This window comes from Alcanivorax sp. 1008 (assembly GCF_020667895.1).
Classification (GTDB): Bacteria; Pseudomonadota; Gammaproteobacteria; order Pseudomonadales; family Alcanivoracaceae; genus PGZG01.
Map to the genome: position 1 here is coordinate 113338 of NZ_JAFMPS010000005.1, position 51482 is coordinate 164819.

Annotated in this window: 75 protein-coding genes (2 of these 75 only partly in view); 54 read left to right on the forward strand and 21 right to left on the reverse strand. The window is 56.4% G+C overall.

The window, feature by feature from the left end; genetic code table 11:
• Positions 1–153: the beginning of a class I SAM-dependent methyltransferase gene (locus tag J1C54_RS08230; RefSeq protein WP_229146318.1), read on the reverse strand. The gene continues 1461 nt to the left of window position 1, outside the view; 153 of the gene's 1614 nt are visible here — the first part of the coding sequence; it begins with the start codon at positions 151–153; the stop codon falls past the left edge of the window.
• Positions 153–650 carry a hypothetical protein gene (locus J1C54_RS08235; protein WP_229146319.1) on the reverse strand — a complete coding sequence of 166 codons (498 nt, stop codon included), beginning with the start codon at positions 648–650 and terminating at the stop codon, positions 153–155. The genes J1C54_RS08230 and J1C54_RS08235 overlap by 1 nt, the downstream gene beginning before the upstream one ends.
• 103 nt (positions 651–753) lie before the next feature.
• On the opposite strand from J1C54_RS08235, the gene J1C54_RS08240 reads away from it, so the two are divergent.
• The 4 genes from J1C54_RS08240 to J1C54_RS08250 all read left to right on the forward strand — a co-directional run bounded on the left by J1C54_RS08240 (position 754) and on the right by J1C54_RS08250 (position 3239).
• Positions 754–1335 (forward strand): antitoxin Xre/MbcA/ParS toxin-binding domain-containing protein, encoded by a 582-nt coding sequence (locus J1C54_RS08240; protein WP_229146320.1) that lies wholly within the window; start codon positions 754–756, stop codon positions 1333–1335.
• Between the two features lies 1 nt (position 1336).
• Positions 1337–1801: an RES family NAD+ phosphorylase gene (locus tag J1C54_RS16720; protein WP_370635626.1), complete on the forward strand. Its 465-nt coding sequence runs from the start codon at positions 1337–1339 to the stop codon at positions 1799–1801.
• Between the two features lie 76 nt (positions 1802–1877).
• The gene (locus J1C54_RS08245; protein ID WP_229146321.1) at positions 1878–2444 is read left to right on the forward strand and encodes a hypothetical protein; all 567 of its coding nucleotides are present in this window, start codon (positions 1878–1880) and stop codon (positions 2442–2444) included.
• Between the two features lie 315 nt (positions 2445–2759).
• Positions 2760–3239, forward strand: coding sequence for a hypothetical protein (locus tag J1C54_RS08250; RefSeq protein ID WP_229146322.1), 480 nt, complete (start codon positions 2760–2762; stop codon positions 3237–3239).
• Positions 3240–3289: 50 nt separating this feature from the next.
• On the opposite strand, the gene J1C54_RS08255 is transcribed toward J1C54_RS08250, so the two are convergent.
• Positions 3290–4195: a hypothetical protein gene (locus tag J1C54_RS08255; RefSeq protein WP_229146323.1), complete on the reverse strand. Its 906-nt coding sequence runs from the start codon at positions 4193–4195 to the stop codon at positions 3290–3292.
• Positions 4196–4897: 702 nt separating this feature from the next.
• Here J1C54_RS08255 and J1C54_RS08260 point away from each other — a divergent pair.
• The 4 genes from J1C54_RS08260 to J1C54_RS08275 all read left to right on the forward strand — a co-directional run bounded on the left by J1C54_RS08260 (position 4898) and on the right by J1C54_RS08275 (position 6816).
• Positions 4898–5332 (forward strand): hypothetical protein, encoded by a 435-nt coding sequence (locus J1C54_RS08260; protein ID WP_229146324.1) that lies wholly within the window; start codon positions 4898–4900, stop codon positions 5330–5332.
• Between the two features lie 77 nt (positions 5333–5409).
• Positions 5410–5583 (forward strand): hypothetical protein, encoded by a 174-nt coding sequence (locus J1C54_RS08265; RefSeq protein ID WP_229146325.1) that lies wholly within the window; start codon positions 5410–5412, stop codon positions 5581–5583.
• Between the two features lie 11 nt (positions 5584–5594).
• Positions 5595–6092 carry a hypothetical protein gene (locus J1C54_RS08270; protein WP_229146326.1) on the forward strand — a complete coding sequence of 166 codons (498 nt, stop codon included), beginning with the start codon at positions 5595–5597 and terminating at the stop codon, positions 6090–6092.
• Positions 6093–6348: 256 nt separating this feature from the next.
• Entirely contained in the window at positions 6349–6816 is a 468-nt protein-coding gene (locus tag J1C54_RS08275; protein ID WP_229146327.1) for a DUF2846 domain-containing protein, read from the forward strand.
• Positions 6817–8026: 1210 nt separating this feature from the next.
• On the opposite strand, the gene J1C54_RS08280 is transcribed toward J1C54_RS08275, so the two are convergent.
• The 3 genes from J1C54_RS08280 to J1C54_RS08290 all read right to left on the reverse strand — a co-directional run bounded on the left by J1C54_RS08280 (position 8027) and on the right by J1C54_RS08290 (position 9754).
• A complete protein-coding gene (locus J1C54_RS08280; RefSeq protein WP_229146328.1) occupies positions 8027–8335 on the reverse strand; it encodes a hypothetical protein in 309 nt (102 codons plus the stop codon).
• A 71-nt stretch (positions 8336–8406) separates the two neighbouring features.
• Positions 8407–8751, reverse strand: coding sequence for a hypothetical protein (locus tag J1C54_RS08285; RefSeq protein WP_229146329.1), 345 nt, complete (start codon positions 8749–8751; stop codon positions 8407–8409).
• A 61-nt stretch (positions 8752–8812) separates the two neighbouring features.
• Positions 8813–9754, reverse strand: a complete 942-nt coding sequence (locus J1C54_RS08290; protein WP_229146330.1) for a hypothetical protein — start codon at positions 9752–9754, stop codon at positions 8813–8815.
• Positions 9755–9852: 98 nt separating this feature from the next.
• Here J1C54_RS08290 and J1C54_RS08295 point away from each other — a divergent pair, with 98 nt between their 5' ends.
• The 3 genes from J1C54_RS08295 (at position 9853) to J1C54_RS08305 (ending at position 12591) form a co-directional block, all read left to right on the forward strand.
• Positions 9853–10374, forward strand: a complete 522-nt coding sequence (locus J1C54_RS08295; RefSeq protein WP_229146331.1) for a thermonuclease family protein — start codon at positions 9853–9855, stop codon at positions 10372–10374.
• Positions 10375–10522: 148 nt separating this feature from the next.
• Positions 10523–11215, forward strand: a complete 693-nt coding sequence (locus J1C54_RS08300) for a helix-turn-helix transcriptional regulator (protein WP_229146332.1) — start codon at positions 10523–10525, stop codon at positions 11213–11215.
• 50 nt (positions 11216–11265) lie between these two features.
• Positions 11266–12591: a type II toxin-antitoxin system HipA family toxin gene (locus J1C54_RS08305; protein WP_229146333.1), complete on the forward strand. Its 1326-nt coding sequence runs from the start codon at positions 11266–11268 to the stop codon at positions 12589–12591.
• A gap of 100 nt (positions 12592–12691) precedes the next feature.
• Here the strand turns inward: J1C54_RS08305 and J1C54_RS08310 are convergent, their stop codons facing one another.
• The 6 genes from J1C54_RS08310 to J1C54_RS08335 form a co-directional block, all read right to left on the reverse strand.
• Positions 12692–13156, reverse strand: a complete 465-nt coding sequence (locus J1C54_RS08310; protein WP_229146334.1) for a hypothetical protein — start codon at positions 13154–13156, stop codon at positions 12692–12694.
• 41 nt (positions 13157–13197) lie between these two features.
• Entirely contained in the window at positions 13198–14091 is an 894-nt protein-coding gene (locus tag J1C54_RS08315) for an NYN domain-containing protein (protein WP_229146335.1), read from the reverse strand.
• Positions 14092–14123: 32 nt separating this feature from the next.
• On the reverse strand, positions 14124–14609 hold the full coding sequence (locus J1C54_RS08320; RefSeq protein WP_229146336.1) for a DUF2059 domain-containing protein: 486 nt from the start codon (positions 14607–14609) through the stop codon (positions 14124–14126).
• Entirely contained in the window at positions 14606–14896 is a 291-nt protein-coding gene (locus J1C54_RS08325) for a nucleotidyltransferase family protein (RefSeq protein ID WP_229146337.1), read from the reverse strand. The genes J1C54_RS08320 and J1C54_RS08325 overlap by 4 nt, the downstream gene beginning before the upstream one ends.
• A 63-nt stretch (positions 14897–14959) precedes the next feature.
• Entirely contained in the window at positions 14960–15475 is a 516-nt protein-coding gene (locus J1C54_RS08330; RefSeq protein ID WP_229146338.1) for a hypothetical protein, read from the reverse strand.
• Between the two features lie 15 nt (positions 15476–15490).
• Positions 15491–16132 carry a hypothetical protein gene (locus tag J1C54_RS08335; protein ID WP_229146339.1) on the reverse strand — a complete coding sequence of 214 codons (642 nt, stop codon included), beginning with the start codon at positions 16130–16132 and terminating at the stop codon, positions 15491–15493.
• A gap of 135 nt (positions 16133–16267) precedes the next feature.
• On the opposite strand from J1C54_RS08335, the gene topA reads away from it, so the two are divergent.
• The 7 genes from topA to J1C54_RS08370 all read left to right on the forward strand — a co-directional run bounded on the left by topA (position 16268) and on the right by J1C54_RS08370 (position 22484).
• Positions 16268–18610, forward strand: a complete 2343-nt coding sequence (topA, locus tag J1C54_RS08340; protein WP_229146340.1) for a type I DNA topoisomerase — start codon at positions 16268–16270, stop codon at positions 18608–18610.
• Positions 18600–18878, forward strand: coding sequence for a hypothetical protein (locus tag J1C54_RS08345; RefSeq protein ID WP_229146341.1), 279 nt, complete (start codon positions 18600–18602; stop codon positions 18876–18878). Before topA ends, J1C54_RS08345 begins: the two co-directional genes overlap by 11 nt.
• Positions 18868–19395 carry a hypothetical protein gene (locus tag J1C54_RS08350; protein ID WP_229146342.1) on the forward strand — a complete coding sequence of 176 codons (528 nt, stop codon included), beginning with the start codon at positions 18868–18870 and terminating at the stop codon, positions 19393–19395. The genes J1C54_RS08345 and J1C54_RS08350 overlap by 11 nt, the downstream gene beginning before the upstream one ends.
• A 104-nt stretch (positions 19396–19499) precedes the next feature.
• Positions 19500–20132, forward strand: a complete 633-nt coding sequence (locus J1C54_RS08355; RefSeq protein WP_229146343.1) for a hypothetical protein — start codon at positions 19500–19502, stop codon at positions 20130–20132.
• Positions 20133–20253: 121 nt separating this feature from the next.
• On the forward strand, positions 20254–20847 hold the full coding sequence (abiEi, locus tag J1C54_RS08360; RefSeq protein WP_229146344.1) for a type IV toxin-antitoxin system AbiEi family antitoxin: 594 nt from the start codon (positions 20254–20256) through the stop codon (positions 20845–20847).
• Between the two features lie 36 nt (positions 20848–20883).
• Positions 20884–21816, forward strand: a complete 933-nt coding sequence (locus J1C54_RS08365; protein WP_229146345.1) for a nucleotidyl transferase AbiEii/AbiGii toxin family protein — start codon at positions 20884–20886, stop codon at positions 21814–21816.
• A gap of 41 nt (positions 21817–21857) precedes the next feature.
• The gene (locus tag J1C54_RS08370; protein WP_229146346.1) at positions 21858–22484 is read left to right on the forward strand and encodes a hypothetical protein; all 627 of its coding nucleotides are present in this window, start codon (positions 21858–21860) and stop codon (positions 22482–22484) included.
• Positions 22485–22614: 130 nt separating this feature from the next.
• Here J1C54_RS08370 and J1C54_RS08375 read toward each other — a convergent pair whose 3' ends face one another.
• From J1C54_RS08375 to J1C54_RS08395, 6 genes are read right to left on the reverse strand one after another with little or no spacing between them, the layout of a single operon-like run.
• Complete coding sequence (locus tag J1C54_RS08375) at positions 22615–22926, reverse strand: hypothetical protein (protein ID WP_229146347.1); 312 nt, start codon at positions 22924–22926, stop codon at positions 22615–22617.
• Positions 22927–22984: 58 nt separating this feature from the next.
• Positions 22985–23239, reverse strand: a complete 255-nt coding sequence (locus J1C54_RS16725) for a S24 family peptidase (protein WP_370635627.1) — start codon at positions 23237–23239, stop codon at positions 22985–22987.
• Positions 23236–23442: a hypothetical protein gene (locus J1C54_RS08380; protein WP_229146348.1), complete on the reverse strand. Its 207-nt coding sequence runs from the start codon at positions 23440–23442 to the stop codon at positions 23236–23238. The genes J1C54_RS16725 and J1C54_RS08380 overlap by 4 nt, the downstream gene beginning before the upstream one ends.
• Entirely contained in the window at positions 23433–23723 is a 291-nt protein-coding gene (locus J1C54_RS08385) for a hypothetical protein (RefSeq protein ID WP_229146349.1), read from the reverse strand. Before J1C54_RS08385 ends, J1C54_RS08380 begins: the two co-directional genes overlap by 10 nt.
• A complete protein-coding gene (locus tag J1C54_RS08390) occupies positions 23720–24043 on the reverse strand; it encodes a hypothetical protein (protein ID WP_229146350.1) in 324 nt (107 codons plus the stop codon). Before J1C54_RS08390 ends, J1C54_RS08385 begins: the two co-directional genes overlap by 4 nt.
• Positions 24036–24383 (reverse strand): hypothetical protein, encoded by a 348-nt coding sequence (locus J1C54_RS08395; RefSeq protein ID WP_229146351.1) that lies wholly within the window; start codon positions 24381–24383, stop codon positions 24036–24038. The genes J1C54_RS08390 and J1C54_RS08395 overlap by 8 nt, the downstream gene beginning before the upstream one ends.
• Positions 24384–24465: 82 nt before the next feature.
• Between J1C54_RS08395 and J1C54_RS08400 the strand changes: the two genes are divergently transcribed.
• Genes J1C54_RS08400 through J1C54_RS08425 form a run of 6 tightly spaced genes read left to right on the forward strand, consistent with a single transcriptional unit; the run spans position 24466 to position 28346 of the window.
• A complete protein-coding gene (locus tag J1C54_RS08400; protein ID WP_229146352.1) occupies positions 24466–25326 on the forward strand; it encodes a hypothetical protein in 861 nt (286 codons plus the stop codon).
• An 8-nt stretch (positions 25327–25334) separates the two neighbouring features.
• Positions 25335–26189, forward strand: a complete 855-nt coding sequence (locus tag J1C54_RS08405) for a DUF4942 domain-containing protein (protein WP_229146353.1) — start codon at positions 25335–25337, stop codon at positions 26187–26189.
• Positions 26190–26240: 51 nt separating this feature from the next.
• Positions 26241–26816, forward strand: a complete 576-nt coding sequence (locus J1C54_RS08410; protein ID WP_229146354.1) for a hypothetical protein — start codon at positions 26241–26243, stop codon at positions 26814–26816.
• A complete protein-coding gene (locus J1C54_RS08415) occupies positions 26813–27238 on the forward strand; it encodes a hypothetical protein (RefSeq protein WP_229146355.1) in 426 nt (141 codons plus the stop codon). Before J1C54_RS08410 ends, J1C54_RS08415 begins: the two co-directional genes overlap by 4 nt.
• Entirely contained in the window at positions 27235–27447 is a 213-nt protein-coding gene (locus tag J1C54_RS08420; protein WP_229146356.1) for a hypothetical protein, read from the forward strand. Before J1C54_RS08415 ends, J1C54_RS08420 begins: the two co-directional genes overlap by 4 nt.
• Positions 27444–28346, forward strand: coding sequence for a 3'-5' exonuclease (locus tag J1C54_RS08425; protein ID WP_229146357.1), 903 nt, complete (start codon positions 27444–27446; stop codon positions 28344–28346). The genes J1C54_RS08420 and J1C54_RS08425 overlap by 4 nt, the downstream gene beginning before the upstream one ends.
• Before the next feature lie 194 nt (positions 28347–28540).
• Here the strand turns inward: J1C54_RS08425 and J1C54_RS08430 are convergent, their stop codons facing one another.
• Both J1C54_RS08430 and J1C54_RS08435 read right to left on the reverse strand, forming a co-directional pair.
• Positions 28541–29611 (reverse strand): CsgG/HfaB family protein, encoded by a 1071-nt coding sequence (locus tag J1C54_RS08430; RefSeq protein WP_229146358.1) that lies wholly within the window; start codon positions 29609–29611, stop codon positions 28541–28543.
• 131 nt (positions 29612–29742) lie between these two features.
• Positions 29743–30096: a hypothetical protein gene (locus tag J1C54_RS08435; RefSeq protein ID WP_229146359.1), complete on the reverse strand. Its 354-nt coding sequence runs from the start codon at positions 30094–30096 to the stop codon at positions 29743–29745.
• Between the two features lie 78 nt (positions 30097–30174).
• On the opposite strand from J1C54_RS08435, the gene J1C54_RS16730 reads away from it, so the two are divergent.
• Genes J1C54_RS16730 through J1C54_RS08445 form a run of 3 tightly spaced genes read left to right on the forward strand, consistent with a single transcriptional unit; the run spans position 30175 to position 31269 of the window.
• Entirely contained in the window at positions 30175–30423 is a 249-nt protein-coding gene (locus J1C54_RS16730) for a nicotinamide mononucleotide transporter (RefSeq protein WP_370635631.1), read from the forward strand.
• A complete protein-coding gene (locus tag J1C54_RS08440; protein WP_229146360.1) occupies positions 30404–30817 on the forward strand; it encodes a hypothetical protein in 414 nt (137 codons plus the stop codon). The genes J1C54_RS16730 and J1C54_RS08440 overlap by 20 nt, the downstream gene beginning before the upstream one ends.
• A 26-nt stretch (positions 30818–30843) precedes the next feature.
• Positions 30844–31269 carry a hypothetical protein gene (locus J1C54_RS08445; protein ID WP_229146361.1) on the forward strand — a complete coding sequence of 142 codons (426 nt, stop codon included), beginning with the start codon at positions 30844–30846 and terminating at the stop codon, positions 31267–31269.
• 25 nt (positions 31270–31294) lie between these two features.
• On the opposite strand, the gene J1C54_RS08450 is transcribed toward J1C54_RS08445, so the two are convergent.
• Positions 31295–31522 carry a hypothetical protein gene (locus tag J1C54_RS08450; protein ID WP_229146362.1) on the reverse strand — a complete coding sequence of 76 codons (228 nt, stop codon included), beginning with the start codon at positions 31520–31522 and terminating at the stop codon, positions 31295–31297.
• Positions 31523–31611: 89 nt separating this feature from the next.
• Between J1C54_RS08450 and J1C54_RS08455 the strand changes: the two genes are divergently transcribed.
• From J1C54_RS08455 to J1C54_RS08585, 27 genes are all read left to right on the forward strand, one after another.
• Entirely contained in the window at positions 31612–32943 is a 1332-nt protein-coding gene (locus J1C54_RS08455) for a ribonucleotide-diphosphate reductase subunit beta (protein ID WP_229146363.1), read from the forward strand.
• Positions 32944–32985: 42 nt separating this feature from the next.
• Positions 32986–33750: a hypothetical protein gene (locus tag J1C54_RS08460; protein ID WP_229146364.1), complete on the forward strand. Its 765-nt coding sequence runs from the start codon at positions 32986–32988 to the stop codon at positions 33748–33750.
• Positions 33747–34193, forward strand: coding sequence for a hypothetical protein (locus J1C54_RS08465; RefSeq protein ID WP_229146365.1), 447 nt, complete (start codon positions 33747–33749; stop codon positions 34191–34193). The genes J1C54_RS08460 and J1C54_RS08465 overlap by 4 nt, the downstream gene beginning before the upstream one ends.
• Positions 34190–34894 carry a hypothetical protein gene (locus J1C54_RS08470; RefSeq protein WP_229146366.1) on the forward strand — a complete coding sequence of 235 codons (705 nt, stop codon included), beginning with the start codon at positions 34190–34192 and terminating at the stop codon, positions 34892–34894. Before J1C54_RS08465 ends, J1C54_RS08470 begins: the two co-directional genes overlap by 4 nt.
• Entirely contained in the window at positions 34891–35616 is a 726-nt protein-coding gene (locus J1C54_RS08475) for a hypothetical protein (protein WP_229146367.1), read from the forward strand. The genes J1C54_RS08470 and J1C54_RS08475 overlap by 4 nt, the downstream gene beginning before the upstream one ends.
• Positions 35606–36394 carry a hypothetical protein gene (locus tag J1C54_RS08480; protein WP_229146368.1) on the forward strand — a complete coding sequence of 263 codons (789 nt, stop codon included), beginning with the start codon at positions 35606–35608 and terminating at the stop codon, positions 36392–36394. The genes J1C54_RS08475 and J1C54_RS08480 overlap by 11 nt, the downstream gene beginning before the upstream one ends.
• Positions 36391–37044, forward strand: coding sequence for a hypothetical protein (locus J1C54_RS08485; protein ID WP_229146369.1), 654 nt, complete (start codon positions 36391–36393; stop codon positions 37042–37044). Before J1C54_RS08480 ends, J1C54_RS08485 begins: the two co-directional genes overlap by 4 nt.
• A gap of 2 nt (positions 37045–37046) precedes the next feature.
• The gene (locus tag J1C54_RS08490) at positions 37047–37718 is read left to right on the forward strand and encodes a hypothetical protein (protein ID WP_229146370.1); all 672 of its coding nucleotides are present in this window, start codon (positions 37047–37049) and stop codon (positions 37716–37718) included.
• A complete protein-coding gene (locus J1C54_RS08495) occupies positions 37715–38434 on the forward strand; it encodes a hypothetical protein (RefSeq protein ID WP_229146371.1) in 720 nt (239 codons plus the stop codon). Before J1C54_RS08490 ends, J1C54_RS08495 begins: the two co-directional genes overlap by 4 nt.
• A gap of 207 nt (positions 38435–38641) precedes the next feature.
• Positions 38642–39163: a hypothetical protein gene (locus J1C54_RS08500; RefSeq protein WP_229146372.1), complete on the forward strand. Its 522-nt coding sequence runs from the start codon at positions 38642–38644 to the stop codon at positions 39161–39163.
• 328 nt (positions 39164–39491) lie between these two features.
• The gene (locus tag J1C54_RS08505) at positions 39492–39806 is read left to right on the forward strand and encodes a hypothetical protein (protein WP_229146373.1); all 315 of its coding nucleotides are present in this window, start codon (positions 39492–39494) and stop codon (positions 39804–39806) included.
• A 22-nt stretch (positions 39807–39828) separates the two neighbouring features.
• Positions 39829–40629, forward strand: a complete 801-nt coding sequence (locus tag J1C54_RS08510) for a hypothetical protein (protein ID WP_229146374.1) — start codon at positions 39829–39831, stop codon at positions 40627–40629.
• Positions 40626–41177: a hypothetical protein gene (locus tag J1C54_RS08515; RefSeq protein WP_229146375.1), complete on the forward strand. Its 552-nt coding sequence runs from the start codon at positions 40626–40628 to the stop codon at positions 41175–41177. Before J1C54_RS08510 ends, J1C54_RS08515 begins: the two co-directional genes overlap by 4 nt.
• On the forward strand, positions 41174–41968 hold the full coding sequence (locus J1C54_RS08520; protein WP_229146376.1) for a hypothetical protein: 795 nt from the start codon (positions 41174–41176) through the stop codon (positions 41966–41968). The genes J1C54_RS08515 and J1C54_RS08520 overlap by 4 nt, the downstream gene beginning before the upstream one ends.
• Complete coding sequence (locus tag J1C54_RS08525; protein ID WP_229146377.1) at positions 41965–42507, forward strand: hypothetical protein; 543 nt, start codon at positions 41965–41967, stop codon at positions 42505–42507. Before J1C54_RS08520 ends, J1C54_RS08525 begins: the two co-directional genes overlap by 4 nt.
• Before the next feature lies 1 nt (position 42508).
• Complete coding sequence (locus J1C54_RS08530; RefSeq protein WP_229146378.1) at positions 42509–43378, forward strand: hypothetical protein; 870 nt, start codon at positions 42509–42511, stop codon at positions 43376–43378.
• 1 nt (position 43379) lies between these two features.
• The gene (locus tag J1C54_RS08535; RefSeq protein WP_229146379.1) at positions 43380–44192 is read left to right on the forward strand and encodes a hypothetical protein; all 813 of its coding nucleotides are present in this window, start codon (positions 43380–43382) and stop codon (positions 44190–44192) included.
• Positions 44189–44809, forward strand: coding sequence for a hypothetical protein (locus tag J1C54_RS08540; protein ID WP_229146380.1), 621 nt, complete (start codon positions 44189–44191; stop codon positions 44807–44809). Before J1C54_RS08535 ends, J1C54_RS08540 begins: the two co-directional genes overlap by 4 nt.
• A gap of 69 nt (positions 44810–44878) precedes the next feature.
• On the forward strand, positions 44879–45736 hold the full coding sequence (locus J1C54_RS08545) for a hypothetical protein (RefSeq protein WP_229146381.1): 858 nt from the start codon (positions 44879–44881) through the stop codon (positions 45734–45736).
• 28 nt (positions 45737–45764) lie between these two features.
• Positions 45765–46415 carry a hypothetical protein gene (locus J1C54_RS08550; protein WP_229146382.1) on the forward strand — a complete coding sequence of 217 codons (651 nt, stop codon included), beginning with the start codon at positions 45765–45767 and terminating at the stop codon, positions 46413–46415.
• 160 nt (positions 46416–46575) lie between these two features.
• Positions 46576–47238, forward strand: a complete 663-nt coding sequence (locus tag J1C54_RS08555) for a hypothetical protein (RefSeq protein WP_229146383.1) — start codon at positions 46576–46578, stop codon at positions 47236–47238.
• Positions 47239–47240: 2 nt separating this feature from the next.
• Positions 47241–47873 (forward strand): hypothetical protein, encoded by a 633-nt coding sequence (locus tag J1C54_RS08560; RefSeq protein WP_229146384.1) that lies wholly within the window; start codon positions 47241–47243, stop codon positions 47871–47873.
• A 2-nt stretch (positions 47874–47875) separates the two neighbouring features.
• Positions 47876–48952 carry a hypothetical protein gene (locus tag J1C54_RS08565; RefSeq protein ID WP_229146385.1) on the forward strand — a complete coding sequence of 359 codons (1077 nt, stop codon included), beginning with the start codon at positions 47876–47878 and terminating at the stop codon, positions 48950–48952.
• 13 nt (positions 48953–48965) lie between these two features.
• On the forward strand, positions 48966–49808 hold the full coding sequence (locus J1C54_RS08570; RefSeq protein WP_229146386.1) for a hypothetical protein: 843 nt from the start codon (positions 48966–48968) through the stop codon (positions 49806–49808).
• A 97-nt stretch (positions 49809–49905) separates the two neighbouring features.
• Positions 49906–50499 (forward strand): hypothetical protein, encoded by a 594-nt coding sequence (locus tag J1C54_RS08575; RefSeq protein WP_229146392.1) that lies wholly within the window; start codon positions 49906–49908, stop codon positions 50497–50499.
• Positions 50499–51086 (forward strand): hypothetical protein, encoded by a 588-nt coding sequence (locus J1C54_RS08580; protein WP_229146409.1) that lies wholly within the window; start codon positions 50499–50501, stop codon positions 51084–51086. The genes J1C54_RS08575 and J1C54_RS08580 overlap by 1 nt, the downstream gene beginning before the upstream one ends.
• A 25-nt stretch (positions 51087–51111) precedes the next feature.
• Positions 51112–51482 carry the 5' portion of a hypothetical protein gene (locus tag J1C54_RS08585; RefSeq protein ID WP_229146410.1) on the forward strand. 265 nt of this gene lie beyond the right edge of the window, so 371 of the gene's 636 nt are visible here — the first part of the coding sequence; the start codon lies at positions 51112–51114; its stop codon lies off the right edge, out of view.

The following is a 51482-nucleotide window of genomic DNA, read 5'->3' on the forward strand; positions in this document are numbered from 1 at the left end:
TCCGGAGATGGTCTCAGACACTTGCTCAATCTCGGCACGGGCGCCGCGATAACTGGCCACCAATCGGTCTACCAGGTCGAAGGACACCGGCGCAAAGAAATCTTGCACAATCTCAACGCGCTCAGCACCGGCAATATCAACTGCAGCACCCATTAGTTAATCCCCTTGTGTGGTCCATCCAGCGCGACAAACACGCCGTGCGAAAAGTTATGGTCATCTCGAACCGTCATGGACAAGCCGAGCAGTCTGGTGTGATCCCAGAGCAGCGTCAGCCCGCCCAGCGGCTCGCCGCCGTGATCATTGCGGTACTTCAGATCGGTGAGGCTAAGGCCGAGCCGGTTGCCCGAGACCCCGTCGATAAGGGCCTGCATGCGGGGAGAGATCGCCTGGGCGGCGTCCAGCTCGTCCTGCCGGCGAACATGCACCACAGGGCCGCGAGCAGCGGCCTCCAGCGCCAGCTGCGAAACAAGTCCGCGAGCGACCTTCAGTGCCAGGCGCGCATCAACGCCGGTGCAGATGCGGAGGAGCTCGCGGATCCGGCCATCGGGCAAAGTGCCGGTGCGATCAAGCTCCACCAGCTCCTGAGCACAGCTCGAGAGGTTCGCTCTGGCGAAGGCCTCCGCGTGCTGCATGGTCGTCATCGCATCCATTGCCACCCCCTTGCCTACACTCATTGGGTGTATTAAATAGCTGCCGCCATAGTTTGTCAAATGAAAAATTGAGGAATATCATTTGAAGCACCACGGAGGACGTATGACCAAACCTGAAAACCACCCTGGCCGCCAAGCCCAGAGGGAAAAGCCCCTGCAAGCTCTCTTGGACCCACAGAAAAACGCCGAAGTACTGGTGTGGAAGAAGGGGTCCTCACGGCATGGCGGCAATCAATTCTTTCTGAAGTACACAACCGCCAAGGGGAGACATACAGGCAACTTTCAGCAGATCGTGCGGAGCTTTGAGAATATCGATTACACCAAGCGCATCAGCGCGATCCGGCACGGGTTCCCGGCAAAAATGATCGGAGAGACCGCCTATCTGTTCGAAATCAAAAAGGGTGACATCTGCAAGACGCTTGGGCTGTCGAACGCAACTCTTAGTCGGAAGGTCGAAAAGGACGACCCATTGCCCGCCGATGTGTCCGAGCGGTTAGACCGTCTTTATGAAATCACCGCGACAGCGACACGCATTTTGGGAAGCGAGCGCAATGCAAAAGAATGGGTGCGCACACCCAACCAGGCGTTGGGCAACAAGGCGCCTATCGAGATGATCGGGACGGGCATCGAGGGAGACCAGATAAAGGCTGTGCTCGCCGCAATCGAATACGGCGGAGCCGTCTGACTTGATAGTCTGGCGCATATCAAGCCCTCACCGTGCAACTGATTTATCCGGGCAAGGCGCAGCACTCTACGGTGGCCGGTGGAATCACCCAGGCCTCCCAGCGCTTTATACAGGAACGACACCCTCTGTCGCCGCGCTCGAGAGCCTGGTTCATACAAACTCGACACTGCCGGATCCTATACCGCTGGTCGCCATAAAGCTGCTGCTGCCCGATGATACAGAATTGTATTGGCAGCCAGCTCACAGCGAGCTGCCGGATGGCTGGAGCGAGAAGCCTCCCGGTCAATCTGTTAGAGAGTTTGGCTCGGCGTTCCTTAGGGCCAATGACAGGCTCGGATTGATAGTCCCGTCTGCAGTCATGCCCCTGGACAACAATATAATTCTGAATCCAAACCATCCGATGGTCAGAGACGTAAGAATCATAGAAACATACGACTACAAACACGATTCGCGCATCTATGGATAGCGCGCCAAATATAGGAGTAACGCCAATGGGATCGGGCAAAATCGAAAGACTATTTTCGCTATACGGAAACAGTCAAATGGATTTTAGAGATGTACTGGATGAATCGGATATAGCATGGATTGGGAAGATGTACTCATGCGAGGACCAGATTGTTCTAGGCATATTTATGAACAAATCGTCACATGCTAAAACAGACCCGTTCGATGCCATAGTACTAACAAGCACCGGCATAATATATCGGGCAGATGCAAGCAGAAGGCCAGTCAAATTTCGTCCATGGGAAGATATAAAAGAGCTTCTTGCAGAGGGGAAACCTCACAGCATCCTTGGCTGGATAACGCTATCGAATAAAGAAACGTTGTTCGTGGGACGAAATGCAGATGAGATGTTTAACTTCCTTTGCAAGCTATCTGCGGAGATGACAGAGAGCGACACGTCAGATGAAGTGAAAGCCCTTGAAAAGGTATTCGCAAGCGAAGGAATTGGACTAGAAGACAACGAGCATCTGGCTAAGCGTCATGAAAAAGCCTTCGAGGACCGACAGGTTCTAACGAATGGCTGGGATTTTTTTAAGGCGAACTGGCTGCTTCTTATTATAGGGTTCTATATGTTCGCATTCATCATCGCCGTGATAGTCAAATAGCTACAGAGAAAGGCAGACAATCTGCGTCATCGAGTGCAGGCACGACGGAAGAATCACCGGAACCAGAGATAGGAGAGTAGACGATGATTATAGCAATCCTTGCCACCAACATCCTCATTATTTTGGCAAGCATAATAGTGATGGCGCAAAACGCGGGGCTTTACAGAATGATCAGGGCGTCGCAAAACGACCAGTCATTTAGGCTTCAAACGATAGCAGGGCAACTCTCGTTTATTGACGGGAAAATACCTCCGCGAGAAATAAGGGATCGCCAGCAGTTCTAGGGAATAGCACAAAAAGGACCTGGCACAAGGAATGGCCACCACGAAAGAGAGTGAAGACATGAATAACTCACCATCGTACTGGGATTTACGCGATCGCGAATCAATGTGGGTGGAAATTACACCGTTTAGGGCGTGCAGCTCCGAGGAAACATCCGCAGAGGAAGATGAAAACTCTCATATTATCTTCCGGGCCAATGTAACAGACGTAAAAGAGGGGCATAAATTCCCCTTCAAAGACATCAATCTAACAATAAATATGGTGGGCTCAAATAACGCACCGACCGGCCAGCCAAAGTACCCGGCAGGAAACGTTATACTTGGAGAGGATCACGCGCATTTTATTTTACAGGCCAGCCCAGAAAGACTTTCGAGAATTGTATCCTGTCTGGGATTTGTGAGGACCAGGAGCGTGACGTTTTATATCGAGATGCCGCCGTTACCGGATGACAATCTACCGGTGCCACATCCAATCAACCATCATCGGTTTATTGTTACCGTAGGGAATGACTAAAACTGCATCCACCATCAACCAGAGAATACGTAAGCCGGAGGCAAAGCCACTCAAGAGCCATTCCCGCTATTTAGAAGCAGTAGAAGTCGGCTTACGTCCGCTGATGTAACAAACCCATCGGCAAAAGAAGCGCCAAGAACCTCCAGATGAGCAGACAGTTCACCCTCAGACAAGCCTAGCGCCAAAGCAAGATCATCAAAGAAAACATTGACCGGAGAAGCCTCTTCGGCGACATGGCGCAGCGGGATGTCACACGCAACAACCTTTCCCTGTGGGAGCTCAATACGAGGAATAATAAGTCGAGGATGAGAGTCTTTAGAGAGAGGGCCCTTCTCCCTATGCCCACCTCTACTCCATCTTTGGTAGCCCGCGAAAGGGTTCTCTCGTTGAGACGATAGGCCATCTACAGGGAGTGCGCCCACCTCCAGCGAAGAAGAAACCATACGCCTTACGGGCCGTCTTGTTCTCGTGAGCTCCACCGCTGCGAAGTCGGTAGTAGCCGGATCCGGCGGCAAGGACCGTCTTGTTCTTGTAAGCGCCACTGCCGCGAAGCCGGTAGTAGCCGGATCCGGCGGCAAGGACCGTCTTCTTCTCGTGAGCGCCATTTTTCCGGAGTCGGAATTGCCGGAAATTACCGGTTGAGTATCACTGAGACGAGAGGGCGCAGCTAGTGGCTTGTAAACGTTCTTGGAAACGGGGCGCGGGCGCAATTCCGATATAAGATCACGGCAGGTGTCTTCAAAATTGTCAGGCAAATGATTAACATCGAAACCCGCCTCATGGATAAGTTTATTGCGCAGCGTTGCGATGAACCGTAAGCGCCCGAGCTGACTCTCATCAAGGCGCTCCTCCACTGAGGTTGCTTTATCGTGCAACCCCCTGCCGGATGCTCCCAAGGTCGTCTCCAGCAGCCCTTCTATCTCTTTAACCAGCGCTATGCAGCCTTCAAATGTCATGATGTACTCTCCAGCAATGAGTACCAGTATCCATGGCAGCCCATCGGCCGGCAACCATCCAGGCCAAAGCCCAAAACCTCAAGGGGCGACTACAGGGCAGTCACCTGGAAAGGGGCAAAGCCCTACCTGAACATCATATTTCCTCACATATACGCTTGCTTGGACAACTTCGGCAGCATTCAAAATAGTATGGTCGCACGCCGCAACAAAAGGACGAACAATCCCACCGCTTTCAGGCCCATCAGGGTACAGATTCAGGACCATGTGCAGTCGTCCGGCGTGATCAGAGGGATCCGTATCTACCCATGCCTTGTACGATCGGGTTTTCTTTGCGTACAAACTCAGGGCAAGGGCTGTCTTGTTGGCCAGAGAAGCAGAGCCTGGCTGCCGGCGCATCTTTGCGCTGAACTTCAATACCGCCGCACTGAGCTGGTCGGCAGAGAAAGGTGTTGGTGGGAGGTCGTCAAAGGAGCTCTGCGTCACGGTGACAAGCAATGGCTGCCCGTCAGCCCGGTAGTCACAGAGATAGAAGCAGTGCGTATCGAACGGGTTGCTTTGCGTCCAAGCACTCAGACCCCAACCGCTGGCACGCAAATGGGATCTGGACACCATTTGATCGAAATTGAACCCTCCCATACAAACCCCTTGCACCTATTGCCGTAGAAAGAGAACATAAAGTCCCACGACAGAGGCCTTCTTGCAATGAAATATCTCGTAGGATGTATATTATTCGGGGCTTTACTGGCTGATAAGGCTGTTGCCAATCCAGCATGGTTTGAAGTCGACGACGAGATGGACAGGTGTGTCATATCGCCCTTCTCACCCCGCGATATCGTCATCCAACAAAACTGCATCATGGATCAGGAAGGGAGCTATCCGGAGATGGGGATCGTAAGCATTGAGTGCCCAGACCCTAACCGCCCATCGGTGCCCGTCGCCGAACTCCCCCTGGAAGACCGGGTTAGCAGGGTATTCCTGCCCAGCGCCGAGCTGTGCCTAGACTATCTCGGGCTATATAACGAGTTAGGTGAAGAAGATTTCGCCCTGGATATCGAAGAGCCGGAGGATGCGCTCGACCCCGTTGAGGATGCAGACATCATAGAGGCGGCCGAACGACTAGGTATCAGTCTTGAGTGATACTGGATCTACATGATGTGCAAGACAAAACGTCTAACAATCTTGTATGATACCCTTTTTATGGATATTGTTCAGAAATGAACGCCAATCAGCCAGACAACAAAGACTCCTTCGACTGGATCCCCACCAGCATCACCGATGTCTGGAACGATGGGTTCCATGCTCTCCAAACTGTTGAAGTCACAATAAAGGCGCCAACGAAGACCAAAGCCCTCGCCGCAACGCGGCGACGCACGGTCAAGAGCAGGTGACAGAGGCTCGAATGAGCGACCCCACGGAAAGCATACTAGACCGAGCTCAAAGGAGGCTATGGGAGTTCGAGCGCACCATTTGCCTGGCCGGCAAAACTGAATTAGACCGAAAGGTAATATCCGAATACACCTACATGCTCAACATCAAGGCAGCATACCCCCCGGTCATAATCGATGAGATGCGATACGGATACACCCCAGGTCTCAGGCCTGAAGCCTGGCAAATGCTGGCCTACTACGAATCACGATTCAATCCGCCAGCACAGCAAGCCGATATAGCCAAGGCGATGCTGGCCCGCACAAGAATGTTCGGTGCCACCCCATTTTCATTCAGCTATGAAGAGATGCATGCAATAGCGACGGAGGGCATGGAGATTCTCTGCCCAAATCCCGCGCTATTTGCGATCGAAACCTATCTTGATGAGATTAATTTCCTGGAGGGCCGTTCGTCAGCCAGAAAGGCGAAGTCAGGCTTTCTAGCGCTTGGGCCCTCCCCGCAGGTTGAGTGAACGACTACGGCTTCCCCCTATTGCCGTTGGCCTGGTGTTGGGCTCTCCCCGATTTCAGGGGCGCAGCAGGGGGGATACGGTTGTGATGCCCTTCTGTGTTGGGGAGCATCAACGAGAGGTTGAGCAACCCTTCCAGTGTTAATGGAATCCCATGTCGTGATGGGGCCACACAATAATGTGGGGTATAGAAGAATCTGGCGGGGCCATCACTGCGACGTCGGAGATATAAATCAAATCAAAACCACCAGGAGTTACTATGTACAAGAAAATTGCGGCGGTAGGTGTAGTGTTGTCATTGTTTGCCGGTTGCGCTTCCGTTCCGATGGAAAGCCCAGAGGCATCTGCCGTGGCTAAAACCTTTAGCGCCCCGGCGCCGGGGACTGCGGGGCTGTACATTTATCGTGCGGCCGGTGTTGGGACCGCACTTAAGAAAGATGTATGGGTTGATGGCAAATGTATCGGGGAGACGGCCCCTAATATGTTTTTCTACGAGGAGGTTGAGGGAGATCAGAAATACAAGATCTCGACTGAATCGGAGTTTGGCAATAACGACCTGATAGTCCAGACCCAAAGTGGCCGGAATTATTACATCAAGCAATATATCAAGATGGGGCTTTTCGTAGGCGGGGCCAACCTTAAGCTGATGAGCGAACAGTCCGGCAAAGAAGCGATATCAAAGTTGGAACTTGCTAAAAAGGGCGTGTGTAGCAAGCGATACCGGTAACCCTGCAAGGTGATCTATGGTGCTGCGTCGCTACGCGGCGCCCGGCGATGGGGTGCAGTGCACCCCTATCGTGAACCGGAGTAAAGCCATTCTCGTGGCGCCTGCAGCCTAACGTAATAGCTAAACGCCCTTTCAGACTCCATAGCTTGCCGCGGTATTGTGCCGAGCTGTATCCGAAGCGCCACCATATTCCCCTCTCGATAGAACGCCTCGAGTGCCCGATCTGGCCCGGGGTGGAATGCGAAGACAACACGTAGGGAGTGTGAAACATTGAAAAAGCAGAACACATCCGCCGTCCGCACTTTATCCCCTACCCTGTCATCCTTATCGAAAATACCGACCCCGCAAAGCAATTCGATTTTGTCGCAGCCTGCCCAGGATGGGTCCACCGACGTGAAAGGAACCGCAATGGATGCATCGTCGCCGCGCAGGGAGATGACTCTCTGTGCGGCTCGCCGAAGGTCAGATCGTGTGGGATTAGGCCGCCTGGCATCATTAATCACCGCCAGCCTCATCGCATCATTAATCTGTGAGTAGAGAGAGCAGGAAATCCACCTGCGCGGGGCACTCTCTATCACGTAACGGGAAAATGGGACCGAGCCCTCCATGAGCTCGGGCGGAACATCACTGAGATCAATCTCAAAACATGACCGTTGAGATCTCTCGTAAAAGCGCTCCCTGGCATCATCGACGGCGTTGTGAACGAAGATCTCAACGCATAGCGATCGCCCATCACTTGTCTCGGCAATCAGGTCGGGCCTGCGCTCTTCCCCCTGAAAAGACACTGCCGGTTCTATGTCACACCTGGTAAGGCGTGCGACCTCTCCTGGAACTCGATGGGAGCGGGTGTGGGCTCTACCACTAAAGTCCGTCTGGATCTGGACGCTTTCCCAGGAGGGGACCGACAACTCCATTCGATCAGCAATGACCTGCTTTGCCCAGAGGTGTATCAGAGACTCGCCGGCACAGGTTGTCTTGGTCGAATGCCGGAAGAAAGTGGCATTACGGCGAGAGTCTCGATTTCGATTTGCTGCGGTAAGCGAGGACTGACAGTCTGGGCATATAGCGTGCGGAAAACCGTCTTCAACCTCGTCGATGTGTACGACTCGAGAGGTTCTTAGGTCAATGGCTACTTTGAAGTAATGGTGGTTCACAGAGGGGCCAGTATAAGGGGCTGCGTTTCCGCAGCCCAGGTTAAACAGGGTGGTGATCAGTCCCAGCTATACGGGTTTCGGTCATTATTGTCATTGTACCCGTCATTATCTGAATCATTGTCCAGATAGTTCGGCGTTCCATCCCGATCGTAATCACGCTGATACGGGTTCATCAGCTGCTGGCTGTTCTGTGACGGCCCGTAGTTATTACTTCTTGAGCTGTCGGGTGCAGAGCGAACATGCGGGCGCACATACGTGCCGTCGCTACGATAGTACCCATCAACATAAACATCCTGAGCTTGAACCGCGGCCGCAGCCAGAAAAGACGAGGTTACCAACAATACCGTAGCAATCCTGCGCATCATAAAAATCACCGTTCCATCAGTTAATTGAGGCAATCAGTCTAGGCTGGCAAGGAGTGCAAAACAACGGTGGGTTAATTGCAGTGGACTAAGCCATAAGCATCCGTGCGGCACGGACCACTGTTATCGGCCCGACTCGCGCCCACGGGGTCTGGGAGCGCTGTTGCGCCGTGAGCTCTACCAGCGGCACTACCGCTGGCGCCAGTGGAGTCGTCACCAATGTCCGCGACCCCACGAGGGTCGTCACGCCACACATTCCCACGATTATCGCGGGTGGTGCCTAACGCATCGGTTTGGTAGGTGGTGCCATCGCTGCAGCGAGTCTTGCCGAAGGGGTCTGCCTGGCAGGCTGGCTCTGCTGCCGCGGCACAAGAAAGAAACATTAGCGAGATCGCGGCCAGCGCAGTTGAAGGTTTCATAATGGCTCTCCGTGCCTGAAGTCTAGTAGAACAGGGAAAATATAGTATCTCAGGATGAACGTCACGCCCCGGGCGCCGGCGAGGGCTCCTCCTCATGATGATCCCAGGATTTTCGCGCGCGCTCCGCCATCTCCATTCCCGACGCCCACGAGTCTAGTTGCTGCAGCCGCAGCATCGCACCTTCATCTGGCTCCAAGTAGCCTTCTCGAGCCAAGTTCTCAATGGCCACGCGCAGCGATGCATGGGTGCCATGCCCGGAAAATCCATGGGCGTCGTAATACTGCAGTCTTACTGGCCCGCCAGCATCTGGATTGGACTCTGGCAGCACCGCAGCCCAAAGCTCAGATCGCCTCATTCGCCACTCGGTGCCAAGAAACACTCCCTGCACTGCGTGCTCCATCGCAGCCAGAATCCCTTCAAGACGAAATTCCGATAGCTGCTGAAGGGCGTCGAGATCGCCTTGCTCAAGATAATAATCAACAAGTTCGTCTAGCAGCTCACGGGCCTTATCAGGAGGAACCATCTTGGCCTGCCCACTAACGTCCTGAATCAACGCATCGACCGGGACGCCTCGCGCCTGGGCCGCATCGACAACCTCGCGCCTGAAGCCCGGAGGAAGCAGCTGCAAGTGCAAGACCAGGTGGTCGGCAGCACACAAAATGTCGTCCTCGTCGGGGGATGACAAGGCATAGATCAATTCAACATTCAGGCTGGCCCACTGGAACTCCGTATCCGGCTCAGTGCTCCCGGCATACCGCGCAGCGACGAGATCCCGGCTACTCAGGCCATAGGCATCCCAAATTCTGCCATCGGGCGCTCGGATAGCCGCGTGCATGGGCATGCCGTCCGCCTGGAGCTGGAGCAGCGGCCAACCGGTGAGCTGGTGCTGTGCCAGGGCAAAACACCAGCAATCACCGTGCGCATAGCGGTCGCAGATCGACTCGATATCCGCCTTGGACGTCTCAGAAAATAGCCCTAAAGAGCTTGCTTGCATCAAATCCATAGCGCTTCAAATCCCGTATATTGTACTATATACTGAATATATCATCTGGCAGACAGGAACGAAACACCTGCCAGCAGAACCAGAATGGAGACCTCGATATGATTAAAGCAATCTTCGCCCTGGCACCCCGGATCGTCCTGATCATGATGGCAGTGGCATCCGCCACCGCATCCGCCATGGATATGGTGGAAGGCGATGGACTGGTATATCGGGTTATTGATGGGGACACCTATATCGTCAACGTTGAAGCTCCGTCTACGTACCGAACCTTGCTGGCTACAGCGCCGCCGGGAGCTGGCAAGCACTTCAACCCCCACTACAAGAGCTTCAAAATCCGTTTGGCCAATGTAGATACGCCGGAAAGCGTTCATGTGGACGCCAGCAGGAACACGCCCGCCGGGAAAAAAGCCAGCGCCTTCGCCAAGGAACTGCTAGAAGGAAAGTTCGTGTCTTTTAAGTGCTGGACCTTTGACAAATACGGCCGAGCGATCTGCAGTGTTAGCAAGGGATCAGAAGATGTAGGCGAGACACTGATTCGTGGCGGCTTTACCAAATATGAGACCAGATGGGGCACACATCCTTATCTGCACGAAAGGTACCTCCGCGCGGCCGGGCAGTAACGGCTGATCTAAAGAGGCCCATCACCTATAATCGCTGGCGAAAACTACAACAAGACATCAAGACGGCTGGAAACCAATGAGCATCAGGGTTGCGGAGGCAAAAATGAGAATAGCTGAGAATCTGAGGGATTCTCGGACTCGCTCCCGTATGACCCAGGAAAGGATGCAAGAGCGTACTGGAATAACCAACTACTCCCGCATCGAAAACGGCATGACCACAACAGTTGGGAGATTGGCGCGCTTGCTAGAAGAGTTCGACGCACAGCGCACGCTTCTAAAGGTGGCCGACCCGGCGACTGATGCAGACGGCATTGACCGGGAGCTGGCCAATTCCAAAACACGGGCATTCATCCAGGTTGTCGGGGATGCGTGGCAGCCTGGTGAGTTTGGTGATGAGCTGATTAACGCTGTCAGGGCTAACCGGGCGGAGCGCAACTTTGGCAGCCCGCCGATTCCCAAGCGCGTCGACGGAGACCCCTCGACCAGCAACCGCACCCCGCCGCTAAAGCCGGCAACCGAAGGCGTCCTCGAGCGACTGGGCCTGCACCTTGAAGTGGCCCGGATCCGGCGAGGATTCACCGCCCGTCAATTGATCGACACCATGGCGAGTCGCGGCAACAAGATGAGTCGCAACACCCTAAGCCGCCTCGAGGCCGGAGACCCACGCACGACCATTGAGCAGCTGCTACAAGTGCTCGATGCCCTGGATCTGATTGATACAGCCTCATCTGTCGGTGCGTACGAAACGGCATTGGCCACACTAATGGCCGCGGATGAGAAAAAGACCCTCCACACCAGGTACAGGGCGCCAACGAAAAACGGAAGTGAGTTCGACTTTTAATCTGCTTCAAATATAACCGCGCCGGCATACCGGCGACAGGAGCCTTAGCAATGACCAGCACATCGAAAGAAAAAGGCGCACAAACCATTTTTGTATGGTCACGAAACCAGGAGACCGAAAAGCCCTCTTTGGTGGGGCGGCTAGTCAGCCATCCGGGTCGTGGGGCCATATTCAACTACAGCAAATCGTTTCTGCAGTCAGAGGATCCCTTTGCCCTGGATCCCGTCCACATTCCTGCACGCGCCGGCAACCACACAACCTACGACCCAAGCGGATTGTTTTCTGTTCTGAATGATGCAGGCCCTGGTGACTGGGGAAAAAAGGTGCTTCGGGAGCTTGTCCGCGATGAACCAACGGACACGGAAGCCGAGCTGCTGCTGGCGGCAAACGGCGAGGGAGTTGGCCAGCTGCTGTTCTCCGGCAATCCAGAGCACTGTGAAGTGCCCCGCCGCCGCAATGCGGTGTCTTGCCTTGAAGATATCCAAGAGGCCGCGTGCGACATCTTTGTGGGGCGCAAACCAGAAAAAGTAACCGCTGAGGTTCGCTACGCCCTGCGCCGCGGCGCCGGCCTCGAGGGGGTTCGTCCCAAGGTCTACATCGACAATCACGAGGGCAAGCAGTGGATAGCCAAGCTCAACACTCATGCCGACAGCATCAATGTGGCTTTGATTGAGCACGCCTCCATGCGCCTTGCGGCCAAGGCAGGCATGACCGTGCCCGCGACACAGGTACAGCACATCGGCCGGTACCAGTCGTTACTGATCGAACGGTTCGATATAGATAAGGACCATAACCTCAAGCATTTTGTATCAGCGAAAACCTTAATGACTGGCTTGAAGCCCGGGGACTCGCCTGGTCCAAACGGTTACTCCTATCCAGGGATTGGTAGCACCATCGACCGGGTCACGCCTGGCCAAAGCATCAAGAAAGGCAAGGAGGAGCTATTTAGACGGGCCGCCTGGAACGTATTGATCGGCAATTATGATGACCACCTCGGCAATCACGGCATGCTTCGCGACAAGACCCATGGCTACCAAATAAGTCCGCTGTACGACGTATTGCCGACCCCTCATCTCCCGGGACAGCGCCACAGCATTGGTCTCGTGAAAGGGAGCAATTTGAGCAACATCAAGAACCTTCTCGAGTGCGGCAATAAGCTCAACATTGAGAAAGATAGGGTTAGTGAGCTGCTGCTAGAAGTAGTGGCGCCGATTGAAGACTGGCGAGCAGCGTATGCGTCATACGGTGTCTCATCCACAGACATAGATATGGTGTCAGGCGGCTTTGCCAATGTTGAGATCCTTATCGAGATGCTTGGAAGGAAGCGAGTACAAGAAATTGGTGCGGCTCTCGAAGACAAGCCGAGTTCTCCGTAAGCGCTGCCGAGCCATCCAGCACATCATGCAAGAGCCGCACATCTCCGCCATAAAAAAGGCCTCCTAAAAGGAGGCCCTTTCATTACCGCTCAAGAATAAATCACGGCTTTTCGTCGATGGAGATGCTGCCCCTCATAATCTCAGTGATTTTGACTGTGTCTGTATATTCTGTATGGCCTGAAAGAGTATCAATAACACCAAAATCCGACATTGTCTCCATCGTCGCAAGTCGCCCGACTACCTCAAACGCTTGATGAAGGACCATCGGATTGCCAATGCTGGCAGCTGCCAACTCTGTCGGACAGGCTTCAGTGAATAAATGGGTAACAAGTTGCCCCACCGCCCGATCGCTCTCCTCGATATTCTCTGCCGAAATTTTCACAAAAGGCGCAAGCACAGGGTGCTGAGCCTGTGCAAAGAACATCCACCGGGAAAGCGTCTTGCGATCCTTACCGGTCAGCGCATCGCTCAGACAAACGCTGAGGTCCTCAGACGGAGGTCCCGCGTGCAAAGAAGTGGAAAGCACGTAGGCGAGAAATAAACATGCAGCTCTTAACATGGTCATTGCGTATTGCTCCTTGGCAGGCGGGGTAGTTGTAAAATTGATTAGGGAGAAGGCTTTGTTCGCTCATCATGGTGCCGGCCAGGCTGAAGAGCCGCTGGCTGGATGTGAACACCCTTGGGTGCGTATGTCACAGTGACATTCTTTGCGCGCTGAGCCTTGCCGGCTGATTCCGGCGGGGTGATCTCAAACTCAAAAACCATATCCCGGTTAGGAAGGCATGAAGGATTAAATCCTAAGTCGGAGTAATGACAAAAAACCGACACCCACGCAGTCCCTCCGGAGCGTTGTTGCTCCCAAGTCCCAGATTGAATCGATGGCATATATTGGAAAAAGCCGTAGCCTTTGTCCGTATTCCAGGTCAGGAGTCTGCCGCAAACGCGAGACCCTATGCTCCCCCATTGCGCAGCATCAGTGGAGCCCTTTGCGCTGGCAGGGGCCGGAAGAAGGTGTGGCACAAGATAGCCATTAGTAAAGACGTCCGCCGCCTCACCTAGATCGCGAGAATAATTCTGAAACGCCATCACCTCAACCCGAGACCCACGATCCTGAAGGGCACTAACCAGTCGTACAAAATCGCCGTCGCCTGTCAGCAACAAAACGTAGTCGAGCTTGTCCGACTGCATGAGAACATCCACCGCCATATCAAGATCGGCATTAGACTTAACAACTTCTATGCCATCTTCGCCTCGATACCGCTTCACCGGCTTCACCACGACCTTGTAACCATACTGCCTGGCCGCGCCCATATAGCCCCGCATCTTCTCATCATAGACACTGTCGGCCTCGCAGCGCTGAAGATCCAGTGCCAAGTAGATATTCAGGCGCATGGCCTGGCCGCCGTCTCGGCATGCCCAGTGTCGGAGCTGGTCATAACGCAACCCAAAACCACCGTTCATTGCGATATTAGAGCTATCGATGTAAACGCCTACATTCATAAAGCCACCTAAAATATGTTGTCAGCAAAGGCCTATTGCAGCCGCGGAAATGCCTCGCTAATCGCTCGGTTAATCTCTGCTGTTAGAGCCGGCCCGACATCCGCCATGTAGTCCCCGTATTTAGACATCGCCGACTTCCCAGCAGGAGATCCGTAGAAGTCAGCGAGGGCGTTTATCTCATCAAGGGTAAAGTGCTTGATCATCGCTTCTCGGGTAAGGTTTTCAAGAAGAGTAAGGTCAACCTCGCCCATAACCTTTTCGAAGTTCCGCTTTTCATGAGTAGACATTGATGCAGACAATTTATCGGCCATGGAGATCCAAAGACCTTCTACCGGCGCAGCCTCGAAATACCGGTTAGCTGCCTCTAACTTGTCGTCATAACTGTCGTCGGCCGCGTGGGCGGCATTGACCAAAAAGAAACTAGCTACCAAAACGAATGCTTTCACCATGATCTGGATCTCATAAAAAGCGTTGCTGGATTTAAGAGTGGTTTTAGTGCATGAGCCGGGGCGTGTCATACAGGGAGAGCCTCCGCAAGAACCACAGCCCGAAAACTATCCGGTAAGGCGCAGGGCGTCAGGACATCCACCGGCACCCCAAGCAGCTCGCTGAGTTTGTGCATAATAGCGCCGATGTCAAATAGTGTTGTCTCCGGCGTGGGATCGATGAGGATGTCCAAGTCGCTGCCGTCGGCATCCTGGCCACGCAGCACCGAGCCGAATATCCGCGGATTGCGCGCATGGTGAGACTCGACAATATACCGGATAGTCTCGCGGTTGGCGTCAAAGACATCATAGAGCTTCATACTTCTCCTTCCGAACACAGCACTTCGGTTGATCGATAACGACGTACGGCAAAAAGAAAGGCATCAGACCTCGCTAACCGGCGATGATAAAGGCAGCAGAATATCCTCCGGCCAACCGCTAAACCCGCCTTCGCCGTGAACAATAATCCAGGGCCGGAATATATCGCCTGAAACGCCCGCAAAAGGCTCTGGGTACAAGCGAAGGTCAACGGTATAGAGGACCTCCGCCGGCGGTGATATTTCGTCGGCAGCACGCAGTACAAAAAGGTTCTTCAGACTATCGGATTTCTGGTCCAGCGCGCCTTCGGAAAAGTGCGCATCATACTCAAGAAGGCTTTCCATTGCCGGCAACAGCATGCCTTGGAGAAGTGCTGAAAGGCCGTGCGTATCTGTATAACGAAATTGTGTTTGCGTCTGGCGCTGAACAAGCTCTAATCCTCCAGTACCGGAAACAATCCCGGAACATACGTCCGCCAGCAGCAAACCAAGAGAGGCGATATCACCCCTCTCACGCACGCCAATATCAACGGCATAGCCTGGGTCCAGTGGTAGGCAGCGTATAACGGCAGAAAAAAACACGGCCATCCCCTTCCCTTATGGTTGATTAGAAGCCATTGCTGCCCGTGCTTCGGCGCGCGCAATCATAATGGGCTCGATCGCAAACGCTGCGCAGCGGACCAAGCTCGCCGCATGATTACGTGAGCTTCTCAAGGCCTGATCTAATGGTGCGCGAGAGGATGTTCGGATGGACTCGGAAATGCCTGCGACAAAACTCTCGTTCAGCGCGATGCGCTGCTCGGCAATATCCTTCAGGTTTGCCCGAAATTGGTCGACGTCCGCTTGAGAATATTCACTGCTCGACAGATCCTCAATGGCAGTCAACGCAATCATTTCCTGCTCGATGCATCGCTGGGCCAGGGACTGGAACTCATCAGTAGAGTAATAATCGGCACACTGCGCGGCGGCATCCACCAAACCAGCTCTTCCCTCCGCCGCCACCTCCTCAAGAAACTCGCGAAGCCGGGCCGGGGAATCAATGAGGTCTGCTACAGCCGTCATCGACTCAAGAAGCATCTGTTGAGACCGCGCGCCAGCGATCAGAACCTGCTCTGCAGAGAGTATGCGTGGCTCAGAGATCTGGGTCATGGCGTTGCGAAACTGCGGTGGCTCTTGGGCAAAGGACGTGCCCGATTGAAGCGCCACCGCCACCGCGATCCCCAAGAACGCTCGTTTCATTGTAGTCCCCCCTCATGCCGGATCGGATATGCTGGAAATGGTAAGCAGTGCTGTATATCTTGTATCATATACTATCCATGGAAGGACTTGTAGAAATACGTCCTGACGGAAGACCCATCTCCAGGCCAGAGAAACATGAAGCTATTGATCGTCGAATCTCCCAACAAAGCGAAGCATATCGCCCATTTTATTGGGCCAGACTGGAAGGTCATGGCGAGCTTTGGGCATATCCGCGACCTGCCGCGGAAGGAGCTCGGCGTTGATCTGGGCAACCTGCGACCAAGATACGAGATCATTGACCGGGCAAGGGACGCGGTAAGGAAGCTCCAAGCCGCCGCAAAAGGGGCGAGCGAAGTCTATTTGGCCACCGACCCAGACAGGGAGGGCGAGGCTATTGCCTGGCATCTGGCCAGTGCCCTGAAAATACAGCGTCCTCGGCGGGTCACGTATAACGAGGTTACCGAAAAGGCGGTAAAGGCAGCCCTGGCAGATCCGCGAGAAATCGACATGGACATGGTGCGAGCCCAGGAGACCCGGCGGATACTCGATCGGCTAGTGGGTTACCTGGTAAGCCCGGTCATGAGCCAGGTTACCGGCGCGTTCGGCCTGTCTGCTGGCCGCGTGCAAAGCGTTGCTGTGAGGCTGGTTGCCCAGAGAGAGAGGGATATCAACAGCTTTGTATCCGAGGCGTACTACATCGTTCGGGCCACCTTTGTTACTTCGGTTCAGGGCAAGGACTACACCTGGCACGCAGACTGGGATCCCTCCTCCCTTCTCCAGCCTGGCACTAAGCACTGGACAGATCGTGCCGTTGCAGCCCAGGTCGCCACCTGTCGCAAGTTCCAGATCAGAGGCATCGATAAGGGCGAGTCCCTCAGGCACCCGCCAAAGCCTTTCACTACATCAACACTGCAACAAGCGGCGAGCGCATCACTGCAGCTTAGCCCGAAGGACACTATGCAGCTTGCTCAGAACCTGTTCGAGCGAGGCCTTATTACCTATCACCGCACTGACAGCCCGACGCTAAGCGACGAGGCAATGGAAGGTGCCAGAGCCTGGCTGCGGGGCAACGGGATGGAGATGTACCTGCCGGCCAAGCCTGTGCTCTACAAGGCGAAGGGCAACGCCCAGGAGGCGCATGAGGCCATTCGCCCGGCTGATATCAGCCGTCGTGAGGCCGGTACCGGCGATGCTCGAGCCGATGCCCTGTATGAGATGATTTGGTCCAGAACCGTTGCGAGCCAAATGCTTCCAGCACGCTTCGACACCGTGAAAGTGAATATGGTGGCCAATCAAACGATGCGCGGGGCCCCGATACCCTTTGTGGCCAAGGGCCGGACAATGACATTCCCCGGGTGGACAGCCCTTACCGCGGATGATGCAGCTGATGCGGCCGAAGATAAAGAAGAGGAAAAGGATCAGTTAATCCCGCCGCTGGAAGATCGATCAATACACCAGTCGGCAGCCACCCAGGTCATCGACAAAAAGACCAAGCCTCCCTCGCGATACACCGAGGCGTCTCTCATCAAAGAGTTGGAAAGGCACGGAATCGGCCGACCGGCAACGTATGCCGCGATCATGGAGAACATCAAGGGACGCAACTACATCTCGGTCAAAAAACGCAAGGTCCACTGCGAGCCTCTCGGCAGCGCCATTGTTGATCTTCTCGCCGGCACCTTCAGATTTATGGAGGTGCCATTTACGGCTCAGATGGAGGAGCGCCTCGACGCAATCGCCGGGGGAAAGGACACCTACCAGGCAACTGTGGGCTCTCTCTTGCAAGGCTTGAACCTGGAGATCGAAGCCCTGCGAGCAAAGCGGGTCAATGCGAGAGACTTTGGGGTTGTCGAGACGAAAGAGTCCTGCCCTAAGTGCCAATCCAAAATTGTTCGCAGGCAGAGCAAGAAAAATAAGCGGTACTTTTGGTCATGCATGAATGAAAAGTGCAACACAATTTACGCGGACGAAGATGGATCGCCCCTGCTGGCCCAGTACAGCCAGCCTCCTCAAAAATGCCCCTCGTGCCAGAAAGGCACATTAAACTTGTATCCCGGGCGCAATGGCGGCCCTCGCGCCTGGATCTGCAGTGAAAAGCTAACCTGTGGCGCAAAGTTTGACGACGCTGGCGGAAAGCCAAACGAGAAGTCAGAAAAAAAGACCATCATCACAGAACACCAGTGCCCATCATGCAAAAAAGGCATGCTTGTGCAGCGCAGCGGCGCCAACGGCAAATTCTTCTCATGCAATGGTTATCCTAAGTGCAAGACGACCATGAACGAGCTTGACGGCCAGCCGGACCTGGCGGCCTGGGCGAGAGAGCAGCAGCTTCCCGCCTGCCCAAAGTGCAAGAAGGGGAAGATGCGCGAGCGCAAAGGAGTCAAAGGGACGTTCTACGGGTGCTCGAATTATCCGAAGTGCAAGCACACTGTAGAGGATCTTAAAGAACTTGTGATGCAGGATGTGATTCGTGATGCCTGAAGCCGCGAAGAAAGAATCCATCGCCCAGCGCTACGAGAAGTTGCTCGAAGAGCACATTGCTGTATCGCAGCGGCTAAGCACTATATCTAGTGAGTTTTCGGAGTACATAGGCCATGCGACGCACATCCAGTCGTCATTGATTGCAAGAATGCAAAGCATGGATGTTGTAATCGACACGCTGAAGAAAATTGCTATCGACGCGCTGGGCCAGAAAGAGGTGATCAGGCGCCTCATGATTGCCCAAGAGGACATTGAGCGTGGACTCTGACGAGCAGCTGAGAGACATCATGCCGCCATACCGGGATGGCGTCACAGCGGGGTACATCGCCTACCTTGGTTTTGGTGATGCGGAAGGCCCCAAGATGACAGCCCACTTTCTTCACTCCGCCAGCACCGGTGACTGCATTGGGTTTGTACACATGATATCCCCGGATCCGGAAGACTCTGAGCAGTTCAAGACTCAGGTCTATCCGGTTACGTACAGCAAGGCGAGCGTAGGAGCGCGTCGAATAGCAGGCATCATCCGCCAGCTCAAAGAAGGTTTCTGGATGTCAGAGGCCGTGCAGTGGATGATGCTCCCGGTGGCTGGAGTAAAGACCTGTTATGGGACTGCTCTGGGAGAGTACTGCGCGACGATTGACAAGCAGTCGGCCGCCAGCATGCGTGCATTCGTGTCGTTCTTTGCTGATCGGAACGGGCTAATTATCAATCCATATCCGGAGAAGACGACACCGGCTACCCCCGATGTTATCGCCCCCCCCGCCGGCCCGGGCGGGACAGGGTAATACGGGCTACCCCCGCTGCCGTCCGGGTCAAAGTGGTTGGGCCACCCCCACAGAGAGGGTCATCCCCAGGCGAGCGGACACCACTACCGACAGGAGCCACCCGCATGAGTGCACGCACCAAACTCGTTGTGCTGAATGAACACACCCTTGGGTACATAACCCCGGGGCTTCCAACTGTTGTGCAGGCCCTGCATGCGAGCGTGTTACGTGGGGCGACCAATATAGAAGCTGGGGCAATCACCGTGATTGGGCCGAGCGACAGCGTGCGTTTGGCCTGCCCCGAGGATTTTGATGAGTACCGGGTTGTATTTGAGGGGTACGGAAATCCTGATGAGTACGAGTACGACGAGACCGGCACCCCTCCCGCCGGCCAAGGTATCTCAAGGATAAAGGGATTTGACCGCTTCAAGCTCGATGGCGAGCAGTTCGAATGGAGCGATAAAGACGGACAATACCTGTCGGCAACCGGCCGCAGGCTGGTGGACTCGGACATTTCCGTTTTTCTGCTTAACGGTGAGCCCATCATGGTAGCGGACCCGAAGACAGCCAGGACCATCTACAAAAACCTGGCCGCCGGCAATGACTCACCGGAGGATCGCGCAGAACTCCTGGGAAGCGCAGGCTCGCTGCTCGGCGTCGATCACTGGGAGGGCGAGCTTACCCTTGCCCACGCCGGCGGATCGGAGACCGCGATGCTGGCGGACCCTAGCGAGGAACCGTCCCCTCGCAACGGGTGATCGCAGCCGCTTATTAAGTTGAATAAAAAACCCCTTATAAGGGGTATAAAATTCGAGATATTGACAAAACAAAGATTAAGCATGATTCTATACCCCATATCAGGGGTACAGGATGCCACTTATGGACGCCAATGCAGCCATCGCCCGACTGCGCGAGTGGGACAATCAGGGGAAGTACGTCTTCTCGGTCGGCCTACTGCGCCAGATCTTTCACGACGATTCCGACAAGGCCTTCAACAAGGGATTGGCCAGGCTGGTTGCTGGCGGGCTTTTGCAGCGGGCCTGCCGCGGCGTCTATATCAACCCCCACGCCCGATCATTCGACGGTTACGCAATTGAGCATATTGCGATTGCCCTGCGCCCACGGGAATACAACTACGTGAGCCTGGACTCGGCACTGAGCGAATACGGGGCCCTGTCCCAGATCCCTACCGGGACGCTGACGGTGGTGACCACCGGTGTAAAAGGCAGGATCAAGACGTCTGCGGGGATCATCGAATTCACCCACTCCGAGCGTCCCCGCGCTGAGGTAATTCAGAGCATCATTCGTATCCCCAAACGGCCGCTGCGTGTCGCCACGGAGAAGACTGCCTGGCGCGACCTGCTGCGGGTGCGTGGCAGGGATCGTGCGGAAGAACTTGGTGTTGTGCCGTCCTGGTCAGAATCCGGGCTCGATGCTGGCGGCAAAGCCGGCGGCGGCGCGCGGAACAATTAACACGATGGTCGCGCCGGCGCGACCAAGGAGAGACCAATGCCCCCTACTGCTGTAAATCGCATTGATTTTGATGAGATCGTGAATCTGGCTATGCAAGAGCCCGGGCGAGCACACATGCGCCCAGTCATTGAGAAAGAGCTGATTCACTATGACATGCTGCATGCGCTGTCGGATGAGGGCCTGCTGGACTCGCTGACGTTCCAGGGCGGTACCGCCCTGAGGTTGATGTACGGTGGCTCCCGATTCAGCGAGGATCTGGACTTTGCTGGCGGTGAGGACTTTGATGGCGGGTCGCTGGAGCGTATCCGGGAGTGCCTGATGGATTACGTGGGCCGCCGGTACGACCTCCAGACGGAGGTGAAAACGCCAAAGGCGGCGGCCTTGGACAAAGCGAACCAGGGCGTCATGGTCAGCAAGTGGCAGCTGAGCGTGCAGACCGCCCCTGGCCGGCCAGACATCCCGACACAGAAGATCAAGCTGGAGGTTGCAAACATTCCGGCATACTCCCGCAATCCCCTCCCCTTGAAACTGAATTACCCGTGGCTGCCTGATGGCTACTCCCAAACGCTGGTCATGACCGAGTCAGCAGATGAAATCCTGACGGACAAGCTGGTGTCGTTACCAAGCTGCAGCTATATCCGGTACCGGGATATTTGGGACATTGCCTGGCTTACTCAGGCGCCCCGCTCGGCTGAGTGCGATGCGGAGATGCTTGCCAGCAAGATTGCCGACTACTCGGTTGATGGCTACGAGCAGAGGGTGAAAGACATTGTTCAGCGCCTGCCTGACATCGTTCGCGGCACTGCCTGTCTGGACGCCCTGCGCCGATTCCTTCCCATGGATGTCCAGGAGCGCACGCTGGACCAGCAAAAATTCCTGACTTATCTCGAGAGCACCGTGGCCAGCACGCTGCGCGGGGCCGTAAGATCGCTGCATGCCGATGACCCCGCGCCGGAATTCAGGATGTAATCAGGGGTGCCGCTATACTGCCGGCACGCACAGGAGCCCCCATGGATACTGATATCGACCTCAAACCGTACCGCCTGGCTCTCGAGGGCCTGCTGGTCACCGGCACCACCGCCAAGATCACCGGGCTGCTGGCCAAGGCCGCCGCAGATATCCGCGACAGCGAGACCCGGGACGACATTATCGCCGCCATCAAAATCGCCGAAGAGGAAGGCCGTTTCAATAAAAACTTCACCCTGCGCGATTCATACCAGGGGGAGATCAAGGAGCTGCAGCGCCACGTCCGGGCTGTACTGGACGACTACACCCCCTGGGAACAGATCGCTCGCTACAACAGGTGGGGGCCGGAGTCATCCACCGCGCTGTGCGAGAGCATCAGCAACGCATACGGCCGGGGCCGGGTCGCGATCAATGCCGCTCCCGCCAGCAACCCGCACGACAAGAGCCATGCTTTCTGGGTGGTGTGGGACAGCGAAAAGGGCCCAGCTGGTCGGACAATAAGCTGGATCAGCGAGGGGGGAAGAGGTGAGATCACAGAGCAAGAGGACATCGCCGCCTTCGACTGCCCCACATTCTTCTTCCGTCTCGCCCCCACCGCCAAAAACGACAGCTGGCGCGCCCAGTGCAGATCGGAATTCAGCACAGACTTTGACCCTTTCGCGTGCCTATAAACCTATCCGGCCGGCCCTGGCGCGGCGTGGCGGAGTTAATGTGTCGCATCCACAGCGCTGCAGGCCGATGACCCTGCGCCGGGATTCAGGATGTACTCGTGCCGCCAGGCGCAAGCGAGAGCCAGCGTGATTAATGGGTCAAATTGGGAGTGCCGGGTTGACCGGCCTTCGCGGCCGGATCTGTTATCTCAATCGCGACCGAAAGCAGCAACATATTCATATCGGTCTTGGAAGCATAATCTGGCATTAGAGAGATCGAAAACGCCGCCTCTACAGGGTCGACGTTGTGTGTTGATGCATATTCCTGCAATACGGCTCCAAACTCTTTAACGACAGCGGGCCATTCTGCGCCATACGATGCGCGAAACTTATCGCGGATCGTGAACAGGACCTTTGTAACATCGCGTAGTTTTTCATCTGAAGGCATGGACCCTTTGGACATTGTGGATTCCCTTAAGATTGTCGCGGATTGACTGATAATGAGAAAACTGCTCAAACCTTCAGCGCCGGCCCCTGTAGGCCCCTATGACAGGACCACAGATTTTGGTGTGAGCACAAAGCCGGACAACTCTCGACGGCCACGAACTATTAAGCGCAACAAGGAAAACCCCTTCGGGAGTAACCTGCATTCTCCTGAACGTAGTGGTGCCATCCGGGAAAACAACGACCACATCTGATTGGTTGCGAAATGGAGAAAGAGGGTCAACGAAGATGACCTCGCCGTCTATGTAGCCACCGCCTGAATCGGCAGTCATGCTGTCCCCCGCCTCTCGTGTTCTGCCAAGACCTTTCGGCCCAGCTCAGTAATCTCAATCCCGCACAGCAGCCCTCTGCGCTGCAATGACGAAAGCGTACCGGTCGCGCCACCGTGAGCAGACCGCCCGTGAATGCCTGCATACAGGTCGGCACCGGCTGCCGCCTTGGCAAGCATCGCAAACTGGGTGGCGCTCAGGCGCATGACAGGCCTCCTTCCGCCTCGACCAGCTCAACGGCGACCGCCAGCAGCACCATGCGCGCCACTGGATCACCGGCAAGCTGGGGGAGTCTTGCGGCATTGATGGCGGCGGCCATGACATTCCCGTCATGGTGGGCTGCCAGGCCACGAAGCGTTTCGCCGTGCTTTTCCACCATGGCCGTCCATCTCTCGCCATGAAGGGAGCGCATGCTTTCCAGGACGGAATAAAGCGTGGCGGCGGTACGAATCATTTCTGCATCGTGGGAAAGCGAAGAGTGCGTCATGGCCGAAACTCCGGGACCATTTCATCATCTGCAGGTCGCGGGAAAAGATGCTCAAGGCATTCGGCAGGCACGGCCATCCAGGTGCTGCCCATGGCGCCCTCGATATCGGCCTTGAATTCCTGTAGCGCCGGGTCAAGGAACACGATCTTGAGTTGGCTGTCGAGCCTACCGACCAGTTCCCACTCGAGCTGGTAACGGTGCGCAAGGTCCGCGGGGCGCTGACCCTTCCGCATTGGGTAAGGCATGGCGTACACATTGCAGAATAGGCCGCCAGGCGCGATGTATACCGTACCGGTCGCCTGCTGCTTGTCGTTATTCATGCTCCCTCCTCGCGGCCTGGGTCATGGCCGTATACCGATGGTCATTCTCAGGAGACCAGAACCCCTGCCCGGTTGCCTCTTCGTAAACCTGTCTCATGCTCGTCAGCTGAGCATTGCGGGAGTCTTCACCGCAAAGACCGAAGCCGTGATTGAGGCGCATGGCCATAGATGCCAGCAGCCCGGCCGGCGGATCTTTGGGCAAAAGAACCAAGCCAGACAACGCATCCCGCAGGCCCCGTGCAGCCTCGGGAGGGAGCTCATCGATCAACCTGAAAACCTCCGCTGTCAGGCCTTGGCCGACGCAGATACTGGTGGATGAGCTTGCGGTGTCACCGGTCATTCGCTGTTCCTTATGTCCCGTATATATGGTATCTTACGGGATATATAATAGGCTCCGCAATAGATGCAGAGGCATACTGAATATGAGCAAGGATGAAAATCATCGACACGCGCTAGGGCAGTACTTCACCCCCTCCTGGGCCGCCAAGGCGCTGGTCGCGCGCCACTTCCCTGCACTGGGTTCGGACGATATTGCGATCGACCCGTGTGCGGGCGACGGCCGATTTTTAATGGGCATCCCGTCGCACGTCGGTGCATTTGGAGTCGAGATTGACCCGGAGCTTGCCCAGATGGCCCGAGCAAATACCGCCCGCACGATTATTACCGGAGACTTTCTTACCGCGGCGCTTCCGGCTCGCCCAACCGCCGTTATTGGGAACCCCCCATTCGAGTCCGACCTGATCGATGCCATTCTGGACCGGTGTTACGAGCTGCTGGACTACGACAGCAAGATCGGCTTGATCCTCCCGGTCTATATGTTCCAAACCTCCAGGCGAGTCAGGCGGTATTCGGAGCGATTCAGCCTACATCAGGAGATGATTCCTCGTGACCTGTTCCCGGGGATCAAGACGCCGGTAATGTTCGCGTCCTTTGTCAAAGAGCGGAAAACGTTTATGTCCGGTCTGTTTTTGTATGCCGAGGCCGCCTCTGTGAAAGATATGGCTCGGGAGTACGCATCCCTTGTTTGCGGACTGAATGCCCCGGCCAATACCTGGCGAGCTGTTATCCACCGGGCTCTGACATCTCTGGGTGGAGAGGGGACGCTTCAGGAAATCTATGGCCTGGTCGAGAACCACCGCCCCTCGGAGACCATGTGGTGGAAGGAGCAGATCAGAAAGGTTATCCGCCAGAGCTTTGTATGCTCAGGGCCCGGCAAGTACCGTTTGCCGGAAGAAGATAGCTTCGAGCCAGAAGAAGACAATTCCATGAGGATGACTGCATAGGTGCGACCATGAGCGATGAAATTGTAAGACGAATAGGCCTGGATGAAATATTGGCCAACCGCCAAGCTATTATGGAGAAAATTGAGCAGGCGGTAACGGCGATCCGTGAGGCCAACGAAATCTACAAGCAGACATCGGGAAAGGATCACAGCTCATTTTTTGGTGTGTCGGATAATGCCATCCGAGGCATGTTGCGCTTTAACGAAAGCGAGAGGTTTCTGGAAGAGTCGAGAAATGCGGTCGATTCCGCGCTCTGGGAGATGCTGTTGCGTGTATCGGGCATTCAAGAACTGATGAATGCATCGATGCTGGCGGACTTCAGGGAGCAGCTGAAGAAGGACGCCCCGGTACCCACCCGAGAGCTTGTCGTCGACACATTCGCGAGCCTGCACAAGAATCGTAAAGAGACCTTCAAGGAAGGCGTAGTAGGCGTATTTGAGGGCCTGGAAAGGCGATTCAAGCGCCATGACCCCTACCAGTTCAGCGACCTGCTGATCTTCGACGGAGCCCTGTCACCGCATGGCTATGCATCATACGACAAGTCAGAGGATGAAATTGCCGACCTGGAGCGCATCATCCACGTGATGCGAGGGAATGACCCCGTCCAAGATCGCCGGGACTTCTTCGGATCTGCCATCGGCCTAGCCAGGCGTCAGGGCGAGTCGTTTGTTGAGAACAATGAGTTTGAAGCCCGACTATTTAAGAATGGAAATCTTCATCTGAAGATCAAGGATAAAGCAATTATCGCGTCACTGAACCAGATTCTGGCGAGCCACTATGGAGCCGCGATTCCAGAGGACACCCGTAGAACCCGAGCCAGTCGCGGGCCTGCGACCGAACCATCACCATCGATGACCATGTAGCAGCGAGCATTGCAGCCGCATATCATCATGGGCCTATTGAGAGAGGTGCTCATGAGAACCAACAAAGTACAGATTCTGGCCCTGGCAATCCTGATACTGGTGGGGCCTACAGCGGCCGCAGATGAGCCTGCAGAAGATCAAGTTGAGCAGGTGGAGGATGTCACACAACAAGATGACGGATCTGACAATCCCGCAGAGGCCCAAGAGCCGGCAACCAAGGTTGATCCGCCCTCCCCGCCCCAGATTAAAAGATTGGAAGCCCGTGAGTTCACACCGATTGATCTGGTGTGCGCGCTAGGCCGTGTATATATGGCAAGTTCTGGATCGCCGGTAGCCCCTGTCTGGGATGCTGGCGGACTCCCGCTAAAGTGTGCGGATATGCCGGCCGACATGCGGTACCTGAACGACCGTGGAATTTCGACGTCCGCCAGCATTATTGCCGAAATGCCTTCCCAAACAGGAAAGACGTACGCCGCGTGTGTCCTTGGCCGGGTCTACTTCGCGCCGACCAAAAAGCTGGCGACCATGGCAACAGCCTGGGACCTTCAAGGGCGCCCATTGCGCTGCACGGACTGGGATGGGCTCATTGAGCATCTCGACAGATTTTCAGAGGAGCACCAACAATGAAAGTCTGGACAGTAAACGGAGGTGAAGACTACAGCATGGCTGCCCCGAACTTCACAGTCGCAGCGGCCGCGGCGCTTCTAATCGGTGAGGGTGGCGTGACTTGTAAGAACGGATCTGACTTTATGCCCTTTTTGACCTGGGGCCTTCGCGACGCCTGGACCCGAAAGCAATTCGGGAAAGGTATTGATGAATTCTTGTCAGACGTCAAAAAGAATAGCCCGGAGATGCTTGCCGAGGCCCTTGAAAGCATATTGCCAGGCTCTCCAGAGCAGCGAGACGCGATGATTAAGATGGCGGGCTCCGGGGATCCAGAGACCATAGCATCCCGCTTAGACTCGATTACGGCCAAATCAATTATCCTTGATACGAACTATCGCCAAGTCGCCCGTCGATGCGCCGCATCCCTGAGGAGCGCTCCGTGAACAAGGTGACCTACTCCCTCCACGTTGCTGACCCCGAGAGCCGCAAGCCCGGGCAGCTGATATGCAGAACCGTGAGCCGCCGCAAGCTCCTTAAAGCGATGGTCTTATGGCCGGATCTGGGAAGAGAGCTCGAAAAGGTGGTCGTCCTGATGTCGAGCGGCGATTCAAAAACAGGAAGCGAGTTAATTAAGTGGGTGAACGATCTGTGAGCGAGGAAACGACCAACACCGCAAATCCAGACCAGCTTTCCAGAGCGGCTGTGAACCCAAACGACTACAGGCTCCTTCAGCGAATACCATTCACGAAACAGGGCTTTGTCCTGCCATGCCGCCTGGCCGCCCAGCAAGGCGATGAAATAAAAGTTGTTATTTTGGACCTTGAGACCACATCCCTGGACACTGCTACAGCGAAAGTCATCGAGATTGGCATGGTCGCTGTAGCGTACTCGCCCACGCTGGGCGCTGTTACGCAGATACTTGGGAAGTTTGGGGGGCTGGAAGACCCGGGCGAGCCGTTGCAAGAGGAAGTGATAAGAGCCACCGGCATCACCGACGATTTGGTCGCAGGGATGCTCATCGATGAAACCGGCGCAGCCCAGTTTAGCGAGGATGCGGAACTAATTGTAGCCCACAATGCTTCCTTCGATAGACCTATAAGTTCACGTAGATTCCCGTTTCTAAATCGCCATCGCTGGGCGTGCTCGGTGAAAGACGTTCCGTGGAGAACGCTGGGATACGAGTCAGCAAAGCTCGATTACCTTGCGTATAAGATGGGGGCGTTTTACGACGCGCACCGTGCCACGACGGATTGTTTTGCAGTTGCCTGGATTCTTGATCACGTCGATATCGCATGGCGAGTGCTCATCGATAACGCTATGCAGTCCAGTTACATCATCCGAGCGATCGGCGCACCTTTTGAAGTTAAAGATATACTAAAGGCGAATGGATACAGGTGGGATGACGGGGAGCGCAGCGGTAAGAAACACTGGTGGAAAAGTGTGTCAGGAGAAGCGCTAGAGAAAGAGAAAGAGTGGCTCTTCCAGCTGGCCCCGAGGGTTCGGGGATCCTGCCAAATTGAAGAGCTAACAGCGAGGGAACGCTATTTATAGCGGGGGATAGGTGTGGATACCGAGCGATGCTGGCGGCCAGGTGGCCGCCATATCATGGTCCTTCCGCCAGCGGCGCGCTGCTCAGCAAACCATGCATCATCCGTATCAAAGACCGTAAAACGTTCTGGCGCGTCAGTGCCGTGCCAAAACGAGATGGGGTGCCGTCGTGAAGCGTTATCCGTGACATCCTTCAATCACCACGCGATGGGGGCTGAAGATGATCCAGGAGTGGCTCGAACCTCGCTATGGCTCACCAGGTGATTAAAGCCCGCTCTATACACAACGTCCTGACCTGCAGCGTCTTCGCCTGTCATCGAGCGTACCAAAGCAGCAGTCACAGCCGGCAACATCTGGTAAACGTGCTCCTGTGGCTCGCTGGGGAAGTCTTTGGCGACGACCTGACGGATGCGGGCTCTCTCCGACTGAGTAGGAATGTGATCGTAGCGAGTCGTCGAGATGATCTCACCGGTGGCGACTTCGATCAGGCGATACATAAGGGTGATTCGCGGCTTAAAGGCCATAAATGCGCCGCCGTAAGCAATATCCCGAAGCTCTACCACTGAAGCCCTCTCGATCTGACCAACAAGAAGAACGTCGGCGCCAAGAGCGCGGGCCCGCTTCAGTTGCTCGCGAGGGTCCAGCGAGCCTGTAGAAATCCCGGTCTCCCGGTCTACGGCAGACACATAATCACGATCCAGCACCCGGTAATGTGAACCAGCGATGACCGCCTCGATAAGATCCGACTGTAGCCGCTCGGCAACGCTGGCAAGCGGGAAAGACGTTCCATCCTGATCAACAATAATGGCCGTATCAGCGTGCAAGAAGGGCTCAATGACAAGTGTTGGGGCGGATGCGGGCTTTTCGCTGACACGCTTGTACTGCATCGCTTCGGCGGTAATGATCGCTTTCCAGACTCTCTCGTCGACACGATCAAGCTGATCAATGCGATAGGACTGAACTCCGCCGGCCGCAGGCACCTGAGGCTCGGGAACGGATGTGCTATACCCCACTACAAGAGAACCCGCAGAGCTGGCTTGAGCTACCCACTCTACAATTGGACGACGCGCCAAAGGATCAAGCGTGACCGATGCACCCCCGCTTTGGCGAACAGCCTCGACCAGGGCGTTGCTGACTGCCATATCTGGAGTATTCCCGAAGCCGGTTACCGTAAGGGTTGTGGTGTCTCCCCGTGCATGTGCCAGGGTGCCAAGCAAAGCAACTGCCAGTGCTGCTGCTAGTCGTACAATAAGCCTATGAAGTTTCATAACGATCTCCTTGAAGCATCTGTGAAGATTATACCGAGCGCCCGCTATCGGTCACTACGGTTAAGAGTCGGTCCAGGCACTCGACAATCACCCGGGTCATTTCTGGCGTTCGGTCCATGCTCGAATCCTCCTTACGGGTTGGCGGAATTGGGGGCTGTTTGGTCAAGACTCTGAGACGGGTCTGGAATACAGGGGATTGGGGTGGCTGGCGCGAACCTGACAACATCAACATCGCTCTCAATCGCCCGGCCAAAAACTCGCTCCATGCTATAGGTCGGCCCCGCCCGTAAAATGGCGGAGAGCGCGGCCCGGCGGGCGCCTCGGGTCTCGGGAAGAACAACGGAATACTCAATGCCATCGCCGCCAGCCAAGACGCTGCCATCTTCTTCGGACTCACTTGCCAGCACGAGCCGATCAAGAAACGAAAGGTCTTCGCTCTCAAGAAGAGCTGCATCTAAGGTTGCTGTGCGAAGGTGTCGGTCCATGGTTGTTGTTCCGCAATATCTCGTATAATATCCTTTATACGGGATTTTATGAGAAGAGGCAAGACAATGATTATGGAGATGACCCTCCAGCATGTGGAGGCAGTAGGAGTGGTCATAGCGATCATCGGCGCCCTTTTAACGGCCAACCGACGCCCCGTTATTGGGTACCCGGTGATGGCGCTATCATGCGTTGTCTTGGCCGCGCTGTTCATCGAAACCGGCCAGGTCTATCTACTTACCATGCAGCTAACATTCCTTGCTATTAACTTGAACGGGACGTGGGCGTGGTCACGACAGGCGAAAGAGAATGAAAGAAAGTCGGTCTAGGAACTACCTGCAGGGCCACGACGCGATTGCGATGGCCCTGGCGCTTGAAGAGCTTACCTCACTGCCAATCGGCGAAGTCCGGGTAGCCGGGACTAAGCCGAGGGTGCTCCATATCGCCGCGATGGTTGGTCGCGCCTGTTTTCTGGACGCCAGAGGGATGCAGTCACTGAGCGCGTCCGGCATAGACGGATGGGATCCCGCCGAAGAATATCTCGAAATGACCCCTATCTCCCGGGCGCGGCTTGAGGAGGTGAAGGCGTCTGTCGGGCCTGATCAGCTGAGGGCTGCCAAGCGTTACGCCAAATCAAGCCCTGCGATTAGGGCTGCAATTACAGAGGCAGAACGGTTTATCACATCGGCCCAGGGTTCTCTGCCACTCCCGGTCTCGCCGTAGCGGCGAATACCATTCTAGGAGCTCCCATGCTTGAAACGACGACGCCGGAAAACGCTCTGGACGAGCTTCAATCCCGCCAGACCGACAGGATTGACCCAGCTGCCCATCGAGATATCGCCCTGATGGGCATAATCAGGTCAGCTCTGGTCGAGCTCAGGGCGATGAGAGAGATGATGGGACCCACTCCCGAAACCACGACAGAGGTTGGCCGTCTCGGCGACATGGGTCCCCGTACCAGCCTTAGGGTCGGATTTGATGACGATCGCGACGTATATGTAGCTGTATGCGATGAAAGTGGCATGGCTGGCGTTGAATTCTGCACATTGGGCACTGGTGGCGGGAAGTCCCCCGAGACCCGGCGCGCGCTAATAGCTCTAATGGCTGCGATCGAAAGAGACAACAAGGCCGATGCGAGTCGAGATTGGCATGCGCGCAGAGAAGCCGGGGGATAGAGAGGCCGTGCAAGTATCTGGCCCGCTATCGGAACGTTGCATCATGCAGGTCGACCAGGTCGTATTTTCTGGCATACCACTCCGCGACATCAGATGGGGAGCCTCCTTGGACCAGGGCCATAGAGAGGCTTTGGCGCATCTCTGCGTCCGTGAGGCCAAAGTCTTCTAGTGTCATCCCATACCGATCCTGCACCACCGCTGCGAAGTCCGCTACAGCTGCATCCACATCCGACTTTTTGAGCTGGCTATTCATATATACCTCAGTATGATGTACTTTATACGGGACTCCGGCCAGTTTAGGCGGTCATAGAGACATCGACAACTACTTGTTAGGTGGCAATCATGAGCGGACTCGTTTCCTGGGATGATATGTACGATGACGACGATCAACCCTCCAGTCAGAATGAATCAGACAAGCAAGCCATAGCCCAGACTATTCAGGCCGTGGCCGCCCAGGAAACAGCGCCGACCAGTGGGAACGCTCCCGCCGTCGATTTTCCTGCGATCGATGATGACCTGAAAACATCTTCGAGTACGCCATCCGATCAACAGCGAGAGGAGGCCCAAGTCACACCCGAAAATCCCGCAGTCCAGCGAGCTCGGGCAGCCATTCTTGCAATGGATACTTCCGACGGGGAGGCAGAGTTGGAAGGCGCCGCCGGCCGTGTCCGGGTAGACGAGAAGCGCATGATCAATTGCCGCGCTGACCTGAACCAGCTGGTGCCGTTCAAGTACGACTGGGCCTGGCAGAAATACCTGGATGGCTGTGCCAACCATTGGATGCCGCAGGAAGTGAACATGAATGCGGACATCGCCCTGTGGAAAAATCCGGAAGGACTGACCGAAGATGAGCGTCGCATCGTAAAGCGTTCGCTTGGCTTCTTCTCCACCGCGGATTCACTGGTCGCCAACAATCTGGTGCTGGCGGTATACCGGCTGATCACCAACCCGGAGTGCCGTCAGTACATTCTGCGTCAGTCATTTGAAGAAGCGATTCACACCCACGCCTATCAGTACTGCATCGAATCGCTGGGCATGGATGAGGGCGAAATCTTCAATATGTACCGAGAGCTACCCGCAGTGGCCAGAAAAGCCCAGTGGGGCATTCAGTACACCCGTGAGCTGTCCGACCCGGAATTCAAAACCGGCACGGTAGAAACCGACAAGGCATTGCTGGAAAACCTGATTGCATTTTACTGCGTACTGGAAGGCATCTTCTTCTATTGCGGCTTCACCCAGATCCTGTCCATGGGTCGCCGCAACAAGATGACCGGTGTGGCTGAGCAATTCCAGTACATCCTGCGTGACGAGTCCATGCATGTGAACTTCGGCGTCGATGTGATCAACCAGATCAAAATCGAGAATCCACACCTGTGGGACGCCCAGATGCGCGACAAGGCCACCCAGATGATTCTGGAAGGCACAGAGCTGGAGATTCAGTACGCCCGCGACACCATGCCGCGCGGAGTATTGGGCATGAACGCCAGCATGATGGAAGAGTACTTGCAGTTCATTGCCAATCGTCGTCTGACCCAGATCGGCCTGCCGGAACAATTCAAAGGTATCAGCAACCCGTTCCCGTGGATGAGCGAAATCATGGATCTTCGCAAGGAGAAAAACTTCTTCGAGACCCGGGTCACTGAGTACCAGACTGGCGGCGCCTTGGGCTGGTGATCGGGCCGAAATTGCGGCCTCGGTAGAGCGAGATATTGGCACATGAGCATCGACAGAAAGATCGTCATCTACGTCAGCGTCAAAGAGCGCCATGTGCCAATGGTGCTGGAGGCCGTTGAGGTGATCCGCGGCCTTAAAAAGTACGAAGAGGAAACTCTGGAAGACCCGTTCTGCGACACCCTCGATGAGGTGGAATTGGCCGCTAGGCAGAAATACCTATCCGTTCAATGTTCGTCAAAGCAGGTCCATCAGATTCTGAGTAGCGCACTGGATGATTGCTCTGTGTGCTACTGGAGCTGCAACCATATCAACGCCGGCCAGGCTTTAGATGGAGTTGTGCAAGTCGAAGTCACGGCGGAGAGCGATATCGACTCAATTTGGGAGCGCCTTGCTGGAGAGCTGGCAAGAGCGGATTGGAGCGGCGTCCCCTCAACGCTAAGCTACGCGAATATCGACGAGGTACCGGAGGGGTACTCGGAAGTCATCACCAAAGATGCCACGGTTATCTTTAATTCTGAATCCATGGCTGATAGATACATCGATCTGATTGAACGGCGATCGGAACTCACGGCGCCGGCTCCGTCAGTGGCCGGCCTTCTACAGGAAATTGACGCCCTCCCGGCACATGACAAGGCCGCCAGGCTTACAGAGGCGCTGTCGGCGCTCGCCTTGCTGGTTGGCGACGATGCCACGCAGGCGGTGTTCGCCGCCAGGTTCGGCGTTCCTTTCGCCCATGATGCAACGCAGAGCGCGAATCATGCCGGTGAGCCCGCCACCGATTCTACTATGGCGATGCCGCAGCCATGAGCGAGTTGAGCCCGATTGATATCATCGCCGCCACGCTCGCCCGGGAGGGCGGCTGGACCACCGAGGTCATCAAAACCGTGAATGCCCTGGTCGCCCGCCACGCAGCCCCCACCCAGGAGATTCCACCTCCTCTGCTGGCCGTGACGGTCAAGGGCGGCGTTGTACAGCGCGTTTTTGCAAACCATCCTGCTATCGATGGGATCAATGTTGCTGTGTTCACCATGGACCCCAATCGGTCGCTGTACGAGCCAGAGGATCTGGTGCGGCTGGAGGGAGAAATCGATGGCGCGCCGGTGACCGCGCCGGTTGCGGTCGCCCTCATGCAGGCTGAGGAATCGACGGCAGACTTTCTGTCGGCCGCGGAGAGCCGGGCATTCCAGTGGGGGGATCTGCCGCCCTGGATAGATGCCGAGCTAGTTCCCAGCGAGGATCCGGGCCCATGACGAACACCATCAGAATGCCAGCGACACCCTCTTTTGCCATGCAGGCAAAGAGTGCCTTCTACCTTCTAAAGAATGTGATTGATGTTCTGCAGAGCGGCAACGCTGCCCGCCCTTACCTCAAGTCGCAGGAGGAGCTTCGCGCATTAGTGAGGTCGAAGGCGAAGTCGAAGGCGGAGGCAATCATCGTCGAGGCGGCTCTTCGTCATCCCATTCGGGGTTCAACAATGGGGATCCGTGCATCATTGAACCATGAGCAGACTGTGATCATATCCACTACTGATGACGATCCCGAATCTACTGCAATCCTTTTTGCCAGGGCGTTGCTCTCACGAAACCCCTCAGGGAAGACCGCCGTAATGAACTTCAAAAAGGTCATTGATGGCCACCTGTACTGCAGGGTGGTCTATGAAGGCGGTGTCGTCGATTACTACCCCGAAGAGATGGCAGATGCCGACCGAGAGGTAATGGAGGCCATGTCCATGCGGCAACTGCAGGAGATGGCACGCAACGCACTGGCGGAAACGGGTATCACAGCAGACGAAAACGCCCTCGCATTTCTCCGGCCGTCCCAGATCGTTGAATTGGTTCGGGTGATAGCCCCTCAGGCTGTACCCGGAAGGTTTCAATTCCCAAAAGCCGAAAACTCGACACCATTAGAAATTGATGCTGGGCCAAGCCCCAGCATGGAGAGAGCAAAATGACCGAGTCTGCGATGATGCGGATCCGACCAAACAAAGTGGCATGGGCGGGCAACTTTATCGACGCCCTGGAGAACGCGGCAACGCTTGCGGTGGCCATTTCGGATCCGTATGGCACTTCCATGAGAAATGCAAAAATTGCTGATATCGCAGCCAAAACCTCACCGGACCGACAAACCGCTGAGGCGGTTAGAAACGTTCTGCAGCGCGTGAATGTCGACGACTATCGGCACGGGAGTTGGAACGTTCAAGCTGATACCAGCAAGGTCATATTCGAGGCTGACGAGAATGGCTGCCCGGAGCTTGTCGCAGGCGCGCTACAAGTCTTGCTGACCGAAGCGAGCGACGAACCATTCGTGTGTATGAGGGACTGCCCGGCGGGAGGAGACACAGCGATATACGCGGCCATGATTACCCGTGACGGCATCGACTGGTACGACGTTGATGGCGCAGTCGACGCACACATTATGGCTCTGCGTGACAACAGCATTGAGAAAGACCCCGCAAAATATGTCGAAGCCCTGCTCGAAGGCGCAGCCCAGTACGGGAATGATGAAACGTCCGTGCTGCGCGAGGTTATCCAGACGCTTGTCGATGCGATGCCTGTATATGCGCGCTTCAACGCCAGCATGGGTATGCCAGACCGAATCAAGGACGTCGTCAGCGCGGACGACAAATCCGCGCAGGAAGAGAACTGCTTCGAGGTGCCACGCAATGAGTTATGATCTTGAGGCGAACATCCCTATCCAGAATCCTGCCACCATTGCCTTTGCGGACACCCTCTGGGCGACTATCAGGGAAACGCTTGAGAATACAGATTTAATCATGTCTCAGAATGAGGGCAGGGACAAAAACCAGGAGAGATACAGAAGGCTCCTGGACGCCAGCAAAACTGTCGCGCCTACCAAGTATGTCGCCGAAGCCGCCGCGCGTGTATTCGACGCTTACGTCCAAACGGCAGACAGCGGCCACTATTGGCTGAGAACGCAGTTCTGGCAGACGGATACGCTTTCGGCCGAACCCCTCACGCTAACCAATACAAACAACATCTCGTTCACCGCCGAGGACTGCGAATCCATTGCTATTATGGCCGCGTTTACAAGAGAGATTCTGCGGCATGAGAACAGCGATGACGCTGCGATCATGTGGCAGCAATGTGGATGTGAAACATCTGGCGAAGCAACGGTTTTCTATATCGTGGCCACTCGGGACGATATCGTATGGAGAGAAGCCTCCATGGAAGCGCAGGTCACGATGGAATCTCTACGCAAGGCAGCGAAGTTGCCTGGTGTGGGAACGGCTACCGAGCGCGCCAGACAAGCGGTCCATGATGCGTTTGTCGCGCGGGCCGGTGTAGCGCTGCCTGCTGAGGCAGAGGACGCCATGGCCGCCATGATTGAAGCATTTTCTCCGGAGCAGCTCGTAGATGTTTACGAAAAGCTATCCGCCAATGCGCCCGACGATTCACCGAGAGATAGCGATCTTCAGGGGGTAAGACCATGACGGCCCGCGCAACAGTAAAGCTCAGGCCAGGCAAAGAAGGTCTGGCGAAAAGGATCATCGCGCTTATGGCCGAGAGCACCGGCCAAATGAGCGGCCTTGAATCTGCTGAGGATATCGCCGCCACCGTTCGCGAAGTGGCGGAAACGAAAGCAGACGCAGAAATCGTGACCAACATACTGCAGGGCGCAGATTCCGCTCTTGTCGAGTCCCACGAAATCAAGGTAGATGACAGTGGCCGCGTAAATCTGAAATCGGAGAGCCTGGACGAGACTGTCATTCACGGGTTTATGGCGTGGCTAATAAGAGACGCAGCCGATCAGGATGTAATCTCGGTATGGGAGGGCCATGAAAATCAATCCGGCGCCAGAATCCACCTCATTGCGAGAGAAGGCATTACCGTTTATGACTTGGACCTCATGCGCCAAGCCCATCTTGCAGGCCGCGAGCGGATCGGCTCAAAGATTGAAAGCCCGGAGATAGTCGCGGATATATTGATCGCCAGTGCGGCCGAAGAAGCAGATGAGGCGGAGGCCCTGCGCCGCGTCATTCGGACGATTAGCCAGGCTTCTACTCCTGCTGTTCGTGCGGGAATGATTGAAGCCGCTTGTGGAGATATGCAGCCTGAGCACCAGCCAGGCATGAAGGTGTAAACATGACCATAAATGCCGGAATCAAATTACAACCAAAGTACATCAAGCTGGCTGACGATGTGTGCATCACGTTGGCAGAGATCACACAGCGCGCAAAGAACTGGGAAGACCTTGCTGCTCTCGCTCCCAAGATGGCTCCGACAAAGGAGGTTGCTGAGGCGACGCTCCGCGTTGTCGCCAGCCTGAAATTATATGAAGAAGTGTCGGCTATTGAGTACGAGTACCATATTGATGTCAAAGGTAATCATTTTTATATCTATCCCGATGACAACATGGACATGCCGCGGGAGCTACTCCATAGGCTATTGGGGTGGATAGCTACCGTTGCTGCGGAGAACGAAGAGGTGATGGCAAGGGAGTATTCGGAAGATGGACATGGCGCCCATCTCCATATCGTGGGCAAGAATGGCGTTACCGTATACGATCTCGATAAGCAGCTAACCGAACACCGAAGGGCGGTCGCGATCCATGGCGAACTGGCTGAAAGTCCTGATGCGCTCGCCGAGAAACTCATCCAGCAGGCTGCCGAGAGAGAAAGCGAAGTTGATGCACTGAGGGAGATGCTACGGCGGGCAATCGCGCTGTCGCAGCCGGCGCAAAGAGGCATTATGGCAGACAAGCTGCTCTGTCCCTCTGCAACGGCAGATTCCCTGCCGGGAGTGCTGAAGCCATGAGCTATAAGCTAACAATTTCGATAAAGCCGTCGCAGGAAAAACCTCTTAAACAGCTGATCAAGGCGCTTGCCAATATAAACCTTTCAGCCCTGAATCCTGACGCAGACGATTACCCAGCACAAGTCGCTGCGGCTGCCGCGAAGGTTGCACCAGATAAGCAAACGCTGAGAGCTCTGCAGGAAGTAATTGGGAGAAACGATAAGGAGTTATTCTACTGCGATGAAATCTCAGTAAATGCGATGTCAGGAGACGATAGCGGATGGGTAGGACTGCCTGAGGAGTGTCGCGATCAGGGAGAGTTCTACGCCGAAGGCGAATACACGAACTACGATATCCTGACGAGTCTGGCGCAGCACGTTTTGCGGTCGGGATCGCCAGCCCCCTATGCAGTGCTATATGAGTGGGATGGAGACGAGAACACCAGCGCGTCTCAGGCCATTATCACCAGCGACAGCGTGACCTGGTATGATCTTCAGTGCGAGCAGAGGCTGCATTGCGATGCGCTGAAAAAAGAGCCATGGCTTCTGTCCGCTGAGTCAGCGGCTGACAGGCTGTTATGCGCCGCTGAAAGCTCGCCGGATGAAAAAGATACGCTCAGGAGAATGGTGAGAGTATTGGCCGAAGCTGCCGGGGTCAGTGGGCGCATGCGTGCGCTTAAAGACGGGGGGCTGCATAACATGCTTTCTAATATTGATGGCCTGGATTTCAAGCCATAACGAATTGCGTGCAGTGCACCGCCAGCAAGCAAGCCTGAAAGGCGTTATAACGCCGATCATCATGGTTTCGGCTGTGCCATCGCCCACCAGCTGCCGGGCTTGCCAGGATCGCCGTCATCCCTATACTAAACGTCAAGCGCCCGGGCAGACGTTTATCGGCCAGTAACAAGCCCGGACCCAGAGGCCTACAAGGAAGAGCAGCGCGATATGTCAGATGATAATCAGGAGGTCACCACAGATGAGACCCATGCGCATCAGATACAGCCAAATCTGAAACCGGTTTGGATCTCGATCGCCGCGGTCGCCAGTCTTTCCCTCTGGGCACTCATCTCAAGCCACCAGGCAACAAGCAGTCTTGAGAAATTCTCAACGGCGCTGGGCCCGGTCTATCTCGACTACTTGAATAATAAGGACCGTTATACAGTCGATTTCACCGCGACAGAGGTTCAGGATGTCGGCAATGGCTTCTATCTCGTTCGTGCAGAGCAAGAGGAGCACCTCACAGGACTAAAATACAAGGGCCGCATCGTCAACACTACCTCTGTTCAGCGCAGCAATGTTGAGTTCAAACTGATTGTCGGCGCCCACGAAAAAGAGTTCATGATCAATCAGATCTCTCCGGGTAATAGCACAGCCTTTGATGTCTACTTGCCAGACGTGACACCAGAGGCCGGGCGGTATGGTGAGATTCGGCACCAGCAATCCAGCGTATCTTACTCTATCCGCTGACAATTGGCCTCCAGCGCTGGCACAAGAGATGAACACGGCAGTAGCCATATCAACGCCAGCCGCGGCTCCTCAGCAGACCAGGTCGGCCAGGCTGACGCGCCAGCGCGGAATCACTCGCCCTTGTGGCGAGGCCGAGGCATAAACAGGGCGTGTCCGAACCCCGAATGCCGCGTGTCACCACTGCCTTTCACGCCTCGCAACGTCTTTGCCCTTCGCTCGCCAAAAATAACAGGCTGGCGACCCGGATAAATCCCGTATAATATCCTTTCTACAAGGCTGTCAGGCCAAGAGCCGGGCGCCACCCTTAGTAGCAACCGGAGATATCCTCATGAAGCGCTTTTTCGTGATGGTCCACCTGCCCTCCCCCGCGGCATTTCACGACGGTCATGTGTACCAGGTGACAAACCAGGGCACGCTGATCAGAGCTACCCACGCCGCTAACGGCCAACTCTTTGCCGTTGCCGCCAAGTATGGCTCTGCCCTCCTGGAGCAGGCCGAGGCGGCAGCCAAGAAAGTCGGCGGGTTCGTTCTGGAGATCGAAGGCACCTCCCCGGACAAAGAATATGTACAGGGCAAGATCCTCGATCACTTGGAAGCGCTCCAGGCAGCCGAGATCGCTGACACCCCCCAAATGATCTGGTAACCGGTCGCCGGCGGAGACTGCCATGAGTGACAACGAAGACGACCGTTACGCCATGCAGGCGTTCCTCTGGGTGCGGCCAGATGCTGTGCCGGAGATCGAGGAACTGCTTGAGTGGCTGAGCGAGCTCAGCGATCGAGAAATGTCCCTGTATGACGAAAAACAGCGCCTGACTGAGAGGGCCAGGGATATCTCCACGTTCGCGCCCGACAAGCGCTTTGCCGCGGACCTGATGGAGTGTCTTCCTAGCTCCCAGACCAACATCCACCACACCGGATTTGTGGTGGAAAAGCATACCCCGCAAGACGAGGCCGGACAGTGGGCTTATGTGGAGTGGAATGGCGGGTACGTGGATGAGAATCTCCTGGCAGGAGTGATGCAGTTTCTGCTGCGCCGGTACCGATTCAAGGACCAATTCGCTTGTGTGCTACATGAGAAGGCAACGAGCGAGGGCGTCGGCTACTCGATGGTCATTGAGCCCGACCGTAAGACCACCTACGACAGCGAAAAACTGGCTCATGAGCACCGCGTCGCACTGACCGCAAGCCCTGCTTTGGTGGATACCGAGCAGTTTCTTATTGGCCTGGACAGGCTGGTGGAGGCGCAGTCGTCTGCCGGCCGGGACCAGGAGCTGGCGGCGCTGCGTGCGCTGGTGCGGGAGCAGGCCAGACTGATGAACCCAGGGCAGCGCCATGCGCTCCTCAAAACCGGGACTGGCGCTCAGCTGCTGCTGGAAGCAGCCGCCCAGCTGGGGCCCATTGGCCTGCTCCCTGGAATAGAAAATGCGGTTTTGCCTGCAGAGCCAGTGCCGGGGATGCAACCGTGATTGTCGACGCAAAGCGCAAGGCGTTGGCGTCGCTGGCGATGTTCGAGGCGATTTATGGGCAGCCTTTGGCGATTGGGCTGCAGGTCAGGGTCGATCCTTCCAATCCCTACGCCGCGGACTGGGATGGCGAGTTTGTCATCACCGGCATCAATTGGGATGCCAGTGGCGAAATGAACGTCACCATTAGCGACAGCTTTCAGGATGGTGGTACCGATGGCTGGACGCCGTCCGACCTGAGGCCGGCCTCATATCTGGCCCCCAAGAGTCGATGCCTGCTGGGTTTTCTGGTTGCCGGCGATGCGCTGCAGGAGCTGTTCGAGTTTGCCAGGCAGCCCGACGGAAAGTTTGCGGACATCCTCATCGGCTTCGACGAATCCTTGTCAGGCGATCAGGATCATCCAGCGCCGTACGCGATGCTCGCCGATGCGCACACCGACGAATCGGTGCTGTTGTCCCGAGCCCCCCGGGCCTTACCAGGGCCTGGTGAGCCAGATGCGGAACCGGGCCGTCGGCGCCGGCCCATGCGTAACACGGAGATCGCACTGTGAGCACGCCGCCAAAAGCCCTGACCAAGTTCGAACTGACTCTGGATCGCGAACGCATCCCGGCGGTGCAAAGAACTATCGAGCTGCTTTGCAGGTTAGCTCTCTACGAGAGGGATGTGTCTCGTCGGCAATCCTACGAGATCAGCAAGGATCGCCCCGCTGTCATCAACGATCTTGGGGAGACGCGAGCCGAACAGGTGATGCTAATGGCTGCCACCCCGAAAGACCTGTCGCTTGGTTGGTTTGATAGGGACTGTATTTTTCTCTATGGCGACACAATGGTCTGGGAGGGAGGCAAAACAGCCGTTTCCCAGGGCGTGATTGATCACCTTGCCGGGTATTTTCTTCGCACCGCCAGCAGCGCTCCGTTTTGTGTCGTCAATAACCAGGTCGGAGATAAAGAGCTGGTAGTCGAGACGCGGATCGTTGATCGAGAGCGTGTAACCGTTTATTGCGCCGGCAAGCTGGTAAAAGAAACCCGGTTGGCCTATCTGGAATCACCCGCCTCAGTAACCAAAGAAGGCTATCGAGATGCATTGGACAGCATCCTTGACCGGCTGGCGCGTCGCGCGACAGATGCCGATGAGCTCATTGGCAGATTGCGGGACATCATCCAGGCCCAGGGACAAACCATGACGCCAGCCCAGCGCGCGAAGTTGAGCCGACGCATCTCGTTTTGCAGAACCATTGAGGCCGTGGTCCGGGAAACCGGTGAACCTCTAGGCCTTAACAAGCAGCTTGAAGATTCGACATTGGCAGAGATCAGTTCCTGCCCTTCGGGAGTAAAACCATGACCGTATCAAACCGTATCACCCTGAAACGATTTCGTTCGGGCCGATCTGAGGAAACCATTGCCTTCAGCGCTGAGGTTTTCGTGGATGGCAAGCTGGTGGGCCAGGCAAGCAACAGCGGCCAAGGCGAGTCCATTCGCTGGGAGCCGCCGGCGATGGAAGCCATGATCGAGGCGGTGGCAAAAACCTTGCCTCCTCGCAAGACTCATTACGGGAATCTGCCGATGGACGCCGAGCTACTGGTGTTCACCAAGGCGGATGAACAAATTGCTCGGGCAGAGCTGAAGCGAAAGCTCAAGACCCGCGTGCTGTACGTGCCGACGGGATCTACGGAGCTTCACTCAACCCAGCCACTTCACCACAACCACTCGGTCGCATTGGCTGACCCTGAGATAAACAAAAAACTGCGCAGCGATCGCATTCTCAATTTCATGACCGAGGATGAGGCGCTAGAAATCTACTACACCGTAACGCGACAGGGCTTGCCCGTGCCGCCGGCTGACAACGACGAATCACCCTCGCCCGCCATGGGAGGACACTAACGTGTCACATATTGATGTTGAAACGTTCGGCCAGATTTTGCTTCGCCCGGAGAAGGCTGCATTTATTCGCGATGTACTCGAGCTAATCGAGGAGATTGGCAACGAAGATGATGCCATGTCCAGCGATTGGGGCGAGCTTGATAAAGAGGCGCTCGATGAGCGCCGCGAGTTTGTACATCGGACGGCGAAGACCAAGGCGGTCGCGCACGCTGCGCTCGCAGCTCTGGATGGCCAAGCAGCGGTGGAACTGCCGGGGTTCACGGTGGTAGGCATGGACACATCGGCCCCCAAGGTAAGCATCTCTCGCGAGTCTGGCGTTAACGATGAAGCACTCGTCGCCGTCATGCGCTGGGTCATTGCCAACGGTGGCGCCAATGGCCACGGGTTCTACAAGGTGATCTGCACCTCGTTCTCTTCCGGAGCAGGGTCATCGGACGTTAGCACCGTGCTGGTCACAGAAAGTGGCGCAACGATCTACAACGCAGAATCACAGCTTGATGAACATGCGAAAGCCGTGAGTCGACTGCCGGGGCTGTCGAACCCAGGCGCGTTTGCCGAATCGCTCTACCGGGAGCTTTGTCCGGCGCCCGGAAAGAACAATGCCATCCTGATGGAGCGGCTGCTTGGGGTGCTGTTAGAGAATGCCCCCCATGCCATGGAGAATGTGCTCTTCGACGATGTTTTGCGTGAAGAGATATTGGTATCGCTGGCGGCGGGCGGAGAGAATCCGGCGCTCCGCGGACTCAATGCCTGGGCGGAAGAGATTGATGCCCAGTGCCGAAAAGTAGCGCCTGCGGACAAGCAAGAAACCCCCGAAGCCGATTCCGAAGACGATGATGACGCGCCTTCTATGACAGCAGGAGTGCAATAACGTGTCCGACATTGATGTTTCGGTAACCGGGCAGGTCCCGATCCGGCCGGAGAAGGCGAAGTACGTCTCCCAACTGGTTGACGCCCTGTCGTCTTTGGCCAACGACGAGAGAATGGCAGGCATCGAGGAGTACACGGTACTCAGCGAGGACCAGATGGAGGATCGCCGCCGCCTGATCATCAAGCTGGCTGACACGAAAGAGGTGGCACATTCGCTGGAGCAGATCGTACGCGATCGCTCGGTGGACTACCTGTGTGGGCTGATGGTCATGGACACGAACTCTGACCATCCGGTGCTGGACGTCGACTCGGACACCAGCGTCGATGACGATTTGCTGGTGGCGGTGATGCAACAGGTTATCCGGACCGCCAGCCCGCCCGGCGCGACAGGCTGGTACATGGTGGATGTGACCACCTACGGTCACGGCGAACCAGACTCTCATGACGTCCACAAAGTGCTGATAACCGCAACAAGCGCCACGTTCTACAACGCGGACAGGTCCTTCATTAATCACACAGAAATGCTCACGGCTATGCCGGGGCTGGCGGATCCGAAGATGTTTGCAAAGCAACTGATTGATGCCTCGCCGGCGGGCAAACAGCGGGAAGACTTTTTGGCCGCACTGGTTGAGGAGCTTGTCGGTCAGTCACCGGACGCGCTGAAGATGGCGCTGAAATCGCCGGCGGTCGCACAGTCGCTAGAAAATCTGCCTGACCAGGCATTGCCTCAAGGGCTGAGCCAGTGGCTTCGGGCCGCCAAGGCCGGCGGTGAAAATGAATATGACAACGATGAAATCGGGAGTCCGTCACCATGAGTAGTGATCAAAGCGCCGCGGCAGAGACAAGCCCCATTCAGGCAATCAGTGGCCGGGTCTGCATTCGTCCGGAATCGACAGGTCTGATTGCGGGCATCATCAAGACGATAGCTGAGCTTGCCAACGCTGAAAGCCAGCTGAATGTCCCCACGAGCAGCCGTCTTGATGTTCGCACGCGCACTGCGCGAAGCAAGTTCATTCGGCGAGTAGCGCCAAGCGCAGAGGTGGCCTCGGCCACCATCGCAGCCATGGCGGATCATCCCAGCGCCGGCTTGCCGGATCTGGGTATCGTCAATGATGTAGTGGACGGTGCCGAGGTGCCGATGCTGGCCTATCACGGCCAGGCCACCATGCAGAACATGACGCTCTCGCACATCCTGCGCTGGGTGCTGAATAACGCATCCAGCGAGCATGCTGCCCGATACGAATATGTTGTTGCCGGAATCGAGAATGGCCGGCTGCGCATCAATGGCGGCAAGCACGTTCTGGTCACCCGGGAGGACACCTTCGTTTTCGACGGCTCGGATGAGTGTGAAGACAAGGCCCTTGAGATCATGCGGCAGCGAGAGGACGAGGCCGCCGCGGATCAATCCGACACGCCAGGGATGACGAACTGACAGTCGAGAGATGCTCTCACCAAACATTTTGGTACGGGAGCTATCAAAAAATTACGCAGGGCACGAATCATGGCTGAAATCTACCTGTACACCCGCGAGGTCGGCGACCCGACCAACATGGCCATCATTGGGGTTATTGAGTCCAAGGAGCCATTGATGTCTGGTGAGCGCCTCTGCTGTGAACTTTACGGCGGCGTTGCAGGCAATGGCGCGGTGGTCATGCTGATGAAGCCGGGCGAGCCGTTACCTTTGCCTGAGATGGGGTACGAGGCGGTTCAAATCACAGACTACCTGCAGAAACCTGTTTGGCCTGGCTACGACAACAGCGAGAGCCCGGAAACGTTTGGAGGCCACATCATCATCCAGGAGAGCCAGCTATTTGAGGGGGAGAGGGGATTTCGGTATGTATTCGTCAGCGCCATGCGCAAGTCGGTCGACCTGTTGATGGACCTGAAAACCGGCCAGCGAGCCGATGCCGTGCTTTTCACCGGCACGCTGGATCCGGATGGCGCCATCCATTCAATAAGGCGAGAGTCGGTATCAGCATTTAACGGATCCGCCGCCAGCCAGATATTTCAGCAACCAATTTGGGGATCGGCCCGAAAATACCGCCTCAACAGTTGCCTGACCCCGACCGCTATCCGCAAATACCATGAAGTCAGCCAACTCATTGCCACCGGCGCCAGCGCGAAGGAGATTGCGGAGAATCCTGAGTATCGCGAATACGTGAGCTCCCAGCACCGGGATGCTGAGTATGTTGGCTACCTGACATCGCTTCACCAGCAAGGCTTGCTCGAGGAGCCAAAGTTCCTGCTCGCTGAAGACGTGCATGCAGAGCAGGACCGGCGCCGAGACCAGGCGTTACGCGAACTGATGTTACGCAAGATGGCGGAAGAGTTCGCCAACGACATCGGCGCTGCGCCGTGATGGCAATGAATGACTGGAGGCAGTGCTGATGCACGGCCAGTACATCAGCACAACGGGGTGGCTTGCTTTCCGTCAGGAGCACGAGCGGCTGGTGTCGCCCGTGCTCTTGGCAATCGAGAAACTGGCAATGAAGGAAATCGCCAGAGGATTCCCTCATCGGGGCCCAATATCTACCGAACAAAAACTGGAGCGAGTTGCAATCCTGCAAGACGTCTCGCATACAAAAGCCATCGCCCAAGGGGTAATCAGCGCGCTGGCGGACGAAGCGAGTAAAGGGCTTCCAGTTATCAGGATTCACTCCCTTGATTTTCCGGCAATGCCTCCTTCTCCTCCTGATGCGAGGCCGTACGGATCAAGCCCTATCAGGAAGCTGGTTTATGATAATTTCCAGCATGACGCCGAGTCCGGCGTTCTTGGAAACGTTTTACGGTGGGTGTTGAATTCCGCGAGCCCAGAGCCTTTTGCGCGCTACAACATGGAAATCCGGCAAAAAATCCACGGGAAGGACAATCTCCTTGATGGCCGGTATGTGCTGGTGACGAGAGAGGGCGTGCACGAGTTTGACAGCTCTGCCCGGTGCGACGCCAAGGCGATACAACTCGGGAAGGCCCACCGGGAGATGCTGGCTGCGGGCCGGGATGGCTCGGCACCAGAGCCGGGGCCGAGCCCGTCGGCATAACCACTACCGCCCAAGCTGACACTCTGGCGAACAATTTTGTACGCACAATAGCCAGCGCCCTAAATCCCGTATAATATCCTTTATACAAGGCGCTCTGGAGGCATCCTCGGCCGGAGCATGTTAGCGCCGCCCTTAGGATATCACCGGGAGGACCAGGATCGTGCCAGCGCCCGACTGCGAAGACAAACCCCTCATCTCGTTTGGAGTCTGGGCAAAGCTGCCCATTCGATCCCGAATGGCCGGCATGATGGCGGCGCTCGCCGAGACGCTGAATCGGGTGGCATTTAGTGAGCAGGTGGGAATCTCCAGGCTCGCTCAGTATTCCGATATCGACCCGGATTCCAGGCTGAGCAGGAGCGACCTTGAAGCCCGAGCGGCGCTGATCCGAAAGATAGCTCCCACCAAAGCGGTCATGCTGGCGGCGCAAGAGCTGCTGACAGATTATTCGACCTGGCGACTTCCTGAGCTCCAAGTTGAGACCGCCGATCGTAGCGAAACCCACCCTGTCTTGGCCCGCTCTCTGTCTCACCTGACGGCCCGCCATACCACCGAGTTCGCTCACCAGCCCTTTGAAACCATTCTGCGCTGGGCGCTCACCCACGCCAGCGATGCACCTTATGTATCGTATTGTGCCGACTGCGATCAGGTCCTCGGGCGCTACATGGTCATGACCCGGGAAGAAGAGTTTCTATTCGGTGATCAGGGTGGGTGGCGAGCCAAGATGGTCGCGCTCAGAACCGCCGAGGGCGCCGCGCCAGCGCCAGGCAATGCCGGCCGCGATGAGGATGATTCACCCTCCCCCGCCTCTTATGGAGGCCTGTGAGCATGGGCAAAACACTCGAAAGCAATCTTTTCGGGAAACTGCCTATCCGCCCGGAGTCCGCCCGGATGATGGCGGATTTCGGCAAGGTGCTGAGTCTGCTGGTGGATGCTGAGGTTTTGGAGGATCTGGCAGGTCCTGACCAGCCGCAACTGACCAAAGAGCAGGTGTCCGTCCGGGAACGGCTGATCCAGACGCTGGCCGACACCAAGGGCGCCGCCCAGGCGTTGCTGGCGGCACTGGGAGACAGGTCGACCTGGATGCTGCCGCATCTCAGCGTTTCAAGGAAAACGGTGGACGAGCACCCCGTCACATCACTTGACATATTCGCCTGCGAAAACATCGAAAACACGACGCTCAATAGCATCCTCCGGTGGGCACTGAACAATGTGAGCGATGCGCCCTATGCCCAATACCAGTTTCGTCTGGAGGAGCTTCACAACGACAACGATCCGGAAGTCATTGAGGAGAGCTTCGCCATCGTCACGCGAGAACAAGACTACGTCTTCTGCGACGCCGAGGACTTTGACGATCTCGCCACCAAGCTGGATCGCGCCTGGGCGGCCCAGCAGCGCGTCGCCGGTCTGCCGCACGACCCGTCATCCAACGCCGGGCCGGCCGCCCCGGGAGGCATCTGACCATGGCCACAACGCTGTTCTGCAACGTGTCAGGGGTAGTTCCTATCCGCACCGAAGCGTTCGGTTTGATGGCCGAGTTCGCCCGCACGATGAACGAGGTCGTGACCAGGGAGGTTGAATACGATTTCCCGGAGCGATCCCGCCTGTCCCCGGCCCAGCTTGAGACCCGGGCATGGCTGATCCGCAAGACCGCGGGCACCAAAGCGGCCGCCCAGGCGGTGCAGAACGCACTGGCGGACTGGCCCAGCTCGCTGTTGCCACAATTTCGGGTGGATCCGTCAGCAGCCGGCGGCGCCAGAAAGGCGGCAATGACAGTCATGGGAGGGGACGAGCTGACGAACCTCACTCTGGACCGAGTGATCGGCTGGGCGCTCCAGAACGTCAGCGACGCGCCATACGGTTGGTACACATTCGAAATGAGAGAGTCGTCTACCAAGAGCCCCGAAACCCACCTGATTGCCTCGAGCTACACAATCATCACCCGGGAAGACCATTACCGGCTGGGGTCGGGCGAGGAGTTCAACGCCAAAATGGCGGAGCTGAACCGCCAGCACGCCGCGGCCGCCCAGGACCACGACATCTCCCACCTGGAAGCCGTCATCGAGCGCTGCAAGGATCTTCATGGCGAACAGTTCTTCGTCGAAGGCGGATGCGCAGTCCTCGCCGCCCTCCTCGCCCAGGCTGCCCAGTCCAAAGGCGAGTCAGGGGATTTCGTCCTGCTCATCCGTGAAAACGAAGACGGCGAGACCTGGCTAAGTCACATCTGCTACCACCATCACCCGTCTAACCGCGTGATCGACATTACGGCGTTCGACCGTGCGGATGAGCTGTGGATGGACAACATCGCCCTGTCGTGTGCGGAGTTGCGCGAGCCAGAGCCAGAGTTCAGGCTGGAGGCCGTAGAGGCCAGTCCGAAATCGGACATTCTGGCCACTCTCCGCCAGCTCACCCAGACGTGGCGGCTGAACGTGAATACCGACTGGCTAGACCGGCATTACGAGACGCTTGCTCTGGCCTCGGTGTCGTCAGCGTCCGCCAGCGGCACGCCCCTCTCTCAACCCCCAGCCCCGCAGCCATAGGAGTCGAACCAAAATGTCATCCATGGATACAAGCGGGTACACGGCACTGATTGAGGATATCCCGGTCGGGGATATCAAGCGTATTGCAGGGCTGATCACGACGATGACCGACATCAGCATCGCTGAGCGCCGGTGCCAGATCGATGAATGGGAAGGCCTCACCGATCAACAGATACAGGAACGCCGAGCCATCGCCTATAGGTCTGCCCCGGACAAGGTAACCGCGGAAACCGCACTGCAGATCCTTGGTGACCACCCATGGCAAAACTTTTACCCCATGAGATTCAAGTTCGTCGGCAAGCACGGCGGCAAGGCAGCACTGTTTGCAGACGGCGGTACCGCTATATGGAGTGACGTCGCTGTCAGGTTCGTCCAGCACATCCTGGCGAATCATGCGCCGGCAGGGAAAACAGCCAGGATCGGCTGCCACTACAGCCACGATGAGGAGACTGGCGGCCGGGGCACCGTGGTGACCCCCACCCATCAGTTCGTCATGGATACCGTTGTGTTCATGGAAGATACCGAAAGAGCGATATCGGCTGCCCCCGGCTGTGTGGACGGCGCCGCGCTTGGGCGGACCCTGGTGGATGCGGCCGCCGCCGGTGCGAGGGGTGACCGGGATGCGGAGCTGGAGGCGCTGCGTGCGACGGTGCTGGGGCTGGCCACACACGGGCTACCCCCGAATTTGTTTGGTGCGCTCAACGAGCCTGGTGTCGCCAGCACGATTAGGGCCGCCCTGATTGCCCGGGGCGAGCCCCTGGGTGTCTGGGACAAGGAGATCGAGCTGGCGGTCCTGGAGTCGGCCCCACGGTCAGGAGATGACCACACCGGTGGGATGGCCCCTGGCCGGGGGTGACCCGGGGAATGGGGGCAGCCCTAAGACCTGGTTGAGTGATACGGCAGAAGAGACAGCAACGAACACCCGAACTTTTTTGTATGCAGGAGCAACGATCATGAGAGTGCTGGTAATCACAGAAAAACGAACCGGGCCGGACTGGTTCGGTCGGGTTGCTCCTGGTAAGCGGGTCAGCGCCGAGCCCTATATCCAGGGCGAGAAAACCGGGCACGCCCACTGGGTTACTGCGGAGCCTGAAGTGCTGGCGGAGATCTCCAACCATCTCGCGAATGTTGATCGTCCGGTCACCATGTCATTGCAGACCATGATTCCCGAGCAAGCCTGGCCGGAGTTTCTCGCCTACAAGCGTGCGTTCTCCGCTGCCATTCGTGCCGATATCGATACCGTAAGCGATTACAGACCCGAGCTTGCCATGCTGGCGTTTCGCGAGGCGGCCAGCTCTGTAGATATCGCCCCTCTCTGGATGGTTGACCATGCGCTGGCGGACTACATCCGTCGTGGCGTGACCCCGGAGCGGGCGGCCTGGTTGATTGGTCGGAACTGGACGATGGACGAGCTGATGTACCGGCCGTATAGCGCAGATGACCTTATTCGGGCTGCCGAGGCTGGATCGATGCACCTTGAGTCCACCGGCAAGGCACATCTTGAAGTCGCCCAGGAAGATCATGCCGATCCCGGAGCCCGGCCCTGATGGTGGCCTCGACTGCAACGCAGCCCAGATTTCTGGGGCCTGATGAGGCGGCGGCTGCCGGGGTGGCGGTTGCGAGGTACCCGGGTGGCTTGCAGCAACAGCCTGCATTTGGGCCTGCTGGCGGACCGGATGCCTGGTCGCTGACCGATGCCGGTCTGGCGTTGGCATACGACATGGCGGCCGTATATCGGCTCAAAATGTCCGTCAAACGTGCCCGCGCCTTGGAGCTGGTTGCTGCCGCCGGCGAAGACGGTCTCCCCTTGTCCGATGTTCCCCGTGACCTTTGGGATTCGGCTCACGTCCTCAGCCTTGCCCACACCTTGCCTGACGCCCGCGAGGCAGTGCTTGCCGCGGCGCTGAAAGGGGACGAGAAGGCCATGGGGTCAATCCAGGAAGAGTCGCTGCTTATCCGCCAGAAAGTCATTAAGGGCCGTCGCCCGGTTTACGTTGTGACTGCCGCGGGCAGGGAGCTGATCGTCGCAGCGGATGCCATCAAGCAGGCGGCTGTGGCGGCGATGGACGGCGACCTCAATATGCAAGATGTAGTAGATGAGTTTTTCCCACAACAGCCCGGCTTTACGGGCTGACCCTTAAAAAATAACGGAGATCACCATGACGTCGAAAAAAATCGTCACCGGCAATGACTTGGCGGAGATCGTCGCCGCCCTGCTGACCAATCCCATGGCAGCGGGGCAGGACTTCTCGCCGGAGACCCACGCGCAGTTCTTGCGAGAAATCGCGACAGTGGTTGCGGACCATTGCGGCGGGCAGCTGGGCCTTGATGAGCCGCAGCGACACGCGCTCAGCGGCAACGACGTCCACCACGCAGATATGGTGGTCATTGAGGGCAACGACAGCCTCCCCGAAGATGGCGGCATTTGGGCGCCCTACCCCGATCTGGACGGGGACGGTGACCAGCGACTGACTGCCAGCGGCCCTGGCCGCAACGAAATCACCACCGCTGCCCTCGAGGCGATCATTGG

Excerpts from the sequence above, each read along its gene's own strand:
- J1C54_RS08235 (WP_229146319.1), bottom strand. The coding sequence starts at position 650 with ATGGATGCGATGACGACCATGCAGCACGCGGAGGCCTTCGCCAGAGCG.
- J1C54_RS08240 (WP_229146320.1), top strand. The coding sequence starts at position 754 with ATGACCAAACCTGAAAACCACCCTGGCCGCCAAGCCCAGAGGGAAAAG.
- J1C54_RS08245 (WP_229146321.1), top strand. The coding sequence starts at position 1,878 with ATGGATTTTAGAGATGTACTGGATGAATCGGATATAGCATGGATTGGG.
- J1C54_RS08250 (WP_229146322.1), top strand. The coding sequence starts at position 2,760 with ATGGCCACCACGAAAGAGAGTGAAGACATGAATAACTCACCATCGTAC.
- J1C54_RS08255 (WP_229146323.1), bottom strand. The coding sequence starts at position 4,195 with ATGACATTTGAAGGCTGCATAGCGCTGGTTAAAGAGATAGAAGGGCTG.
- J1C54_RS08260 (WP_229146324.1), top strand. The coding sequence starts at position 4,898 with ATGAAATATCTCGTAGGATGTATATTATTCGGGGCTTTACTGGCTGAT.
- J1C54_RS08265 (WP_229146325.1), top strand. The coding sequence starts at position 5,410 with ATGAACGCCAATCAGCCAGACAACAAAGACTCCTTCGACTGGATCCCC.
- J1C54_RS08270 (WP_229146326.1), top strand. The coding sequence starts at position 5,595 with ATGAGCGACCCCACGGAAAGCATACTAGACCGAGCTCAAAGGAGGCTA.
- J1C54_RS08275 (WP_229146327.1), top strand. The coding sequence starts at position 6,349 with ATGTACAAGAAAATTGCGGCGGTAGGTGTAGTGTTGTCATTGTTTGCC.
- J1C54_RS08280 (WP_229146328.1), bottom strand. The coding sequence starts at position 8,335 with ATGATGCGCAGGATTGCTACGGTATTGTTGGTAACCTCGTCTTTTCTG.
- J1C54_RS08285 (WP_229146329.1), bottom strand. The coding sequence starts at position 8,751 with ATGAAACCTTCAACTGCGCTGGCCGCGATCTCGCTAATGTTTCTTTCT.
- J1C54_RS08290 (WP_229146330.1), bottom strand. The coding sequence starts at position 9,754 with ATGGATTTGATGCAAGCAAGCTCTTTAGGGCTATTTTCTGAGACGTCC.
- J1C54_RS08295 (WP_229146331.1), top strand. The coding sequence starts at position 9,853 with ATGATTAAAGCAATCTTCGCCCTGGCACCCCGGATCGTCCTGATCATG.
- J1C54_RS08300 (WP_229146332.1), top strand. The coding sequence starts at position 10,523 with ATGACCCAGGAAAGGATGCAAGAGCGTACTGGAATAACCAACTACTCC.
- J1C54_RS08305 (WP_229146333.1), top strand. The coding sequence starts at position 11,266 with ATGACCAGCACATCGAAAGAAAAAGGCGCACAAACCATTTTTGTATGG.
- J1C54_RS08310 (WP_229146334.1), bottom strand. The coding sequence starts at position 13,156 with ATGACCATGTTAAGAGCTGCATGTTTATTTCTCGCCTACGTGCTTTCC.
- J1C54_RS08315 (WP_229146335.1), bottom strand. The coding sequence starts at position 14,091 with ATGAATGTAGGCGTTTACATCGATAGCTCTAATATCGCAATGAACGGT.
- J1C54_RS08320 (WP_229146336.1), bottom strand. The coding sequence starts at position 14,609 with ATGACACGCCCCGGCTCATGCACTAAAACCACTCTTAAATCCAGCAAC.
- J1C54_RS08325 (WP_229146337.1), bottom strand. The coding sequence starts at position 14,896 with ATGAAGCTCTATGATGTCTTTGACGCCAACCGCGAGACTATCCGGTAT.
- J1C54_RS08335 (WP_229146339.1), bottom strand. The coding sequence starts at position 16,132 with ATGAAACGAGCGTTCTTGGGGATCGCGGTGGCGGTGGCGCTTCAATCG.
- topA (WP_229146340.1), top strand. The coding sequence starts at position 16,268 with ATGAAGCTATTGATCGTCGAATCTCCCAACAAAGCGAAGCATATCGCC.
- J1C54_RS08355 (WP_229146343.1), top strand. The coding sequence starts at position 19,500 with ATGAGTGCACGCACCAAACTCGTTGTGCTGAATGAACACACCCTTGGG.
- abiEi (WP_229146344.1), top strand. The coding sequence starts at position 20,254 with ATGGACGCCAATGCAGCCATCGCCCGACTGCGCGAGTGGGACAATCAG.
- J1C54_RS08365 (WP_229146345.1), top strand. The coding sequence starts at position 20,884 with ATGCCCCCTACTGCTGTAAATCGCATTGATTTTGATGAGATCGTGAAT.
- J1C54_RS08370 (WP_229146346.1), top strand. The coding sequence starts at position 21,858 with ATGGATACTGATATCGACCTCAAACCGTACCGCCTGGCTCTCGAGGGC.
- J1C54_RS08375 (WP_229146347.1), bottom strand. The coding sequence starts at position 22,926 with ATGTCCAAAGGGTCCATGCCTTCAGATGAAAAACTACGCGATGTTACA.
- J1C54_RS16725 (WP_370635627.1), bottom strand. The coding sequence starts at position 23,239 with ATGACTGCCGATTCAGGCGGTGGCTACATAGACGGCGAGGTCATCTTC.
- J1C54_RS08380 (WP_229146348.1), bottom strand. The coding sequence starts at position 23,442 with ATGCGCCTGAGCGCCACCCAGTTTGCGATGCTTGCCAAGGCGGCAGCC.
- J1C54_RS08385 (WP_229146349.1), bottom strand. The coding sequence starts at position 23,723 with ATGACGCACTCTTCGCTTTCCCACGATGCAGAAATGATTCGTACCGCC.
- J1C54_RS08390 (WP_229146350.1), bottom strand. The coding sequence starts at position 24,043 with ATGAATAACGACAAGCAGCAGGCGACCGGTACGGTATACATCGCGCCT.
- J1C54_RS08395 (WP_229146351.1), bottom strand. The coding sequence starts at position 24,383 with ATGACCGGTGACACCGCAAGCTCATCCACCAGTATCTGCGTCGGCCAA.
- J1C54_RS08400 (WP_229146352.1), top strand. The coding sequence starts at position 24,466 with ATGAGCAAGGATGAAAATCATCGACACGCGCTAGGGCAGTACTTCACC.
- J1C54_RS08405 (WP_229146353.1), top strand. The coding sequence starts at position 25,335 with ATGAGCGATGAAATTGTAAGACGAATAGGCCTGGATGAAATATTGGCC.
- J1C54_RS08410 (WP_229146354.1), top strand. The coding sequence starts at position 26,241 with ATGAGAACCAACAAAGTACAGATTCTGGCCCTGGCAATCCTGATACTG.
- J1C54_RS08415 (WP_229146355.1), top strand. The coding sequence starts at position 26,813 with ATGAAAGTCTGGACAGTAAACGGAGGTGAAGACTACAGCATGGCTGCC.
- J1C54_RS08430 (WP_229146358.1), bottom strand. The coding sequence starts at position 29,611 with ATGAAACTTCATAGGCTTATTGTACGACTAGCAGCAGCACTGGCAGTT.
- J1C54_RS08435 (WP_229146359.1), bottom strand. The coding sequence starts at position 30,096 with ATGGACCGACACCTTCGCACAGCAACCTTAGATGCAGCTCTTCTTGAG.
- J1C54_RS16730 (WP_370635631.1), top strand. The coding sequence starts at position 30,175 with ATGACCCTCCAGCATGTGGAGGCAGTAGGAGTGGTCATAGCGATCATC.
- J1C54_RS08440 (WP_229146360.1), top strand. The coding sequence starts at position 30,404 with ATGAAAGAAAGTCGGTCTAGGAACTACCTGCAGGGCCACGACGCGATT.
- J1C54_RS08445 (WP_229146361.1), top strand. The coding sequence starts at position 30,844 with ATGCTTGAAACGACGACGCCGGAAAACGCTCTGGACGAGCTTCAATCC.
- J1C54_RS08450 (WP_229146362.1), bottom strand. The coding sequence starts at position 31,522 with ATGAATAGCCAGCTCAAAAAGTCGGATGTGGATGCAGCTGTAGCGGAC.
- J1C54_RS08455 (WP_229146363.1), top strand. The coding sequence starts at position 31,612 with ATGAGCGGACTCGTTTCCTGGGATGATATGTACGATGACGACGATCAA.
- J1C54_RS08460 (WP_229146364.1), top strand. The coding sequence starts at position 32,986 with ATGAGCATCGACAGAAAGATCGTCATCTACGTCAGCGTCAAAGAGCGC.
- J1C54_RS08465 (WP_229146365.1), top strand. The coding sequence starts at position 33,747 with ATGAGCGAGTTGAGCCCGATTGATATCATCGCCGCCACGCTCGCCCGG.
- J1C54_RS08470 (WP_229146366.1), top strand. The coding sequence starts at position 34,190 with ATGACGAACACCATCAGAATGCCAGCGACACCCTCTTTTGCCATGCAG.
- J1C54_RS08475 (WP_229146367.1), top strand. The coding sequence starts at position 34,891 with ATGACCGAGTCTGCGATGATGCGGATCCGACCAAACAAAGTGGCATGG.
- J1C54_RS08480 (WP_229146368.1), top strand. The coding sequence starts at position 35,606 with ATGAGTTATGATCTTGAGGCGAACATCCCTATCCAGAATCCTGCCACC.
- J1C54_RS08485 (WP_229146369.1), top strand. The coding sequence starts at position 36,391 with ATGACGGCCCGCGCAACAGTAAAGCTCAGGCCAGGCAAAGAAGGTCTG.
- J1C54_RS08490 (WP_229146370.1), top strand. The coding sequence starts at position 37,047 with ATGACCATAAATGCCGGAATCAAATTACAACCAAAGTACATCAAGCTG.
- J1C54_RS08495 (WP_229146371.1), top strand. The coding sequence starts at position 37,715 with ATGAGCTATAAGCTAACAATTTCGATAAAGCCGTCGCAGGAAAAACCT.
- J1C54_RS08500 (WP_229146372.1), top strand. The coding sequence starts at position 38,642 with ATGTCAGATGATAATCAGGAGGTCACCACAGATGAGACCCATGCGCAT.
- J1C54_RS08505 (WP_229146373.1), top strand. The coding sequence starts at position 39,492 with ATGAAGCGCTTTTTCGTGATGGTCCACCTGCCCTCCCCCGCGGCATTT.
- J1C54_RS08510 (WP_229146374.1), top strand. The coding sequence starts at position 39,829 with ATGAGTGACAACGAAGACGACCGTTACGCCATGCAGGCGTTCCTCTGG.
- J1C54_RS08525 (WP_229146377.1), top strand. The coding sequence starts at position 41,965 with ATGACCGTATCAAACCGTATCACCCTGAAACGATTTCGTTCGGGCCGA.
- J1C54_RS08540 (WP_229146380.1), top strand. The coding sequence starts at position 44,189 with ATGAGTAGTGATCAAAGCGCCGCGGCAGAGACAAGCCCCATTCAGGCA.
- J1C54_RS08545 (WP_229146381.1), top strand. The coding sequence starts at position 44,879 with ATGGCTGAAATCTACCTGTACACCCGCGAGGTCGGCGACCCGACCAAC.
- J1C54_RS08550 (WP_229146382.1), top strand. The coding sequence starts at position 45,765 with ATGCACGGCCAGTACATCAGCACAACGGGGTGGCTTGCTTTCCGTCAG.
- J1C54_RS08560 (WP_229146384.1), top strand. The coding sequence starts at position 47,241 with ATGGGCAAAACACTCGAAAGCAATCTTTTCGGGAAACTGCCTATCCGC.
- J1C54_RS08565 (WP_229146385.1), top strand. The coding sequence starts at position 47,876 with ATGGCCACAACGCTGTTCTGCAACGTGTCAGGGGTAGTTCCTATCCGC.
- J1C54_RS08570 (WP_229146386.1), top strand. The coding sequence starts at position 48,966 with ATGTCATCCATGGATACAAGCGGGTACACGGCACTGATTGAGGATATC.
- J1C54_RS08575 (WP_229146392.1), top strand. The coding sequence starts at position 49,906 with ATGAGAGTGCTGGTAATCACAGAAAAACGAACCGGGCCGGACTGGTTC.
- J1C54_RS08580 (WP_229146409.1), top strand. The coding sequence starts at position 50,499 with ATGGTGGCCTCGACTGCAACGCAGCCCAGATTTCTGGGGCCTGATGAG.